The sequence below is a fragment of the Prochlorococcus marinus str. MIT 0919 genome (genome assembly GCF_027359375.1).
In the GTDB taxonomy this organism is placed as follows: Bacteria; Cyanobacteriota; Cyanobacteriia; order PCC-6307; family Cyanobiaceae; genus Prochlorococcus_D.
Genome location: NZ_CP114779.1, coordinates 803,171 through 855,594, shown reverse-complemented (window position 1 = coordinate 855,594; position 52,424 = coordinate 803,171). Strand labels below are relative to the sequence as shown.

At 37.0% G+C, this 52,424-nt stretch carries 78 protein-coding genes and 1 tRNA gene (1 of these 79 cut by a window edge); 48 read left to right on the top strand and 31 right to left on the bottom strand.

Going from position 1 to position 52,424, the window contains the following annotated elements; all coding sequences use genetic code 11:
* Nucleotides 1–53: 53 nt before the first annotated feature.
* Entirely contained in the window at nt 54–278 is a 225-nt protein-coding gene (locus tag O5635_RS04850) for a hypothetical protein (protein WP_036900396.1), read from the top strand.
* A 244-nt stretch (nt 279–522) separates the two neighbouring features.
* Here the strand turns inward: O5635_RS04850 and O5635_RS04845 are convergent, their stop codons facing one another.
* Complete coding sequence (locus O5635_RS04845; RefSeq protein ID WP_193741984.1) at nt 523–690, bottom strand: hypothetical protein; 168 nt, start codon at nt 688–690, stop codon at nt 523–525.
* Between the two features lie 428 nt (nt 691–1,118).
* On the opposite strand from O5635_RS04845, the gene O5635_RS09410 reads away from it, so the two are divergent.
* The 4 genes from O5635_RS09410 to O5635_RS04830 all read left to right on the top strand — a co-directional run bounded on the left by O5635_RS09410 (nt 1,119) and on the right by O5635_RS04830 (nt 4,051).
* Nucleotides 1,119–1,226 (top strand): chlorophyll a/b-binding protein, encoded by a 108-nt coding sequence (locus tag O5635_RS09410; RefSeq protein WP_152557248.1) that lies wholly within the window; start codon nt 1,119–1,121, stop codon nt 1,224–1,226.
* Nucleotides 1,227–1,259: 33 nt separating this feature from the next.
* Nucleotides 1,260–1,469, top strand: a complete 210-nt coding sequence (locus O5635_RS04840) for a hypothetical protein (RefSeq protein WP_036900392.1) — start codon at nt 1,260–1,262, stop codon at nt 1,467–1,469.
* Between the two features lie 475 nt (nt 1,470–1,944).
* Entirely contained in the window at nt 1,945–2,535 is a 591-nt protein-coding gene (locus O5635_RS04835; protein ID WP_241462913.1) for a response regulator transcription factor, read from the top strand.
* A gap of 1 nt (nt 2,536) precedes the next feature.
* On the top strand, nt 2,537–4,051 hold the full coding sequence (locus tag O5635_RS04830; RefSeq protein ID WP_036900390.1) for a sensor histidine kinase: 1,515 nt from the start codon (nt 2,537–2,539) through the stop codon (nt 4,049–4,051).
* A gap of 381 nt (nt 4,052–4,432) precedes the next feature.
* Here O5635_RS04830 and O5635_RS04825 read toward each other — a convergent pair whose 3' ends face one another.
* Nucleotides 4,433–4,810 (bottom strand): hypothetical protein, encoded by a 378-nt coding sequence (locus O5635_RS04825; RefSeq protein WP_036900387.1) that lies wholly within the window; start codon nt 4,808–4,810, stop codon nt 4,433–4,435.
* 57 nt (nt 4,811–4,867) lie between these two features.
* The gene (locus O5635_RS04820) at nt 4,868–5,653 is read right to left on the bottom strand and encodes a metal ABC transporter permease (protein WP_036900384.1); all 786 of its coding nucleotides are present in this window, start codon (nt 5,651–5,653) and stop codon (nt 4,868–4,870) included.
* A 54-nt stretch (nt 5,654–5,707) separates the two neighbouring features.
* On the opposite strand from O5635_RS04820, the gene O5635_RS04815 reads away from it, so the two are divergent.
* Complete coding sequence (locus O5635_RS04815; RefSeq protein WP_052042619.1) at nt 5,708–6,109, top strand: Fur family transcriptional regulator; 402 nt, start codon at nt 5,708–5,710, stop codon at nt 6,107–6,109.
* A gap of 16 nt (nt 6,110–6,125) precedes the next feature.
* Here O5635_RS04815 and O5635_RS04810 read toward each other — a convergent pair whose 3' ends face one another.
* Nucleotides 6,126–6,830 carry an ABC transporter ATP-binding protein gene (locus tag O5635_RS04810; protein WP_036900380.1) on the bottom strand — a complete coding sequence of 235 codons (705 nt, stop codon included), beginning with the start codon at nt 6,828–6,830 and terminating at the stop codon, nt 6,126–6,128.
* Between the two features lie 96 nt (nt 6,831–6,926).
* Here O5635_RS04810 and O5635_RS04805 point away from each other — a divergent pair, with 96 nt between their 5' ends.
* The 4 genes from O5635_RS04805 to O5635_RS04790 are packed head-to-tail and all read left to right on the top strand — an operon-like array spanning nt 6,927 to nt 11,326.
* The gene (locus tag O5635_RS04805) at nt 6,927–8,507 is read left to right on the top strand and encodes a metal ABC transporter solute-binding protein, Zn/Mn family (protein ID WP_036900377.1); all 1,581 of its coding nucleotides are present in this window, start codon (nt 6,927–6,929) and stop codon (nt 8,505–8,507) included.
* Between the two features lie 49 nt (nt 8,508–8,556).
* A complete protein-coding gene (locus O5635_RS04800; protein WP_036900376.1) occupies nt 8,557–8,889 on the top strand; it encodes a hypothetical protein in 333 nt (110 codons plus the stop codon).
* On the top strand, nt 8,886–10,268 hold the full coding sequence (locus O5635_RS04795) for a CobW family GTP-binding protein (protein ID WP_036900374.1): 1,383 nt from the start codon (nt 8,886–8,888) through the stop codon (nt 10,266–10,268). Before O5635_RS04800 ends, O5635_RS04795 begins: the two co-directional genes overlap by 4 nt.
* Nucleotides 10,256–11,326, top strand: coding sequence for a WD40 repeat domain-containing protein (locus tag O5635_RS04790; protein WP_036900368.1), 1,071 nt, complete (start codon nt 10,256–10,258; stop codon nt 11,324–11,326). Before O5635_RS04795 ends, O5635_RS04790 begins: the two co-directional genes overlap by 13 nt.
* Before the next feature lie 118 nt (nt 11,327–11,444).
* On the opposite strand, the gene O5635_RS04785 is transcribed toward O5635_RS04790, so the two are convergent.
* The 3 genes from O5635_RS04785 to O5635_RS04775 all read right to left on the bottom strand — a co-directional run bounded on the left by O5635_RS04785 (nt 11,445) and on the right by O5635_RS04775 (nt 13,685).
* Entirely contained in the window at nt 11,445–12,113 is a 669-nt protein-coding gene (locus O5635_RS04785) for a hypothetical protein (protein WP_036900366.1), read from the bottom strand.
* Nucleotides 12,114–12,160: 47 nt separating this feature from the next.
* Nucleotides 12,161–12,301 (bottom strand): hypothetical protein, encoded by a 141-nt coding sequence (locus O5635_RS04780; RefSeq protein ID WP_193741988.1) that lies wholly within the window; start codon nt 12,299–12,301, stop codon nt 12,161–12,163.
* A 97-nt stretch (nt 12,302–12,398) separates the two neighbouring features.
* Nucleotides 12,399–13,685 carry a cytochrome P450 gene (locus tag O5635_RS04775; protein ID WP_081934249.1) on the bottom strand — a complete coding sequence of 429 codons (1,287 nt, stop codon included), beginning with the start codon at nt 13,683–13,685 and terminating at the stop codon, nt 12,399–12,401.
* 244 nt (nt 13,686–13,929) lie between these two features.
* On the opposite strand from O5635_RS04775, the gene O5635_RS04770 reads away from it, so the two are divergent.
* The 3 genes from O5635_RS04770 to murA all read left to right on the top strand — a co-directional run bounded on the left by O5635_RS04770 (nt 13,930) and on the right by murA (nt 16,314).
* Nucleotides 13,930–14,094: a hypothetical protein gene (locus O5635_RS04770; RefSeq protein ID WP_152557246.1), complete on the top strand. Its 165-nt coding sequence runs from the start codon at nt 13,930–13,932 to the stop codon at nt 14,092–14,094.
* Between the two features lie 471 nt (nt 14,095–14,565).
* Nucleotides 14,566–14,898 carry a hypothetical protein gene (locus O5635_RS04765; protein WP_036900361.1) on the top strand — a complete coding sequence of 111 codons (333 nt, stop codon included), beginning with the start codon at nt 14,566–14,568 and terminating at the stop codon, nt 14,896–14,898.
* A 96-nt stretch (nt 14,899–14,994) separates the two neighbouring features.
* Entirely contained in the window at nt 14,995–16,314 is a 1,320-nt protein-coding gene (murA, locus tag O5635_RS04760; protein ID WP_152557245.1) for a UDP-N-acetylglucosamine 1-carboxyvinyltransferase, read from the top strand.
* Nucleotides 16,315–16,609: 295 nt separating this feature from the next.
* Here the strand turns inward: murA and O5635_RS04755 are convergent, their stop codons facing one another.
* Nucleotides 16,610–16,981: a hypothetical protein gene (locus O5635_RS04755; protein ID WP_072013239.1), complete on the bottom strand. Its 372-nt coding sequence runs from the start codon at nt 16,979–16,981 to the stop codon at nt 16,610–16,612.
* 97 nt (nt 16,982–17,078) lie between these two features.
* Between O5635_RS04755 and O5635_RS04750 the strand changes: the two genes are divergently transcribed.
* From O5635_RS04750 to O5635_RS04740, 3 genes are all read left to right on the top strand, one after another.
* Nucleotides 17,079–17,357 (top strand): DUF3764 family protein, encoded by a 279-nt coding sequence (locus O5635_RS04750; RefSeq protein WP_036900360.1) that lies wholly within the window; start codon nt 17,079–17,081, stop codon nt 17,355–17,357.
* Nucleotides 17,358–17,604: 247 nt separating this feature from the next.
* Complete coding sequence (locus O5635_RS04745) at nt 17,605–17,997, top strand: DUF3804 family protein (protein WP_036900358.1); 393 nt, start codon at nt 17,605–17,607, stop codon at nt 17,995–17,997.
* A 264-nt stretch (nt 17,998–18,261) separates the two neighbouring features.
* The gene (locus O5635_RS04740) at nt 18,262–18,441 is read left to right on the top strand and encodes a hypothetical protein (protein ID WP_152557244.1); all 180 of its coding nucleotides are present in this window, start codon (nt 18,262–18,264) and stop codon (nt 18,439–18,441) included.
* A 62-nt stretch (nt 18,442–18,503) separates the two neighbouring features.
* Here the strand turns inward: O5635_RS04740 and O5635_RS04735 are convergent, their stop codons facing one another.
* Both O5635_RS04735 and O5635_RS04730 read right to left on the bottom strand, forming a co-directional pair.
* Entirely contained in the window at nt 18,504–18,848 is a 345-nt protein-coding gene (locus O5635_RS04735) for a hypothetical protein (RefSeq protein WP_072013238.1), read from the bottom strand.
* 562 nt (nt 18,849–19,410) lie between these two features.
* The gene (locus O5635_RS04730) at nt 19,411–20,361 is read right to left on the bottom strand and encodes a class I SAM-dependent methyltransferase (RefSeq protein ID WP_036900353.1); all 951 of its coding nucleotides are present in this window, start codon (nt 20,359–20,361) and stop codon (nt 19,411–19,413) included.
* A gap of 441 nt (nt 20,362–20,802) precedes the next feature.
* On the opposite strand from O5635_RS04730, the gene O5635_RS04725 reads away from it, so the two are divergent.
* From O5635_RS04725 to psbF, 5 genes are all read left to right on the top strand, one after another.
* On the top strand, nt 20,803–20,931 hold the full coding sequence (locus tag O5635_RS04725; protein WP_269608108.1) for a hypothetical protein: 129 nt from the start codon (nt 20,803–20,805) through the stop codon (nt 20,929–20,931).
* 466 nt (nt 20,932–21,397) lie between these two features.
* On the top strand, nt 21,398–22,144 hold the full coding sequence (gene folE, locus O5635_RS04720) for a GTP cyclohydrolase I (RefSeq protein ID WP_036900351.1): 747 nt from the start codon (nt 21,398–21,400) through the stop codon (nt 22,142–22,144).
* A gap of 263 nt (nt 22,145–22,407) precedes the next feature.
* Nucleotides 22,408–23,112, top strand: coding sequence for a metal ABC transporter permease (locus tag O5635_RS04715; RefSeq protein ID WP_081934246.1), 705 nt, complete (start codon nt 22,408–22,410; stop codon nt 23,110–23,112).
* Nucleotides 23,113–23,463: 351 nt separating this feature from the next.
* Nucleotides 23,464–24,066, top strand: a complete 603-nt coding sequence (locus O5635_RS04710) for a hypothetical protein (protein WP_052042616.1) — start codon at nt 23,464–23,466, stop codon at nt 24,064–24,066.
* A gap of 114 nt (nt 24,067–24,180) precedes the next feature.
* Nucleotides 24,181–24,483, top strand: a complete 303-nt coding sequence (gene psbF / locus O5635_RS04705) for a cytochrome b559 subunit beta, long form (protein WP_072013237.1) — start codon at nt 24,181–24,183, stop codon at nt 24,481–24,483.
* Nucleotides 24,484–24,616: 133 nt separating this feature from the next.
* Here the strand turns inward: psbF and O5635_RS04700 are convergent, their stop codons facing one another.
* Complete coding sequence (locus tag O5635_RS04700) at nt 24,617–25,081, bottom strand: nucleoside 2-deoxyribosyltransferase (RefSeq protein WP_036900349.1); 465 nt, start codon at nt 25,079–25,081, stop codon at nt 24,617–24,619.
* Nucleotides 25,081–25,473 carry a phosphoribosyltransferase gene (locus O5635_RS04695; protein WP_036900346.1) on the bottom strand — a complete coding sequence of 131 codons (393 nt, stop codon included), beginning with the start codon at nt 25,471–25,473 and terminating at the stop codon, nt 25,081–25,083. Before O5635_RS04695 ends, O5635_RS04700 begins: the two co-directional genes overlap by 1 nt.
* 304 nt (nt 25,474–25,777) lie before the next feature.
* On the opposite strand from O5635_RS04695, the gene O5635_RS04690 reads away from it, so the two are divergent.
* Together O5635_RS04690 and O5635_RS04685 are read left to right on the top strand one after the other, a co-directional pair.
* Complete coding sequence (locus O5635_RS04690; RefSeq protein ID WP_036900345.1) at nt 25,778–26,140, top strand: DUF2237 family protein; 363 nt, start codon at nt 25,778–25,780, stop codon at nt 26,138–26,140.
* A 444-nt stretch (nt 26,141–26,584) separates the two neighbouring features.
* Nucleotides 26,585–26,875, top strand: a complete 291-nt coding sequence (locus O5635_RS04685) for a hypothetical protein (protein ID WP_036900437.1) — start codon at nt 26,585–26,587, stop codon at nt 26,873–26,875.
* Between the two features lie 104 nt (nt 26,876–26,979).
* On the opposite strand, the gene O5635_RS04680 is transcribed toward O5635_RS04685, so the two are convergent.
* Together O5635_RS04680 and O5635_RS04675 are read right to left on the bottom strand one after the other, a co-directional pair.
* Nucleotides 26,980–27,294 carry a hypothetical protein gene (locus O5635_RS04680; protein ID WP_052042613.1) on the bottom strand — a complete coding sequence of 105 codons (315 nt, stop codon included), beginning with the start codon at nt 27,292–27,294 and terminating at the stop codon, nt 26,980–26,982.
* A complete protein-coding gene (locus O5635_RS04675) occupies nt 27,275–27,577 on the bottom strand; it encodes a hypothetical protein (protein WP_036900342.1) in 303 nt (100 codons plus the stop codon). Before O5635_RS04675 ends, O5635_RS04680 begins: the two co-directional genes overlap by 20 nt.
* Nucleotides 27,578–27,784: 207 nt before the next feature.
* Here O5635_RS04675 and O5635_RS04670 point away from each other — a divergent pair, with 207 nt between their 5' ends.
* The 5 genes from O5635_RS04670 to O5635_RS04650 all read left to right on the top strand — a co-directional run bounded on the left by O5635_RS04670 (nt 27,785) and on the right by O5635_RS04650 (nt 30,388).
* Nucleotides 27,785–28,729, top strand: a complete 945-nt coding sequence (locus O5635_RS04670) for an oxidoreductase (protein ID WP_036900340.1) — start codon at nt 27,785–27,787, stop codon at nt 28,727–28,729.
* Between the two features lie 142 nt (nt 28,730–28,871).
* Nucleotides 28,872–29,195, top strand: a complete 324-nt coding sequence (locus O5635_RS04665) for a DUF1499 domain-containing protein (protein ID WP_036900338.1) — start codon at nt 28,872–28,874, stop codon at nt 29,193–29,195.
* Between the two features lie 175 nt (nt 29,196–29,370).
* Nucleotides 29,371–29,610: a hypothetical protein gene (locus tag O5635_RS04660; protein WP_036900335.1), complete on the top strand. Its 240-nt coding sequence runs from the start codon at nt 29,371–29,373 to the stop codon at nt 29,608–29,610.
* A 202-nt stretch (nt 29,611–29,812) separates the two neighbouring features.
* On the top strand, nt 29,813–29,992 hold the full coding sequence (locus O5635_RS04655; protein WP_152557242.1) for a hypothetical protein: 180 nt from the start codon (nt 29,813–29,815) through the stop codon (nt 29,990–29,992).
* A 201-nt stretch (nt 29,993–30,193) separates the two neighbouring features.
* The gene (locus O5635_RS04650; RefSeq protein WP_036900332.1) at nt 30,194–30,388 is read left to right on the top strand and encodes a hypothetical protein; all 195 of its coding nucleotides are present in this window, start codon (nt 30,194–30,196) and stop codon (nt 30,386–30,388) included.
* 257 nt (nt 30,389–30,645) lie between these two features.
* On the opposite strand, the gene O5635_RS04645 is transcribed toward O5635_RS04650, so the two are convergent.
* The 5 genes from O5635_RS04645 to O5635_RS04625 form a co-directional block, all read right to left on the bottom strand.
* Nucleotides 30,646–30,849 (bottom strand): high light inducible protein, encoded by a 204-nt coding sequence (locus O5635_RS04645; protein WP_036900330.1) that lies wholly within the window; start codon nt 30,847–30,849, stop codon nt 30,646–30,648.
* A 98-nt stretch (nt 30,850–30,947) separates the two neighbouring features.
* The gene (locus O5635_RS04640) at nt 30,948–31,121 is read right to left on the bottom strand and encodes a hypothetical protein (protein WP_152557241.1); all 174 of its coding nucleotides are present in this window, start codon (nt 31,119–31,121) and stop codon (nt 30,948–30,950) included.
* A 94-nt stretch (nt 31,122–31,215) separates the two neighbouring features.
* On the bottom strand, nt 31,216–31,323 hold the full coding sequence (locus O5635_RS04635; protein ID WP_011125327.1) for a high light inducible protein: 108 nt from the start codon (nt 31,321–31,323) through the stop codon (nt 31,216–31,218).
* A gap of 36 nt (nt 31,324–31,359) precedes the next feature.
* A complete protein-coding gene (locus tag O5635_RS04630) occupies nt 31,360–31,503 on the bottom strand; it encodes a high light inducible protein (protein WP_036900328.1) in 144 nt (47 codons plus the stop codon).
* On the bottom strand, nt 31,503–31,622 hold the full coding sequence (locus O5635_RS04625; RefSeq protein ID WP_072013236.1) for a high light inducible protein: 120 nt from the start codon (nt 31,620–31,622) through the stop codon (nt 31,503–31,505). Before O5635_RS04625 ends, O5635_RS04630 begins: the two co-directional genes overlap by 1 nt.
* A 532-nt stretch (nt 31,623–32,154) precedes the next feature.
* On the opposite strand from O5635_RS04625, the gene O5635_RS04620 reads away from it, so the two are divergent.
* Nucleotides 32,155–32,307, top strand: coding sequence for a hypothetical protein (locus tag O5635_RS04620; protein ID WP_193741983.1), 153 nt, complete (start codon nt 32,155–32,157; stop codon nt 32,305–32,307).
* A gap of 715 nt (nt 32,308–33,022) precedes the next feature.
* On the opposite strand, the gene O5635_RS04615 is transcribed toward O5635_RS04620, so the two are convergent.
* Nucleotides 33,023–33,910 carry an MBL fold metallo-hydrolase gene (locus O5635_RS04615; RefSeq protein ID WP_036900322.1) on the bottom strand — a complete coding sequence of 296 codons (888 nt, stop codon included), beginning with the start codon at nt 33,908–33,910 and terminating at the stop codon, nt 33,023–33,025.
* A 239-nt stretch (nt 33,911–34,149) separates the two neighbouring features.
* Here O5635_RS04615 and O5635_RS04610 point away from each other — a divergent pair, with 239 nt between their 5' ends.
* Complete coding sequence (locus O5635_RS04610) at nt 34,150–34,569, top strand: hypothetical protein (protein ID WP_036900318.1); 420 nt, start codon at nt 34,150–34,152, stop codon at nt 34,567–34,569.
* Nucleotides 34,570–34,700: 131 nt separating this feature from the next.
* Here the strand turns inward: O5635_RS04610 and O5635_RS04605 are convergent, their stop codons facing one another.
* Nucleotides 34,701–35,630 (bottom strand): hypothetical protein, encoded by a 930-nt coding sequence (locus tag O5635_RS04605; RefSeq protein ID WP_152557240.1) that lies wholly within the window; start codon nt 35,628–35,630, stop codon nt 34,701–34,703.
* Between the two features lie 489 nt (nt 35,631–36,119).
* Between O5635_RS04605 and O5635_RS04600 the strand changes: the two genes are divergently transcribed.
* The 3 genes from O5635_RS04600 (at nt 36,120) to O5635_RS04590 (ending at nt 37,469) form a co-directional block, all read left to right on the top strand.
* Nucleotides 36,120–36,551: a hypothetical protein gene (locus O5635_RS04600; RefSeq protein WP_036900314.1), complete on the top strand. Its 432-nt coding sequence runs from the start codon at nt 36,120–36,122 to the stop codon at nt 36,549–36,551.
* Nucleotides 36,552–36,962: 411 nt separating this feature from the next.
* Nucleotides 36,963–37,130 (top strand): hypothetical protein, encoded by a 168-nt coding sequence (locus O5635_RS04595; RefSeq protein ID WP_241462912.1) that lies wholly within the window; start codon nt 36,963–36,965, stop codon nt 37,128–37,130.
* A 48-nt stretch (nt 37,131–37,178) separates the two neighbouring features.
* Nucleotides 37,179–37,469, top strand: a complete 291-nt coding sequence (locus O5635_RS04590; RefSeq protein ID WP_241462911.1) for a hypothetical protein — start codon at nt 37,179–37,181, stop codon at nt 37,467–37,469.
* A 19-nt stretch (nt 37,470–37,488) separates the two neighbouring features.
* Here the strand turns inward: O5635_RS04590 and O5635_RS04585 are convergent, their stop codons facing one another.
* The 3 genes from O5635_RS04585 to O5635_RS04575 form a co-directional block, all read right to left on the bottom strand.
* On the bottom strand, nt 37,489–37,659 hold the full coding sequence (locus O5635_RS04585; RefSeq protein WP_152557239.1) for a hypothetical protein: 171 nt from the start codon (nt 37,657–37,659) through the stop codon (nt 37,489–37,491).
* 115 nt (nt 37,660–37,774) lie between these two features.
* Nucleotides 37,775–38,227, bottom strand: a complete 453-nt coding sequence (locus O5635_RS04580) for a peroxiredoxin (protein ID WP_036900311.1) — start codon at nt 38,225–38,227, stop codon at nt 37,775–37,777.
* Nucleotides 38,228–38,350: 123 nt separating this feature from the next.
* The gene (locus O5635_RS04575; RefSeq protein WP_036900308.1) at nt 38,351–38,989 is read right to left on the bottom strand and encodes an SOS response-associated peptidase; all 639 of its coding nucleotides are present in this window, start codon (nt 38,987–38,989) and stop codon (nt 38,351–38,353) included.
* Nucleotides 38,990–39,290: 301 nt separating this feature from the next.
* Between O5635_RS04575 and O5635_RS04570 the strand changes: the two genes are divergently transcribed.
* Nucleotides 39,291–39,956: an SDR family oxidoreductase gene (locus tag O5635_RS04570; RefSeq protein ID WP_036900305.1), complete on the top strand. Its 666-nt coding sequence runs from the start codon at nt 39,291–39,293 to the stop codon at nt 39,954–39,956.
* A 272-nt stretch (nt 39,957–40,228) separates the two neighbouring features.
* Here O5635_RS04570 and O5635_RS04565 read toward each other — a convergent pair whose 3' ends face one another.
* The 3 genes from O5635_RS04565 to O5635_RS04555 all read right to left on the bottom strand — a co-directional run bounded on the left by O5635_RS04565 (nt 40,229) and on the right by O5635_RS04555 (nt 41,299).
* Nucleotides 40,229–40,672 (bottom strand): GLTT repeat protein, encoded by a 444-nt coding sequence (locus O5635_RS04565; RefSeq protein ID WP_036900302.1) that lies wholly within the window; start codon nt 40,670–40,672, stop codon nt 40,229–40,231.
* A 4-nt stretch (nt 40,673–40,676) separates the two neighbouring features.
* On the bottom strand, nt 40,677–40,910 hold the full coding sequence (locus tag O5635_RS04560) for a DUF3721 domain-containing protein (RefSeq protein WP_072013242.1): 234 nt from the start codon (nt 40,908–40,910) through the stop codon (nt 40,677–40,679).
* 74 nt (nt 40,911–40,984) lie between these two features.
* On the bottom strand, nt 40,985–41,299 hold the full coding sequence (locus tag O5635_RS04555; protein WP_036900296.1) for a hypothetical protein: 315 nt from the start codon (nt 41,297–41,299) through the stop codon (nt 40,985–40,987).
* 287 nt (nt 41,300–41,586) lie between these two features.
* Between O5635_RS04555 and O5635_RS04550 the strand changes: the two genes are divergently transcribed.
* Both O5635_RS04550 and O5635_RS04545 read left to right on the top strand, forming a co-directional pair.
* On the top strand, nt 41,587–41,937 hold the full coding sequence (locus O5635_RS04550; protein WP_036900295.1) for a hypothetical protein: 351 nt from the start codon (nt 41,587–41,589) through the stop codon (nt 41,935–41,937).
* 642 nt (nt 41,938–42,579) lie between these two features.
* Nucleotides 42,580–43,272, top strand: coding sequence for a helix-turn-helix domain-containing protein (locus O5635_RS04545; RefSeq protein WP_052042610.1), 693 nt, complete (start codon nt 42,580–42,582; stop codon nt 43,270–43,272).
* 250 nt (nt 43,273–43,522) lie between these two features.
* Here the strand turns inward: O5635_RS04545 and O5635_RS04540 are convergent, their stop codons facing one another.
* On the bottom strand, nt 43,523–43,879 hold the full coding sequence (locus tag O5635_RS04540) for an AbrB family transcriptional regulator (RefSeq protein ID WP_036900294.1): 357 nt from the start codon (nt 43,877–43,879) through the stop codon (nt 43,523–43,525).
* Between the two features lie 215 nt (nt 43,880–44,094).
* Between O5635_RS04540 and O5635_RS04535 the strand changes: the two genes are divergently transcribed.
* The 5 genes from O5635_RS04535 (at nt 44,095) to O5635_RS04515 (ending at nt 46,851) form a co-directional block, all read left to right on the top strand.
* Complete coding sequence (locus tag O5635_RS04535; RefSeq protein ID WP_036900293.1) at nt 44,095–44,277, top strand: rubredoxin; 183 nt, start codon at nt 44,095–44,097, stop codon at nt 44,275–44,277.
* A gap of 114 nt (nt 44,278–44,391) precedes the next feature.
* Nucleotides 44,392–44,541 carry a hypothetical protein gene (locus O5635_RS04530; RefSeq protein ID WP_193741982.1) on the top strand — a complete coding sequence of 50 codons (150 nt, stop codon included), beginning with the start codon at nt 44,392–44,394 and terminating at the stop codon, nt 44,539–44,541.
* Nucleotides 44,542–44,720: 179 nt separating this feature from the next.
* A complete protein-coding gene (locus O5635_RS04525) occupies nt 44,721–45,806 on the top strand; it encodes a hypothetical protein (protein ID WP_269608088.1) in 1,086 nt (361 codons plus the stop codon).
* A gap of 108 nt (nt 45,807–45,914) precedes the next feature.
* Nucleotides 45,915–46,421, top strand: a complete 507-nt coding sequence (locus O5635_RS04520) for a hypothetical protein (protein ID WP_036902146.1) — start codon at nt 45,915–45,917, stop codon at nt 46,419–46,421.
* 118 nt (nt 46,422–46,539) lie between these two features.
* Nucleotides 46,540–46,851, top strand: coding sequence for a hypothetical protein (locus O5635_RS04515; RefSeq protein ID WP_052042880.1), 312 nt, complete (start codon nt 46,540–46,542; stop codon nt 46,849–46,851).
* Nucleotides 46,852–46,911: 60 nt separating this feature from the next.
* On the opposite strand, the gene O5635_RS04510 is transcribed toward O5635_RS04515, so the two are convergent.
* Complete coding sequence (locus tag O5635_RS04510; protein WP_269608087.1) at nt 46,912–47,289, bottom strand: DCC1-like thiol-disulfide oxidoreductase family protein; 378 nt, start codon at nt 47,287–47,289, stop codon at nt 46,912–46,914.
* Nucleotides 47,290–47,613: 324 nt separating this feature from the next.
* On the opposite strand from O5635_RS04510, the gene arfB reads away from it, so the two are divergent.
* On the top strand, nt 47,614–48,033 hold the full coding sequence (gene arfB / locus O5635_RS04505; protein ID WP_036902153.1) for an alternative ribosome rescue aminoacyl-tRNA hydrolase ArfB: 420 nt from the start codon (nt 47,614–47,616) through the stop codon (nt 48,031–48,033).
* Between the two features lie 98 nt (nt 48,034–48,131).
* Here the strand turns inward: arfB and O5635_RS04500 are convergent.
* Nucleotides 48,132–48,203, bottom strand: a tRNA-Gly gene (locus tag O5635_RS04500).
* A 512-nt stretch (nt 48,204–48,715) separates the two neighbouring features.
* On the opposite strand from O5635_RS04500, the gene O5635_RS04495 reads away from it, so the two are divergent.
* The 6 genes from O5635_RS04495 to O5635_RS04470 all read left to right on the top strand — a co-directional run bounded on the left by O5635_RS04495 (nt 48,716) and on the right by O5635_RS04470 (nt 52,288).
* Nucleotides 48,716–48,889, top strand: a complete 174-nt coding sequence (locus tag O5635_RS04495; protein ID WP_152557302.1) for a hypothetical protein — start codon at nt 48,716–48,718, stop codon at nt 48,887–48,889.
* Nucleotides 48,890–49,054: 165 nt separating this feature from the next.
* Nucleotides 49,055–50,152 carry a potassium channel family protein gene (locus O5635_RS04490; protein ID WP_052042882.1) on the top strand — a complete coding sequence of 366 codons (1,098 nt, stop codon included), beginning with the start codon at nt 49,055–49,057 and terminating at the stop codon, nt 50,150–50,152.
* 120 nt (nt 50,153–50,272) lie between these two features.
* A complete protein-coding gene (locus tag O5635_RS04485; protein WP_036902158.1) occupies nt 50,273–50,560 on the top strand; it encodes a DUF1330 domain-containing protein in 288 nt (95 codons plus the stop codon).
* An 82-nt stretch (nt 50,561–50,642) separates the two neighbouring features.
* Nucleotides 50,643–50,915, top strand: a complete 273-nt coding sequence (locus O5635_RS04480; RefSeq protein ID WP_036902162.1) for a DUF4090 family protein — start codon at nt 50,643–50,645, stop codon at nt 50,913–50,915.
* 45 nt (nt 50,916–50,960) lie between these two features.
* Nucleotides 50,961–51,332, top strand: a complete 372-nt coding sequence (locus O5635_RS04475) for a DoxX family protein (protein ID WP_036902164.1) — start codon at nt 50,961–50,963, stop codon at nt 51,330–51,332.
* Nucleotides 51,329–52,288, top strand: coding sequence for a tetratricopeptide repeat protein (locus O5635_RS04470; RefSeq protein ID WP_052042884.1), 960 nt, complete (start codon nt 51,329–51,331; stop codon nt 52,286–52,288). The genes O5635_RS04475 and O5635_RS04470 overlap by 4 nt, the downstream gene beginning before the upstream one ends.
* An 85-nt stretch (nt 52,289–52,373) precedes the next feature.
* On the opposite strand, the gene O5635_RS04465 is transcribed toward O5635_RS04470, so the two are convergent.
* On the bottom strand, nt 52,374–52,424 hold the end of the coding sequence (locus O5635_RS04465; protein WP_036902166.1) for a hypothetical protein. Its footprint extends 198 nt past the window's final position; the window shows 51 of its 249 coding nt (coding positions 199–249); the start codon falls outside the window, past its right edge; its stop codon occupies nt 52,374–52,376.

Sequence of the window (52,424 nt, the reverse complement as noted above, 5' to 3'; positions counted from 1 at the left end):
TGATGCAATCGTTAAACGAGTTAAAGTTGCAATGAAGTTAGGGGTTGTCTGACATGTCTTCTCTTCACCACCCTTTATTCCATAGAACAATCAAAGCTTTATTAATGGACGTCCAGGAATCAGGGTATGAACCCCCAACGCTTGAGAATAGAGAGGCGTTTAAGAATGAGCTTCTACAGGAATTAGAGGAAGGAATCTCTCCCATTATTGAACGATGTTGTTATCAGAACCCTTCTGTGAAAAGGGATGAAGAGAAATCAAACCTTCCTAAATGTTGAATGAATCCTTCTCTGACTTTTTAGGAACGAACACAATGTGTGAATATTCTGCCAATGGAGTTCTCTAATTTCTTCTAATTCATCTCAAATGCTAGAGGTACACTCTTCATTAGCCAGTAGTTAGGTTCCTTTGATGCCATGGGATCTCAGCGATATTGCGATGTGTGGATGGTGTGTGGATAGAAGCTTCTAAGGAATGCTTTGTGATTGACTGACAAGAAGAAGCTTCATTTCATGTCTATTTTTACAAGTCATCAAAGGGATGAGGTGAATTTTTCTTCTTAATGTCTATTGGGTTTTTAGTTTTCTTTGAGTGTTTCAAAAGACCTTCGTATGGGTCTAAGAATTCGGAAGCTAAGATCTCTTCGTAAAGGTCATGATTCTTTCCATGAAAGTCTTGATTATCATTCATTGTTTAAAGAGATTCCTTAAGGTTTGATTGATTGACTTTTGCATAAGGCTTATAAGAATTCCTTTGACAAGTAATTGCTGATGGTTGACATTTTTGAAACTCTTTAATAATCGCTTTTCTTATTGCGTAATGCTCTTTCAAATTCCTGGTTCCCATAGTATTAGCTTTGGTTGAAATTAAGATAAAGCTCTATTGATTTATAGATGTATCTAATTTAACAAAAAATATTTTTGACAGTATATATTCTAAAATCCTAATTTATCTAGGGTGAATAAGATCATTTTTATCTTAATTATGTATTGAGGAATACCAAATTCATATTACTCTGCTTTTCCTTGATGTTTTTAAAGAAAAGCATAAATAGATACAGAGAGTTTATTTTTTTATTGTTATGTTCTTAATCAATAAATACTTTTGATTTCCGAGGTATGACTTACTCCAATCTTAAGAAAGCCGAAATCATCAACGGTAGAGTAGCTATGGCTGGTATCATTATCCTGGTATTTGCTTCTTTCTTAGAGTTTTTAACTTCGTAAATACTTGTCTAAAATGATCAATTAAAACTAATTATGATTGAATCAGGGACTAGGGAATGCCACATTTTAATTGAATCAAAGAATCGAATTGAAAGGATTCTTTTTGACTTAAATGGTATTGAAAATATTGATCATATTAGCTCTCAATTGCTTGCTATTCATAATCAGTTAGAAGGTATGCATGAATTATATAGGAGCAAGCGTATCGCTACTGGAAGCTCTCTCGAAAACTTTCGGTTGTAAAAATAGACACACTCCTTCCCCCCTGGTTCTGATATTTTCTTTCGAAATCCAAAGCAAAAAGAAAAGAGTGGATTTGTACTTATTTTTTATTCATTTTTCATAGCAATTTTAGGAATAGTGGTTATCTTTTTCTCATTCGAAGAAGAAGATCAAGTGACTGGGAAAATGATGTCAATACCTCTAAAGAATTAACAAATTTATTTGATTAAAAGCTGAGTTCGGCTGGTATGAATTTATTGATTCCTTTTAATCCCTTTCCACCACGAGAAGCTCACACTTCATTAGCCAGTAGTTAGGTTCCTGTGATGCCATGGGATTTCAGCGATATTGTGATGTGTGGATGGTGTGTGGATGGCTTAACATTCTCACCCCTATTTCTTTATGCTATTTCAATCAAGTTTCTGTTCTCTGCGACGTTAAGGATTAGCTTGAATGCTTTTATGTTTTCAATTATTCTTTTATTTAGACAGTTGTTTTGCCATTGCTTGATGTCTTGATAGTTGAAGATGATCTGATCCTTTTGGATTTTTTAACTCAAGAGGTTTCTAATCAGATCAATGTTTCTGAGAGAGAAGTAAGGAAGGCATCTTCTCTTAAGAGAGCTCGATATTTAATTTCGCAGAAAACACCCGATTGGCTTTTGCTTGATCTTTGCCTTCCAGATGGATCAGGTGTTGAATTAGCCCAGGAGTTTGCTAGAGATAATTTAAACGCAAAAATAATAATACTTACAGCTCAAGCTGATCAATTCGCTGTGCCTGCAGACCTATTAAAAAATGTCTATGCATTACTTAATAAGGCAGATGGCTTGGCTCCTTTGCGGGAAGCAGTATGGGAGATTTGTAGAGAATTTGATAGCACTCTCCCTGACTTAAGCAACCTTACACCAAGACAATTAGAGTTCCTTCATTTGATTGGAGAAGGGCTGGATACGGCGCAAATTTCCAAAAGGTTAGATGTTAGTTTTGCTACAGCTCAGACACATAGGCGGCAAATTACACGAAAATTAGGAATTAAAGGTTCTGCCTTGGTAACTCTTGCAAGGAACCTACCTAAGGTTTCATAAAATGCTGATCAATTATAAATTGAAAAAATTTGTTGATTTAATTTCTATTAATTTAGTTGCAATATCAGCATATTTTTTACTTGCATTATTGGCTAAAGAAGCTTTTGCTTGGCAATCGACAGCTATAACCTTATGGCCAGCATCTGGATTAGCTAATGCATTATTGATATCTCATGGTTGGATAGCTCTGCCTGGTTTAGCAATTGGCAATTTTCTTGGAACAGCTTTTGATCCCAATGCAGGTTTTTCTTTTCAACCATTTATGCTCCCGGTGGCTATTGCGGCTTCAGCTCAAGCAGGGTTTGTTCGATGGATGCTAATCCGTAAGAATCTTTTAAATGACCCTTTAACGCGAATTTCTAGACTAATAACCTTTCTCTTAATTATTGGGCCTGTAGGGAATTGGCCAGCAGCAGCAACATTTTTCTTCTATCGAATTGCTAATGCAGGCAATTTGAACATTACTAATGTCGAATTACTTGATCGAAGTTACCTTAATGGCGCGTTCTTCTGGTGGCTTGGAGACTCTCTTGGCTCCTTGCTGTTATTACCTTTGCTTTTTTTGCTATTGCCATTCAAAAGACCCATATGGCTAGAGCGACGAGCTTATTTGCTTAGACCACTTTTAGCAATGATTGCATTGCTGCTTACGGGGTCATTCATAGAAAGAATCCTATTAGAGCGCATTGATATAACATCTCAAATGTTAGAGCCCATTCAAGCCTTAAGACTTTTATTTACCTTTGCTTGGATTGTTGTTGCTCTTGGTGTTTTGGGATTGATTTTACAAATCTCTGGCAAATATCTAGAGCAAGAAAAACTTTTGAGTCGCTCTCGATTAGCGGGAGATGCAGCAGGAGCAGTGATCCATGAAATTGGACAGCCATTAATTCGATTAAGATTAAGGCTTGAAAATATTGTTAAATGGCATAAAAAAAACTCAAATATTGAAAATAAAGACTTTCCCTTTAATAAAGATATAATGAATGAGGCAGAAAAAAGTCTTACAGAATTAAATGCTGTAGTAGTTAATACTAGATCAATTCAAGACCTAACCTTGGCTGGAATCCGCGATACTAATGCGGCTGATTTAGCAGATGCGATTGCAATGGCATCTGCTCAACTTCGATCAGATTTTGATCGACTTGATCAAGATCTTTCGGTCTTAATCAAAAAAGAATTACCTAAAGTTAGTTCTGGGCAAATCCAGTTACAGGCAGCTATAAGGAATTTACTTTCTAATGCTAGTAAAGCTGCAGGAGAGCATGGAGTTATTCGAATAAAGGTTGGATTGATGTTGGGTCATGTTGTTTGCGAGATAGAAGATACTGGATCGGGGTTTGACCCTTTATTCATGCCTGATGGAAGGAAAAGAATTAAATCTAAAACAGGTGGAATGGGACTTGGTTTAATGATTGTTAGGAGAGTAATAGATGATAATGGCGGCGACATTGAATTCTCTGCATCTAAAGAATTGGGTGGGGCAAAAGTAAATGTTTTCCTTAAGCCCTATTAGAAGAAATTGATAATAGAGGTCGAATTAATTTGACCTTAAGAGGAATACCTCAAAACGGAGATGTTATAAACTATCCACTACTAGAGGTACACTTTTCATTAGCCAGCAGTTAGGTTCCTGTGATGCCATGGGGTCTCAGCGATATTGCAATGTGTGGATGGTGTGTGGATGGATTAATATTCTCACCCTCATTTCTTTATTCTATTTCAATCCAGTTTTGATTACTAACTGAGACCTTTAATATTTTTTCTTGTCTAATTTCATTTGTTTGGTGACTATGACCGTTAACCTGTATGTTTCTCAATCTGAGCCATCATCATCTTCGCACTCATAGTTCAATAGAGATTCTACAGCGTTCTCCTTAGAGTCTTCTTTCTTCTCTTATCTATTAGTTGGGTCACATCTTGGAGTATCAGTTTTTTTATTAAGTCTCTCAACTTTAGATATATCCAAATCAGCCACCTCTAGTCCATACAGATCAGCGATTTTTGTCATAGCTAGACCTTCTGCTCCTGCCCAAGATTCTGCTAAAACTGCCCAAGTTTTCTGGCTAAACTCAACTCCCAAGTTTTCATTGTCGTTTCTTTTCTCGTCCATCTCTAAAACTTTCTTTAACCCCTGGGGACTGAGATGACTTTTGATTCTTAAGAAAATAACTTCCAACATTGAGTAGTAGAACTTTTCCATTGCATTGTTGTAAGCCCATTCAGCATCTTGTTGAGCTTTTTTGGCATGTTTAACAGTGATTTCTTGCTTCATTTGTTTTTTAGACAGTTAAAAGAAATTTTGTATTTAGTTGAGAATAATTGTTTAATACTATTTTTTACTTGGTAGAAATACCAATGAAGCAACACAGAGGACGCTGATAAGAGGTCCAGGTGACAAATTAAAAATAATTGCAAACAAAAAACCTAGGACTGATATTACAAGTCCAAATATTGATGATCTAGCCATGGCTATCAATAAGGATGGGGCTTTTTGTAATCCCAATAAAGTTGGAGTAGAAAGCAAAGCAATGACAAGGATTACTCCTACTGCTGACATTGAGCTAACTATGACCAGCGCAGTTGTAAAACCAAGGGCTAAATTTAAATAATTTACTTTTATGCCACTTGCAACAGCACCCTCAGGGTCTAATCCAGTATGAACAATCTGGTTGTAACTAAAAATTATTAGAAAAATAAACGTAGAAAAAGCAATGAAAGTTCTTAGAAGGTCTCCAGCATTTGCTGTTAGCAAATCTCCAAACAACACAGCTTCTAAATCAATTCTGATACCAAGTAGAGGGATAAGGAGAACACCAAGACCAATTGAACCAGCAAGAATTGTATTCATCACTGCTGCATAGTTTTCCTTTTTATTATTGGCCAAACTGTCTGCAGCTAAAGCCCCCACTAAACCACTGATAACTCCACCAATAGAAGGATCTACACCAAGAGCCATCGCCAAAGCTAATCCTGGTAATACACAATGAGAAATTAAATTAACTTGTAAAAGTCTTTTGTGGGTAATTAATACGGTACCCATTGCAGGGCACAGTAATCCTGTAAAGATTGTTATACAGAGAGGAGTGAACCACCAAATTGTATTGATTAAAGACATGAATCAAATGATTCGTTATGGTCAGTAGAGATCAATGACATCAAGATCTTGCTGATGAATAGGAGCAAGCCTGAAATTACCAAACGTCAAAAGCAATTGCTTCATGAGCTCAACAAATGTGCGGATGAATTGAGTGGTCAAGAATTGTATAGATCTTTGCATGAAGGTGATTTCTCTATGGGGCTGACAACGGTTTATAGGAATTTGCAAGTACTTGTAAAACAGGGCTTAGTTCGCTCTAGACATCTGCCAACAGGTGAAGTCCTTTATGCTCCCGTTGAACGAGACATTCATCATTTAACTTGTGTTAGTTGTGGAGAGACGACACGTCTTGAAGGTTGTCCAGTTAAAACAATGAATCTGCCCAAGAAAACATCTAACGAGTTTGAGCTCTTGTTTCATACGCTTGAATATTTTGGACTTTGCCAGATTTGCTCTAAATCGATGAATGCTTGATGAAATTTTAAGGAGATCAGCCACAGCAGTAGTTTCCTCTCATGCAATTAATTGAATCAAGTTTTTGCTGTACTTCCAGGGGTGAGCCATTAGCTAAGACGGTTTTATCAAGAGCAACAACCTTGTCATAAGCATTTAAAGATGAACCCCAATCGTGGCTGCTAACAAAAAGTGATAATCCCGTATCAGCCAGCTGACGAATGATTAATAAAAAGTCCTCTCTTGCAGGAGGATCTAATGCAGAACAGGGCTCATCAAGAAGCAATATTTTGGCTGGTGACATCAATGTTTTGGCCAGCAATGCTCTTTGTTGCTGACCGCCAGATAATGAATCAAGCCTTCTTTTGGCTAAATGAGATATTCCAACTCGTTGAAGTGCGGCCTCTAGCTCACAACAAGATAATTTTGAATGGTTTACACGGCCTAAAGATACCAATCCTTCAATAGTAATGGGGAAATTCCAGTTCAATTTTCCCCTTTGGGGCATTAGGGCAACTTGGGCTCGATTGTTAACTAACTCATTACCATCAATAGTTATTTTTCCTTTATCAGGCTTGTTATATCCTTGAAGTAAATTTAATAACGTGGACTTTCCTGCACCATTGGGACCAACAAGAGCCGTCAAAGTCCCTGGTCGCAAAGAAACTGAGACCTCTTCTAAAACAGGATTGCTTTCCCTTGAATAAGAATATGTCACATTTTTAGCAATTAAACAGGTCATCAACTAGAGGATTCCCTCATACATAAAATACTAATATACTTGCCATAAGGAATGAAAACCATTATCGTTTTCATTACCATATTAAATCCCTGGATCATGTTGTGTTTTTTGAGGAAGTCTGGTGAAGTAAAAGCATCGATTAACCCAAAATTTTTAAAGAACTCTCTTTTAGCAGGGGCTGTATTTTTCACAGGAATCAATCAGGTTGTTCAAGCTGAAACAAAGCCAATAGTTGCTGTTGAACCATTGGTTTGTGATTTAGTTTCAGCAATTGCGTTACCTTCATCCCCCGTCACTTGTTTGATTGATAGAAAACAAGATGTACATGATGTGAAAATTTCTCCGAGGCAGGCCCAAACTTTAAATAATGCAAGTCAAGTCTTTACTCTTGGGCAAGAGATGACTCCCGCAATGAAAAAATGGCTGAGTAATCCAATAACGGTTGTTGTCGGTGTAAGTGCAATAGAAATTGACGACCATGATGACCACGACGATCATGATGACCACGACGATCATGATGATCATGATGATCACTCATCGGCTAAACAGGACGACCACGACGATCATTCATCTGCTAAACATGACGACCACGACGATCACGACGATCACGATGATCACGACGATCATTCATCTGCTAAACATGATGATCATGGAGATGAAGCCTTTGAATGGGCTGGTGTCTTTGAACTTTCACGAGGAACATACAAATGGTCTTTTGCAAAAGTCGATGGAGACTATGCTGATCCTGCAATGAAAATGGTCATTCTTAAATCTGGGGATATTGAAGCATCAGAAGAACTTGCTGAAGAATTATTAGAGTCCAAAAATTCAGAAGTTAAACGCAATAATGACAAACTTGTTGCACAGGAAAAAGCCTATCTTCTTACATTTAATGAGAGAAAAGACAGCACAACATTCAATGTAGAAATTAAAAAAGCTGGTAAATATGCATTCTTTACTGAGCATATGCCTTTTGAGTTTGAAGCCGATGAACATTTCTTTAAAGATGTTTCAGGCGATGATATTGAACCGATAGCTCAAGTTCCAGATGAAGGCGGTGATCATCATCACCATGATCATGGTGGACTAGATCCCCATATTTGGCACGATCCTCATAACATCATCAAGATGGGGAATGTCATTTCTAAAAATCTCAACACGAAAATTTCATTCTTTGATAGAGAAACTAAAAAAGTTTTAAAAGAAAGAACTCAATCTGTTAATTCTCTTTTAGAAGATTTAGATCAATGGACTCAAAGACAAGTAGCGACAATCCCTTCTAATCAAAGGACGCTAGTTTCTAAGCATAAAGCTATGGAATACTACGGGGATGCTTTTGGTTTGAAAACTATTAGCTTATTAGATTTTCTTGGTCATTCATCTAGCCTTAGGCCTCAGACCATTTCTAAAGTAATCACAGAGCTAAAAGAATCAAATGTACAAGTGATCTTTGCTGAGCAAAACCCTCCTGCAAAGCTATTGAAAAACTTAAGTAGACAAATTTCTACCCCTATAGCAAAACAACAGATTTTTGTTGATGGTTTAATGCCTACAGGAAATACTATTTCTGTCGCTGTTCATAACACATGTACAATCGTTGATTCTTTGGGTGGTTCCTGCAATAAGAAAGCAGGTAATCAACTAGAAAATAGGTGGGATTCATTAACTAAACGTTAATGTAAACATCTTAACCTTCTGTTGAAGCTCACATTCAACTTTAACTAAAATGTCTAAAGCTAAAGGTTTAGAAACTTACAAAAAATACTGGGAAGGTCAAGCAAGTTTCATGGATCAATCACCATGGAACCAGCAAAAAATCTTAAAGTTAACTCTAACAAATGATTTTGAGAAAAATATTCAAGAACTTGGATTTTCTAATCACTCTCTTGCAAGAGAAGGTGGAAAATTAACTTTACGCTTAAAGGTTCCCTACAACTACTCTGAGCTTGATGATTTTAAGGAAAAGGCTATCGAACTATTGGACATCGATAAAAATTACTTAATCGATATGAGCTTGACCAATTCTAATTGTACTAAAGACTTAACCAAAGCAAAATGACCGTCGAACAAAAAGTACCTGTCACCATCCTGACGGGCTTCCTAGGCTCTGGGAAAACCACTCTCCTTAATCGGATTCTGAGTGAAGAACACGGTAAACGAATCGCTGTAATCGAAAATGAATATGGTGAAGTCGGTATTGATCAGGGTCTGGTCATTAATGCTGATGAAGAAGTCTTTGAAATGTCCAATGGGTGCATTTGTTGCACCGTTCGTGGAGATCTGATTCGCGTATTGGGCAACCTCATGAAGCGACGAGATAAATTCGACTATGTGTTGGTTGAGACAACAGGACTTGCTGATCCTGGCCCTGTTGCTCAGACATTTTTTATGGATGATGAAATCCGTAATGAATTTTCTCTTGATGGCATTGTTACTCTCGTTGATGCGGCTCATATTGATCAGCAACTCGGTCGCAGTGATGAAAGTTCTGAGCAGGTTGCATTCGCAGATGTCCTGGTCTTAAATAAAACGGACTTAGTCTCTGATGAATCTCTCGATATTATTGAATCACGACTACGAGATATGAACCGTATGGCGCGTGTTGTGCGTAGCAAGCAAGCGGAGGTGTCTATTGATACTGTTCTAAACCTGAGTGCTTTTGATCTAGATCAGGTGTTAAAGCGTCGCCCCACTTTCCTTGAGCCAGAATATCCATTCGAGTGGACAGGTGTCTTTTCTCTTGAGAAAGGTCGTCATGAACTTAGTCTCGAAGAAGGCCCTGATCCCACTATGTCACTTGTAGTCCTGGAAGATCAGGGGATTGACGAAGCAGCTCTTAATGCTGGTGCTGAATCTTGCGTAAGACTTTATTCTAACTCTGCAGAACTTCTTCATCCGGGAAGCACAGTCCCAATTGAAAAACATGTCAGTCTTCAGCTTCAGTCTAATGGGCGTAAATCTTTCTTTTTAGAACTTGATAACCCTACTCATATTGGGCTGTTCACCCAGCACACAGCAGAGGAATTTGATATCAAAGTATCCCGGATTGATACTTTAATTGCTAAAACTGAAAGTGATGGCAAAAATGATGCTTTGGTCCAACCTGAAACTGAGCGGACTTGGGTAGCAGAGCATGAACATGATGATGAAGTTGGCTCAATTGCTATTGAGCGAATAGGTGATGTCGATCCAGAAAAACTCAATAACTGGTTGAGTCGACTCCTGTCAGAAAAAGGTGTAGATATATTTAGGACAAAAGGGTTTATAAGTTATGCGGGTGAATCCAGGCGAATGGTTTTTCAAGGGGTTCATATGCTCTTCACTGCTCAGCCCGATAAAGAATGGGGGAATGAACCTCGCCATAATCAATTAGTGTTTATCGGTCGAAATCTTGATGAAGAAGAAATGTGTCGGGAGTTCGACAAGTGCCTGGTGTAGAAGGATTCCCCCCCCAGGGGATGCTTCACGAGGGCTGGAGTGCTGAAGTTGAAGACTATGTCATGGTTTGTGGGTGGATCTTAGGTGGCAAAGCACTCTTAGCAGGTGATGTTGCAGGTGGACTTTATTTATTTGAGGGTAAATCTGGAACCCTCCTTTGGCAGAAAAAAGAGGTCCATAAAGGAGGCCTACTCGCATTGTCTATACACCCAGATGGAGATGCTTTTGCAACTTCAGGACAGGATGGACGTGTTCTTATTTGGAATAGCGAGGAAGGTGAGCCAACTAACGTAATAGAGCTTGGAGACGGTTGGATCGAACACCTGAGATGGTCATCAGATGGACGTTTCTTGGCTGTAGTCTTTTCTCGCAGAGTGCATGTATATGGGATTGATGGCCACGAGCATTGGCAATCAAGAGAACACCCAAGCACTGTTAGCTCGATCGCTTGGTCAAAGTCGAATGAATTAGCAACAACATGCTATGGCCAAGTAACTTTTTTTGATGTAGTTCGTGATGAGGTTAATCAAAAGTTTGAATGGAAAGGCTCACTTGTTTCTATGGCTCTTAGCCCTGACGGTGATGTTGTAGCCTGTGGCAGTCAAGATAATTCTGTTCATTTCTGGCGTCGCTCAACGAACGAAGACTCAGAGATGACTGGTTATCCAGGCAAGCCAAGTCAATTATCTTTTGACCAAACCGGTAGACTCCTTGCTACTGGAGGAAGTGATGTCATAACAGTTTGGAGCTTTGAAGGCAAGGGCCCTGAAGGCACTGTCCCTGGACAATTATCTCTTCATGCTGAATCGATTTCTAGTCTTGCTTTTTCAAATCAGGGAATGCTTCTTGCTTCAGGAGCTAGAGATGGTTCAGTTCTTGTTTGGTTTCTCAAGAGTAATGGTGATGGTGACCCACTTGGTGGAGCATTCGCAGGAGAGCTTGTCTCCGCAATTGCCTGGCGACCTGATGACTGTGCTTTGGCAGCAGTAAATTCAAAAGGAGGCATTAACGTTTGGAATTTTAAAATGCGTACTAAATCTTCCCCTAAAGGGTTCTGAAAACATTAAGCTCACACTTCATTAGCCAATATCATTGAATTTATATCAAGAGGTTTAGGTGGAAATGGGAGAGTTAACAGAAGCTGTTTGTCAAGGCTCGCTCTTGTGCGCATCCTCACTAAGTTAGTTGATCCATTGTTGTTTTCTCTCCAATGAATGTATTCAGATTATCTGGTGGTAGCCAACTTCTATTAGCCCCATTCTTAAAGGCAAAGCGTAGGAATTCCGCTGCGTATTGTATCCGTAGTCGCCGGCTTGCTGAGCCAGGCTCCCCTCCATGACGTTCAACAAGGGTTTTTAAAACCGAGTAGCCACCTGATACAGAAATGTCGTCAGTGATGATAATCAATGTGCGGGCAATAGGAGTTCGGTAGTTTCGGTTCCACACTCGTGATCCTTTTTTCCCATTACTTGTTTTATGTGATTTGAATTTTCTAGCTAGTTGTTCCCAGTCGAGAGCACCACTTAATCCAGATTTGTTCTTTTGTTTCACTAGTTCATATGCTTCAGCCAAACCTTTCCCTTGAGATTTCATTATTGCCGAAATGTCTGTGGAGATTTTCAATATCCATCCTGCACTTGTTCCTACCCATGGAACAAAATCTGGATCGCTCTTAGCCTTTGGGCCAAGAACAATGCTGGTTCGATTGCCACTCTCCAAACGAACTGTCAGCTGAACCTTTTGAACAAGACCTTTCCCTATGCCGCGCACCATCCACCCTTCGCCACATTTCTGTCGAATTTCTTCGCGCAGGGAGGTAATCCATTTTGAAGGCTTATTAGGCATTATTTTTTATTGAATAGTAAGACAGGAGAAGTGGTACAGGTCTGTCATTACCCATCCAACCTTTCTGCATAGTCTCTTAAAACCTCTGCCATTTTGTGTGGTGGAATTTCCTGCTGATAGTTCTTACATAAATCAAAAAACTTGTCTAGAAAGTCCTTCATAGGATTTGGTCTCTTTTCTTTAGTCATTTAGAACCTCAAAAGTGTGAACAGAACTTGTTGATGTTTTCTAATCCATTTTTACTTTTCCCAATCCTTTTTACCATTTATTGGGCATGCTTATTGATCACACTTTTACCTTTACTAATAACCCATCACGAGGAGATGGGCTGGGAATCTGCCTCAAGCTGAGGTCTTGATCCTGGACAACCTCAAGTTGTAATTTGCGAAACAACCCAACCACCATCAGTCGAATCTCAAGTTCAGCTAATGATTTTCCAAGGCATACACGTTCGCCTCCGCCGAAAGGCATCAAGTGTAAAGAACATTCATTCTCTAGGTGACGTTGTGGTCGAAAGACGTCTAGGTCATCAATCCCATGACGGTTAGAAGCAATTAAAGCTACTTGCACTACACGATTACTAGGCACAATAATGTTATCTAAGACTAAGGATTGCTTGGTGCGGCGGAAAAAACCACCTACTGGTGGAGTGAAGCGCATCACTTCTTTTACGAGGGCATCGAGTCTTGGAGCATTTGCAGGACCGTAGACTATAGCTGCCTGCTCAGGAGTAGGAGGCCAGACCAGAGTATCTATCTCTTCACGAAGCCATGTTTCTATTTGGGGGTTAAGAAGTAATTCACGCATTAGGCAACTTAGTGCAGAAGCTGTGGTTTCATATCCAGCAAATAACAGTAGTAGTAGTTGTTCCCCCAAATCTTCATCCGCGAAAGGAATGCCTGTTTCATCAAGACCTCCTGCTAGTAAATCCAAGCCACCTTTGCCTTTGATAGGCTTCCTAAGTATTTCTTGAAGTTGTTCCAGTAAACGTTTTCTTGCCTTGAGAGCTTTAGCAAAGGGACTGCCTGGAAGATCTATGGGGATTGAGAAGAGAGCCTTGGTCCATATCTCGAAATCAGAAAATAACTTGTCACGATCATTACCCTCCAGACCAAGAACAGTTGTAGCGATAACGGAAAAAGCGAAACGTCGCATTTTCTTGGCTAAAGGGAGAGGGACTGTTGCAGTGTTTAGTTCTTCGCCGAGCTCATCAATTAAGTTGATAATACCTGGGCTATAGCGTTCAAGTGCTGAAGATGAGAATAATTGGGCTACCATCCTTCTTCTTGCTTTATGAGCTGCTCCGTTCCGGTTTGCGAGTGAATGTCTACCTAAAAGTTGCTGAACACTCTTCGGCCACCAAACTTCAATTGCCTCTGGCTGAGATAACAAATCAGCAATGGCTTTGTCCCCCTGAATGAACACCATGGGCTGTAGAAGCATTGATGTCGCAAAGACATTCCCAAGCTGATCAAATCGTCTTCGAGCGAAGTTAGGGTCGCGAAAAAATTCCAGAGCCTCAAGAATCCCAGTTAGGGCACCCGTAGTTGGTAGAGGGCGCAATTTAGGCATAGTCATCAATCATTGGACATTGGATCTGATGGACCCACGGTCCATAAAGTTCAAGTGCTTTCAAGGGAAATCCCTTAGGTCCCTACCATAAAAAAGGATCTGAATTTAGGCTTGGGTTTTATTAACCAGTAGTTAGGGATCTTTTGATGCCATACTTTTTTAGCGAAATGACTTTTTCCCTTGAATGTACAATTAATGAGCCTAGCGATCTAATTTACTACTGATTGCTTCTATTATTTTTTATATGGAAACATCTAAATGGAAGCCTTCAGAAAAAGAGAGAGAAGTGATGGAGGTGGTGTGGATGCAAGTTAAAGGAGCATGTGAGAAGTTAAAAGAAGAGACCAACGCTGGAGACGAGCACGTCCGCAAGATGCTTGAAGAAATGGCTAGTCGTTATTACTTATGAATGAATTGCAACGGGCCAAGAGATCTTTCTTTTTATGACGAGTGGGAAACATCAATTCATTTTACGGGAGATTGGTTTAACTTGACTCATTATTTGTAAGTATCAAAAAGAGGGTTTATTCCTAGTTATGAATAAAGTTTTTGTTATTCATAACCAACAGCTCTCTTCTGATAGGAATATCTTTATTCAGAATAAGAAACTCTAGACTTAAGATGGCTTTAGCCACATCTTTATTTTTGCTCACCCAAGCTCTTGGCTTGAGAAATCCAAGAGGATAAGATCATCTTCGACAATTAATACGTCCAACAAAATAATAATTCCATGCACTTCATAAGACGTTTTTCCCAAAAAACCTTAAGAGAAAACTAAAACTTCGCAATAAGTTTATATTTAAGTGGTAGAGTTTGGGTATGGGGACTACCCAGGAATGGGTATTTAAAAATACGTTATCTACTAGCTCTTGTAGGCAGAATGGCTTATTTCCAGTATTTCAGTGAGGTGGCGAGCGATTGCTTGATGGGCAGTTTGCAAAATGTTCTTGAAGAAGTTGGCTTACGTATTTCTACAGAATTCAGTACGCATGCGCAGATATTCGCTCAAGAAAGTGTTGGCAGTTTAGGTTATAAATCAAAAGTAAACGTTTTGATTTCCTGGAGTGATAAGAGAAAAAGAGAATGTTCTGTTGAGGTTAGAAGTGATGAGCCTTACTTAAAAAGAGGTACCCGTTGTGAAAATATTACTGGTCAATTGCGCAAGCTTTTGCCACCTAAAGACACGTCAAATCAATTAATCACTACATCATAGGTGTGATATATAAAAATTATCTATTGAACCTGAATATCTGGGCAAGGAACTGTTCAACCTTACAGCTTGCCCCTCATTTTTAATATCGCTAATACAGTGACTTTTAACGATAATCATTTACCTAGATATTGGCAAATTCTAGGCAGACAAAAATTATCTGGTCATATTAGAGTTAGTGGAGCTAAGAACTCTGCCTTGGTTCTCATGGCTGCAGCTTTGCTAACAGATAGATGTGTATGCCTGTCTAATGTACCTCGTCTAGCTGATGTTGATGCTATGTCTCAGCTGTTCGTTTCGATTGGCATAATGATGAGACGTAACCAAAGTAAATTAGAGATAAGAACCAGTGGCATGAATCTTATCTCAAAGAGCTTACCTCGCGATATTTTTCATTCCCTTAGAGCTAGTTTTTTTTGCATAGGGCCTCTTCTTACGAGGCTTGGGGAAGTCCAAATCCCATTACCTGGTGGTTGTCAAATAGGGGCAAGACCTATTGATGAGCATATTCAAGGTTTGAGGTCTTTAGGAGCACGAGTTGAAATTGAGAATGATTATGTTGTTGCAAAGGTGATGACACCTCAAAAGAGATTAATAGGTGCACGCATTAAATTCCGATGTAAGAGTGTTGGAGCTACCGAAACCCTATTGATGGCAGCTACTCTTGCTTCGGGAATGACAATTCTTGAGAACGCAGCACACGAACCTGAAATTCAAGATTTAGCACGGATGCTGAACGCGATGGGTGCCATCATTAAAGGTGCAGGAACTTCGCGGATAACTATTGAAGGTGTTGAGCGACTCAGTGGATGCAGTCATTCAGTAATGCCAGACCGTATAGAGGCTGGAACATTTCTCATGGCAGCAGCAATTACACGTTCTCCCTTGACGATCTCTCCTGTTATTCCGCAACACTTAGAGACAGTGATTTTAAAGTTGCAAGAATGTGGCTGTTTAATCGAATTCTCGGGTAAAACTCTTAGCATCATCCCAAGGAAAAATCTTAAAGCAGTTGATATAACAACAAGTCCTTATCCAGGATTTCCGACGGATCTCCAAGCCCCTTTTATGGCAGTGATGACTACGGCGAAGGGGACTTCAAAAATTGAAGAAACTGTCTTTGAAAACAGAATGCAGCATGTAGGCGAATTGCAGAGAATGGGAGCAAAGATTTTGTTGGACGGAAATACTGCCTTTGTTATAGGGGATAACAATTTAACAGCAACTTCAATTACAGGAGGTGATTTAAGATCTTGCGCTGCAATGGTGTTAGCAAGCCTTGCTGCAAATGGAACAAGTATTGTGCAGGGCTTGGCACACCTTGATAGAGGCTATGAAGACTTGGCAGAAAAACTCAATGCAGTTGGAGCAAATATTTCAGCAACTTATCCAATCCCTACGGCTAGTCATGATGTGTGAGTTCGGTAAAAAGTTCGAAAGACTGAACTAGATTTAGCCATTTTGAGTTAGGGATGTTTTTTATTTGGCATGCTGTGAACTGGACATAGCCTTTCCTTTGAACACAAAAGATTGACCTCTTGTAAACCATTGTTTGGATAGAGAGAATTCACCTCAAATAAAAGATGAGATTTGTCGGAAACAAAAAGAAGATCTTTATGAATTCAAGGAAGTTAGTGGAGATATATAGCTTATATATTCAGTCAATAAATGTTTTCACAAACAGTTTGAAGACTAGATCGTGAGTTTTCGCTATTTAATCATCAAACATTCCACCTACTGAGAGTTCTTTTCTTACTTCTGGTGATGGATATTGCTTGTAATACAAGACCATCCCACCAGTTACAGCTATTGCAACCAGTATCCAAGTAATTACTAATTTTCTTCTATTCGGAGCCTTTGGCTTCGTTGTTGTCGGCTTGGTTAGCATCTCAGGTAAGAAACTAGTCACTTGGATTAGTTCCCAGATCTCATCTTGGTCATAAGAAGTCAAATCTTTCCCTGGTATCCCACTTCCTTCTTGTAATTTCTCGGCTTTCATTTTTTCCCTAATCAAAGCTTTTCTCTCATCGCTAGACATTGCCTTGAAGCGTGCTCTCCTTTCTTCATTGCTCTCTTTAATTGCCATATCTATTGTTTGCTTTTGTCAGTGGAGCCTGAAGAAATGCCGCTGATGAAGAAATTTGATTTGAAAAGTGCAATCCTAATGTAATTGCTATTTTTTGATGACACTGGAAACGACTGTTGTTACTTTCAAACTTAATGGAACTTTTAGGGAGTGGTCAGCCATTTTTGATAGTGATGAAGCTAATCGAAGACATGCTGAGTACGGGATTAAGCCTCTATATAGAGGAGTGAACAAGGAAGACCCTCAGAAGGTAATTGTCATTCATCAGCATCATGAAGGGGGGTTAGATAAGTTTCTTGCAGCTAATGGTGAATGGATCTCTACTCATGATGTTGAGATGACCAGCCTTGAGCAGTCAACTTGGATTGTTGATTAGTTGCTTATCACTATTGGAGGCAATTTCAAAAGAGGTGTTTTTACTCTTGGCGTGTTGTGGTTGTTTTCGCTATTACTGAAAAAGGAGTCCAAGCTTGCTGAGTGAAAATAAGAGCTGGACTCAAAGGGGGACATCGAAATACGTCCCCCTTCTTCATGCCTAAAATGTCATTACGTGATCCTCTTTGTCAAAATATACAGACTGATTTCTCGCGGTATGAGATTCTTTAAAGACAACGCTTAAAACATTGCCTTCAGGTTCTCAGCACATAGAAGCTCTTATAAAAGGTTTTGCAAATCGAGCCGAAAATAAGTCTTTTTTGATCTCTAATGTTACAGATGACTTCTTGGCTATTAGGCCAAGTGGGAACCCTATTACTGCAGAAGCTCTTGTTGGAATGTATAGCAACGCAGATTTGCTTGTTGAGCTTTCTGAATTAGTAAAGATTCACCGATTAGAAGTGAATTCAGACTGGGGCTTTGCAGCTTTTACTTTGAAAGAAGCATTTAGTTTTAAAGGTCAGCAAAATAATGATTTATCAAGTTATTCAATGATTTTCAAGAAAATAGATCAAACATGGAAAATTGCTTGGATGCAAAGGTCATCCGGCACTACTGATCTTTCTACTTGGAATTTATAATCTGTGGCCAGGTCCATTGAGAAAGTATTGCTATCTCAGCAAGCTTTTATCTAATCAGCAGCGAGTCTTGATAGGTGGTTCTTAAAGCTGCTTACCGGGATCAAAACAACAAATGAATACTTAAGGCATTTTGAATTAAGCATTTCCCCCTAAGGCTTATTTTTGGTATCTGTTGCTACACTTTTAGAACGTTCGTCCCTCCCCCCTCTGTTGGGATGCATGTATTGGCAACAGGGAACGGGGTTGCCATTTTGGAGCAATGTAATGAACTCTCTTCCCTTAATCCGCTCTCACCTGAAAAGAGCTCAACGTTTGCATAGAGCACAGTTGATTTCGACTGCTAATGGAAGTAAGTACCACGATCAGTCGATATTAAATGCCAACAGTGCTGCAAGGAAAAGGAAAGCTAGGCGTTTGCATAATGCTCAGTTAATGTCGTTTTAAGGCTTTGAATGGATTTCTTCTCTCAAGACTCTCTATAGAAATTCCAATAAAAAGCATCTTGCTTACCCCCTCGTAGTTCGTTGATGACCCTTATCGCTTGGCCATTGGAAAAGGCTAAGCATTAGGCAAGCCTTTTTCAGATTTTTCACAAGCAAGTTGGTTTTTTCTGCTGCTGGTGCGGGCCCCTTTAGCTTTTCTTGAAGCTCATGCTCACGTTCATCGATGACTTTGATACGTGACTGATAGCTCTCCTTAAGTCTGTTGCGGGAAATGTCAAGATTGGCGAACTCGTCTTGATGCTGTTTACGCTTGAGCTCCTCTATTTGACTATCAAAGACAACATAAATAGTTATCATTGGACAAAAGAATGAGTCGGGAAAGACATCTTTAAAAAAGGTTTTATGCATGATATTTCTTGCAGTAGAAAGATTACTTTGTTCTTGGTTTTAGAAATAACTAATGATGTAAACCAAAGGAATGTATTTGGTACATATCACCCATTTCGGTTAGTAAAACTTTGGTTAGTAAGAATCACTAAGTTTAAATACTTTAGTAATAACTGTAATTTTAATATGAAAAGATATGCTAAAATTCAAGTAATCGAATAGGGGTAATTATGAAGCTAAGGACTCCATTCACTATCGTTAAAGATCCACTTAGAGATATCGATTATATTAACAATCCCTCTCGTAACTTGACTGAAGTAAAGCAAGATTTTTCCTGGGAAAAGGAATGCGAACTTCATCCTAGTAAATCTACTTGTAAGGTCTATGAAGTGTAAGTAGAATTCTTTGCGGCTCAGTTTGCGATATACAGCTGACTTGCGAAAAGCGTAAGCAGCTTAGCCTGTTTTTTTGATTTGTAATAATGTGAAAATTATAAGGTTAAAAGCAGGTACTAGCTATACCTGAAAATCTAAAAATGATTTAAAACAAACTAGCTAGTTCAGATAAATCTAGATCTAACCTTTTAGATTTTGAATTCTATAGAAAGTAATTTTTTAAGAGCAATTAGGTATTTTTTGATTGGTTGAATCATAGCTTTGAAAATTAGTTGGTTCCTTTCTTGCTTTAAAATAAAATCTGGTTTAATCCATTCTTTAATACTATTTTCTAGTAAATTATTTTTTTCAACTACAAAGTACATATGAATCGAATCATCTCCAAAATCTATTATTTTATATTGTGCTGTAGTAATTAATTTAGCAAAGTTCAATGGAGAAAAATACCAATAGTGAGCATTTTGTATTTGGCCAATATCATACCTTTGTATGTTTGGAACCCCAAGGTAAAGTATTCCTTTCTCTTCTAGGAGTCTAGAAATCTTATTTAAAACTTCTAATGGGTTTAGAATATGCTCAATCACATGATTAAGAATAATTATATCATATTTTTTCCCTTCCTTTAGTGCTTCCTCTAGAAAACCATAACGGATGTCTAGACCTAGTTTTTTTGCACCCATTTCCCTGTAATATTTCCCTGGCTCAAACCCAACTATGTCAGTATAACCATTATTCTTGAATTGTAAAAGATTCCATCCTCCAGCACAGCCTATTTCTAATATAGACTTCTTATCTTTAAATTTAACTAATGGGTTCAATGCATCAAAAATGATAGATGGTTTAGAAAGGGCTAACTCGACTTTTCTATCAAAATAGTTCTCTAGATCTTCATCATCATATATTTGTCGATATAAATCACTGCTATAAAAATTATCCATTTCAGCAGATGGCGGTATAGGGTTTGCCCTTATAATTCCACATTCCAAGCAAAGACAAACTGGATTTTTAATACCATACCTATCTTTTTTAAAAAGGTTAATTCCTGTTGAATTGCCACATAGGCAATTATTATTTAACCAGGTAATTCCACTTAAGTATTTATTGTATCTTTTGACCAATTTTTTTTTATTAGGATCCATTTTTTAGGTAACGTATCTTTATTAGTATAAACTACATTATAGATTTAGCAGCGTTTGGCTTCCTTTGAAGCGATAGAGTTACCGAAACTTTCTTGATGTAACTAAGCCCGATTGAGAATCTGCAATTCCTTTAAAAAAAACTTGCTTTAAAGGAGGATACTTTTTGATTTAGTGGACAAGCGCATTTGACCTTACTGATTCTAATGGATATTCATATTTATTGTTGTTCATGAATAGCCCTTCATTTGGAATTACTCTATGCAATTTATTATTTCCATCGATAGCAAAGTTTAAATGGAAAGCTGTCGAAGAATAAGTGGGATGACTTGAGCTGTTTTGAGGACAGGCAAATCTGAATGCAAGTAACTAAAATGAGTAAAGAAAAACACAAGATGAACATACTCTTAAGATGCCAAAAGAAACAACTAATACTCACTTCTGATGAACCATCTTCTAAAGAGGATTAAGAGCCTTATTTTGACTCTTGTTGCGAGAGGGAAAGAAGCAGAGCATAGAAAAGCTGGTAAAAAATGGGACTCCATCGTTGAAGAGTTAAGGAATCGAAAATGAAACGCTAAGAAATTTGAACTTGCGAGAACCTCACAGAATTGGAATGCAGTGGAGGGATAAACGGCCTACTCCCTCTAATCTATCCGCATAGCGACATTTCACTTTTGATTAAAAAGTTCCTAGGCTCTTCCGATAGCAAGGGTTTAATAAAATCGCTTCTCTTAAAGCGATTATTTAAGAATCTCATGCTCCAATGAAATGATAGGTCTCTCTGCGCTCTTTCATCAAACCAACCATAAGGCAGTTCCCTGAACAAGATCAAATCATGAAAGATGCTGCAAAAGCTTTTGAATGACCACATTGCTCTTGAGACCTAGATAAGTTAAATTTTTTACCTTGATCATTCAAATCTTTGTTAGACCTATCAAGTGAGTGTTTTCCCTATATGGAATGCTAATCCAGTATGATAGGGTCAAAGCTCTTAAATTAAAGGTTATCTGGTTTTTGTTTATTTAACACAGAATTTATGACTTCTACAGCACCTAATGAGAATATTAAAGATGATCTACAAGAAAAGATCTCATGCAAGTTAGTATCAGAAATAATTCGCGAACGTATAAAGGCTAATGGAGCCAGATTTCATGCAAATGATAATATTTCTGATTATATTTTACCCGGTGAGTTAGAAACTCTTGAGAAAGAGGTCGCTACTCGAGTGAGAGATTTACTGAAAACTTTATTGATTGATATTGATAATGACCATAATACGCAAGAAACAGCAGAAAGAGTATCAAGAATGTATATCAATGAAGTTTTTAAAGGCAGATTTTATCAACAGCCAAAAGTTACTAGTTTCCCAAATGATAAGAACTTAGATGAAATATATACTGTTGGACCAATTACTGTTCGATCTGCGTGCTCTCATCATTTAGTGCCAATTTTAGGTGATTGTTGGATTGGAATTAAACCAGGTGAGAAAGTGATAGGTCTTTCAAAGTTTGCAAGAGTAGCTGATTGGGTTTTTTCTCGACCTCATATTCAAGAAGAAGCTGTGATGATACTCGCAGATGAAATTGAACGTTTATGTGAACCTAAAGGCTTGGGCATTATTGTAAAGGCTCAGCATTACTGTATGAAATGGCGAGGTGTTAAAGAGCCAGATACAAGCATGATTAATTCAGTTGTTAGAGGTGATTTTCGTCATGATTCAAGTTTGAAGCAAGAGTTCTTTGAGCTTGTTAGGCAGCAATCAAATGTTGCTAAGACTTATTAGGCTTACACTTCAAGAATTTGTGATCAGTTTTCTTTGAAGCATAAGGTTCACACTCATACCCCAAGCTATCTATAAAGCTTGGTTTTTTTTTTACTTCTGTTTTGAAAAGTGTTAACTCAGCAGAGCACTTAAAAGGGCTTCGCTTTTTTCTGGATTACTGTTCTTAGTGATTTTTAGAATTAATCCTGAAAAAAACTTCTTTTATTCTGTCATCGGGTCGCATCTTGGTGCGTTTGATTTATTTTTAAGGTGCTCAATTCTGGATGTATCCAACTCTGATATTTCCAGCTCATAAAGATCAAGAATTTCTCTCATTGCCAGACTTGGCTTTGGCAGTAGCACTTGGAGTTGACCCGTCTATTGGGGGAATTCTCAGTGGGTTGTCAGGAGCGCTTATAGCAGAAAGTTTGACAAATAAAAAAAATGAAAGTTATGAAGCAGTAATGAACACAATACTTGCTGGATCGCTAGGACTAGGGGTTCTTCTGATCCCCATACTTGGAATAAGAATTGACCTTGAATCGATTCTTTTCGGGGATTTATTAACAGCTAATGTCGGAGATTTAGTAAGAAACATTATCGCCTTCGCATCATTTATTTGTTTGATGTTGTACGGTTACTCCAAACTTGTTCATATTGGATTAGATCCAGAAGGTGCTGCCGCAAGTGGTATAAGAGTTCCTTTTTTAAACATAGCTCTTGGGATCACAACTGCTCTTGTCATAGTCAGTTCAATGGCTGCAATGGGTGTAATCCTTGTAATTGCTTTGCTTTCCATGCCAACTTTATGGGGGTTGCACCAAGCTCCCTCTTTGCGGGTAGCCATGGCGAGATCTTCAATGTTTGGACTTGTTATATCAATCTTAGGTTTTGTATTTAGTATTGGCTTTAATTTATCTCCAGGACCTCTTATCTCTGTGATCTGCATGGCTTCACTGGTATTCTTACCCAGAAAAACCAGTAATTGAATCTTTAGATTATTGTTAGAGGTATGGAAATTTAAATTTAAAGAGTAATCTCCCTCCTGTCTTTTTTAGATCTAAGTACAAATAATAATGGTAATATTACGACCATTAAAGTGGCGAAAATAAGAATAAAATTGATTGTGGAATTATTTACTCCTAGCTCAGATCTCATTAGCCCAAGAACATTTAATAGCATCTTCCCACTTAGAATTAATATTTATATTAAGACAATTGTTATGAAGCTTCTGTTAAAAAGTTACCTAGCTTTGATCAGATTGATACACTTAAAGGGATTATTTTATATATCCCTTCAGCTTAAATATCATAGGGTTCAATGTAAAACTAATTAAGGATATGGCAAACAAGGAAGACCTCGAAATTAATGAAAGTATTATCCAAAACAATGATTCTGGGAAAGAAAATATATCAACCGCAGAAGTAGCATTTAATACAAGCTCTTTGCCTGGTGATGAAGATTTACAAGTCTATAAAAAAAATCCTCTTAAGGATCAACAGTTAATCGTCGAAGAGTATCAAGCTACTACAAATAAAAAGAGTTTAAGCAAGCCCTCTATTTATTTCGAAGATGTTGCTAACTCAATAGAATCTGCTTTTCCTATTAATAGGCCTCTAGAGCAAACAGCTTTTCCTCACCCTCGTAATTGGTTGGGACCTCGTTTTATGGCAGTCTGGACTCTACCAATTATTGCAATCAATAAAACAAGATTTTTCCTAACATCTTCAAATCCCGTTAAGCCATACCAAGACACGCATAATAAGCTTACTAAAGCTGAAACAATCTTTACAGCAACACAGAAAGTTTTCAAAGGATCTAATTCAATTAGGTTCTTCGGCCCACTTTTCTTATCTATATGGGTATTACCGCTTGCGCTGACAGGTACTGCAATGGAAATACTCTTTGTTGGCCCCTTAAAAGGCACTAGTCCTTTTGGCTAAATAGATTTAATTTACTAACATTAAAAAGTAGAAAATCGAACACTAGAAAGATCATTTAGTTTCTGAAGAAAATAAATTAGTGATAAATATATATTACCTATCAATATAACCAAAATGATTTTGAAAATTTTGTTAGTAGTTTCACCGATACTAATATCAATCATTTCAACAATACTATGGCTCTCTGTGTGGGGTGTTTTGAAATGGGACAATAACACTATCCCAGGCTTTCCAACAATTGAAAATATTCAAGACTGGGAAGATAGTGGTGTAGTGCCTGATAATAGACCTAATGGTGGTTATCCAGTTTTCACAGTAAGAACATTAGCTGTTAATGCATTAGGCATACCTACAGTTTTCTTTTTAGGAGCAATATTTGCTATGCAGTTTATTAGAAGGGGTCTTTTTCAAGCCTAGTAAAATTTATGAACCAAATGAAAGCTCTTGACCAAGTGGTATTTTTTGTACTCTCAATAACAGCATTTACTTGGCTATCTTTTGTCACAACTGGTTACCTTTGTAACATCTATTTTTAAAAATAAGAACTGATTTAGTTCAGTAACCATTCAAATAAGGCTTTCTCTGGAGAATTAACTTCTTCAACTGAAGTGTAGAAATAATCTTGCCAGTTATCGGCTGGCAAGCCAGCAAAAAGCATCAGGTTAAGAGGGTAGTCTTCTGAATCAGTACATCTTCTAAAGTCATCACGAAATAAAAAAGTTGGTTTACCTAACGCTATCGCTGCCCCTAGCTCAACCATTACTCCTTCATCAGGAGGAGTGCCGTTCACAATTGCAAAGATACCATCTGAGTCCTTTAAGTCTTGAAGATCAGCCACCGCTACTTTGTATGCCCAACCTGGATGTGAAAAATCTTGTTGGGCGTTACGTTCGAAAGGTTCCCAAACTTCAGCACCCATTGCCTCTAAGACAGAAACGAATTCTGGTAGAAGCTTTTTACTCCATTGCGTAGAGAAACCGTAAGGAGAAGCAAGATAAATAGTTTTTTTTGCCATTAATTTTTAATCCTCGACAATTGATAATCTTTCATATCTTTTGCTGCATTATCCTTATTCTCCCATGGAAAAATAAGCCATTCATCAGGTTTTGCAAGTTCAACAGCATGCCACCATTTAGGTTTCACTTTGCTAAACCAAACAAAAGCAGTGACTTCAGGAGTATTAAGTACTTGACTCAGGCTTCTTCCAGTTTCATAGACATCATCAACAACAAGACAACCTTTTTTTATTTGTGTTAGCAGGGGGATACCTAAAGAATGACTTAAGGCAACTGATAAACAGAGCCCTCCTCTAGGAATACCATAAACACCAGAAAAATTTTCCCCTTTAGATGAAGAGGTAATACTCTTTACACAGGAATTGAATTCATCCCAGCTGATTATCTTCATTGCTTTACTTGGTCAATAAATCTTTTCCAACTTAGGTTAGGTTCCATTCGTTTTACGGGGAATGTTGGCTAGAATTCTGTTCCCATAAATTCATTTAGAATGAATGCCTTAATTGATCACTGGACACGAAGGCGCTCATAATTAATAGAAGTGAGAGTTATCTGCATACATTATGACAACCACATCAATTAGCAGTTGTTCGTTTGCAAAAGGGAGAGAGCAAAAGTTTTGCTCTTATCAACCAAGGCTCTCAGATCCCAAAATCTTTCAGATCAAACTAATCAGTAAGGAGTAACATCAAAACATGGAAACAAAAAATGTTCTCGGTACTGCACTTGAAGCTTGTAGTTGTAGTCCCATGACTGGTTGGTATCGAGATGGTTCATGTAGAACTGATGCAACTGATATGGGTATGCATACTCTTTGTGCAGTAATGACAGAACAATTTCTTTCTTATAGCAAGGCCCAAGGGAATGATCTTTCAACTCCTCAGATTGGCTTCCCTGGTCTAAAGGCCGGAGATCATTGGTGCCTTTGCGCTCCAAGATGGAAAGAGGCATATCAAGATGGTATGGCTCCTTTAGTTAATCTTCGAGCAACAGAAGAAAGTACCCTCTCTATTATTGATTTAGATATTCTAAAGCAATTTGACTTTAGGAATAGCTAGTTCTTATCCATCAAGGTTCCTCTTGGCTCGCAGCACTGAGATTTATCCATTAAGTTTCCCAGTCATTGCCATCATCATCTTCTTCGCATTCATAGCTCAGTAGAGAATCCCTAGGTTTCTCATTGCTCTCTTCTTTATTTTGAGAAGACTGGTCTTTTTCGCTTGACATAAGAAAGTTTGAGTAAATTTTTTGGATTCACTTAAGCATCAGCTTATTGCTCAAAGTTCACAAGTGGTTAGAAACTACTGTATTTGATTTGTGCCAAATGAACTCCTTGCAATATCGAGCTGCAATGATTTGTGGATGTGCTTCATGTTTGCAATTTTTTTAAATCTCATCATTATTTGCAGCATGCTGAGATACAACAATCTTGAAACTGTACTTCGATGGTCAGTAGTTCAAAGCCTTATGAGCTATAACTATTGGCCTCTGAGAATTTCATAATGCAATCACAAAGCGGTTTGTCTGAGGTTGGAGCTCAGGAACGTATTAAACAGTTTGCTTTTAATAACTGGGAAAGACTTACTGATCGTCAGAAGACGTATGCCAAAAAGGCATGGGGAATCATTACTTATAAATGGCGATGGCAGCTAGCAATGAATGTCCCCTATCTTGCTATTTTTGTTCTTGATAGAACCATCCCAGCAGTTCATCAATTTGATATGGCTTTATTGGCAACGGTTACTTCAAAGATTCCAATTCCAGCTTTTATATCTTCATTGATTGGCCTTTAAATAATTCTTTTCACTGTTTGTGATTTTGTAAAGAATAGGTCTATTTATTTATAACAATGATGCCTTTCTAATTAGTTCATTTTAAATATATCTGAATTAAACTCTCATTTAAATAGCTTTCCTTTCTCGAAGAATCTATATAGGAACAAAATGGTTAACCCGGTAATGATTAGAGGTGTATAAGCTCTAATCATCGATAGAATCGGAAAAGCTATTAATGGAATTATTAGAACTCTCTTGGTTACTAATTTCTCTTGATCTGTTAAATCTTTCCATCCTAAATATCGTCTCCATTGAAATACTCTTTTCATTTCTCTTTCTTTATAATACCTTGTATTATCAAATATCTTAAGAAGCCATTTCCGCCACTCATAATTTGAATTGAAGTTTTGAGCCATTTTAAGAGATTTTATAACCATTACTTACCAGTTCATCAAAAACTTTTGCACCTCTTGCTTTACCCCCTATAGGTACTGGACTTACTTGATCAAGCACAGCTGCAAAACAAGTGATCCATAAACTTCCTTTGCAAACAGAGGCGGCTTGGCAAATATGGTCTGGAGCAGTTTTAACACAACCCTGACTTCTTGAAATCTTTATGCTTGCGATTTGAGAGTCAAGTTCTAGCTCTAGCAGCTTGGCCTCCTGCTTTGTTATTGTTGTTCCATGAGCATGGCATTCCAGTAACATTTGGTAATTCATTTGGAGTTTAATTTTTTTGAAGTATTAATTTGTGCATTGTTATGGCATTAAACTAATCAAAAGATTTTTCTATTTTAATATTTAATACTTTTTAAGAAGCTGTTAGGCTCACTAATGGTATTGCCTGGATTATTCATGTTTATGATCATGGCCTTAATATTTAATATAACTGATAATTTTAACATTGATATTTTCAATGCAAACTAAATGACTTGGTCTTTTAATTCAATCCCTTGCCAGGAAGGTCGTATAGCTTTTATCACAGGCGCAAATAGTGGTCTAGGGCTAGATACTGCATACGCTTTATTGAGCAAGGGTGCAACTGTGATTCTTGGCTGTAGAAATATAGAAAAGGCTGAACAAGCAAGAGAGAAACTTGTTGATGGAACAGGTTCTCAAACGGTAGAAGTTCTGCAGATAGATCTTTCTGATTTAGAAAACGTAAATAGAGCTTTAGAAAAAATTGCTTTAAAATATACGAAATTAGATCTGTTAATTAATAATGCCGGAGTCATGGCACCTCCGCAAACATTCAGCAAACAACGCTTGGAACTTCAATTTGCAGTAAATCATATAAGTCATATGGCATTAACTTTAAATTTATTGCCATTGCTTGCAAAAAAACCAGGTGGACGAGTTGTAACTGTTTCTTCTGGAGCCCAATATATGGGCAAAATTAATTGGGAAGACCTTCAAGGCGAGAAAAAGTATGATCGATGGAAGGCATACTCTCAAAGCAAACTTGCAAATGTTATGTTTGCTCTGGAATTAAGTGAAAGGATAAAGGCTGCATGCTTAGACCTTGCATCGTTAGCTGCTCATCCTGGTTTGGCTCGGACTAATTTACAGTCAACATCGATTAAATCTAATGGATCTTGGCAAGAGGCTATAGCCTACAAATTAATCAATCCGATTTTTCAAAGCTCACGTATGGGATCTCTCCCTCAGTTGCTTGCCGCAACTAACCATAATGCAAAAAATGGTGAGCAATATGGACCTAGATTTAACTTTAGAGGTCACCCTAAAATTTGTCGGATAGCTCCTCTTGCTTTAAATAGTGATGCAAGAGCTCAACTTTGGTCGGTAAGTGAAAAATTGATTGAAAGTTTTGTTGATATCACACAAGGGAAGAAGCTTTTGAGTAGAAAATAATAACTACTCCTTATGCCACGATTTAAGAATCTAGGGGGTTTCTTGAAAAGGATAGTTCCGCTGGTTCAATTCCTTTTAGCTAATTTAGACAGAAGTTGGCATGATGTGTTTGTGGCACATCTACTACTTTGAGACTTTTGGAATGACATCATCTCGATCTGGCCTTACTGCTTGTGTTAGTCAAGGAAATTGCATCTTTGTTCAGAAAGAATTTAAAGATGCTGACAAAACTTTCAATCAGCTAAAAGAAATTGCAAAAAATATTCCTAGAACAACAGTTGTCACCGATACTAAGAATTATTTGAAAACTATTTGTAGAAGTTTAATCTTTAGATTCCCAGATGACCTTGAGATATTGAAACTAAGTCAAGGAATTATTCAAATAAAATCTGCTTCCAGATTTGGTGCTAGTGATTTAGGGGTTAATCAGAGAAGGGTTAGTTACTTATTGAAGAAATTGTCTTAGGCACGGTTTATCCTTTTAATTGGTCAAATGGATATTGGAGAATAATTGAAAAATATTAAGTGCCAAGTTATCGCTTTGAAGAGATTTCAATTTTAATTAGCCATGCAGCTTTCTTTGTTGGCTCGCAATGTTGCAAAAAAATTTCATATAATATTCATGTTAACTGTTTATTTCAATGACTGAACAAGACTCAAGCCAAAAGAAAAATTGCGGAAATAAGAAAGGTGCAATGCTTGCCTACGGTGTCATCCAATTAGGCACTAGCATTATCTCTGCATTATCTCTGGCTGCAATTGCAATTGGTTTCTGTGCTGTCAAGCAAGAGTCCAAGGTGTTTACTACATGCGTAGAAGAAGTTAGAGAAAATGGTAAGAGTTCTTCCCAAGCAGTTCATTTTTGCAATGGAGGCAGATAGGAGACTAGCATTCCCTTGTTGGATAGAATGATAAAAACTGTTAGATTCCTTTAGGCTAAAAGTGCTTGACTATTTCTATTAGCATCTTCTCTTTTGTATATAGCTATAAATTATTACTAGGTAAGACAATTACACGGCATAGATATTGATTAATAAGATTTTGAGTGTGAACTTTAGAAGTGAAAATACCTTTTAATAAAACATGAATCAATTCTGGAGACTTTTTACCTCTGACTATGTTCAGGATTTTGTTGACTCCGTCACAATACCTACTAGCTATGATTTAGTTGAATCTTATAGAAAACAGTTTGACAATGAGGTCAAGGTGCATCAGGAGAATATAGCCAGCTTGACTGGGAAGTTTCGTGGTTCATCTCAATAAAGCTAAGCCCAACAAGATGACTTCTTTCATCTATAAATACTAATATTAGAAAACTATTGTTTGCATAATGGTGCTAAAGCAGCATCGTGCTCATCAAGGTTGAAACCATTAGATTAACAAACTGTCCTATTAGTATTAGGCAGGTATTTACTTTGCTTAGAAACAAAAGCAAGTTATTTTGACTCTAAATGCTTACTTGTCATGGCAATTGACCCTGAAGTTATTCCTCCTGCAAGTTCAGCAGGTTCTAATGCAGTCCGCTTTACCCCACTTTGGATGATCTACTCCTTGTTGGGGTTGGGAGTATTGATTTTTGTAGGAGTATTAAAAACTATGTTCCCTTTGATTTTAATGTCATTACTACTTTTAATTATTTGGAAGCAAGCGACCAAATAATTAAAAGTAGACAAATGCTGGCTTTATTGCGGATTTCATGAGGAGCTCCAATAAAACCTTTCAAGGATTGTTATCCCTAAACTAATTACTACCCCGCCTGTAAAGAAGGTTGTGAGAAGTAGCTGTATATTTTTCATTACTATTTTTCTATTTTTTTTAGAGACATTCGATGATCTCGAATTAGGAGAAAACTGGAATGAGCTAGTTCAAAATGGTTAATTATTTTTTTTGAGTAAATGATAAGTAGTGTCTGCGAATTAAAAAATACCTGGGATTACTTGACCTGTTGAGATGTATGAACCCAATAGTGCTATGAATCCAATCATTGCCCATCGGCCATTAGCCTTTTCAGCTTCCTCTATATAACCTGAATAGTTTGCTACCAGTTCTGGTTGAGCTTCAACAGGAAATGCATTTTGACGATTGCCTGATTCAGTCGTGATGTAAGAAGAAGATGTCATTTTTAAATTGAGGTTTTAAAGTTTTAAAGTACGGTTCGCCTTTTAGTGATCAAACTGTCTAATAAGAAATGGTGCTGATTAGCATTTGTTCAAGCGATTCAAATTCTGCATCCAAGGTGAATCTGACCCCTATCGAGTAGGCGGCCAAGCTTTAAAGCCATAGATTCTTCGCACCTGGAAAAAGTTAATTGGTTTCTAGCTACCCATCCCAATTCATCTTGAGTAATAATTCCAGATGAAATAGATGTTAGAAATAATTGACCTAACCCCATTTAAAATCTCTCCAAAAATAAATATGAAGAGATTTTTCTATAGGCAGTACTTACAAGTTGTTGTAAAGGCTTGAAAGGATTGCATTCCATGTATTTAAAAGATTCCAGGAATGATTTGCCCAGTAGTTGCATAAGCGCCAAAAGCGGCAACGAAGCCAAGCATTGCTGCCCAGCCATTAAATTTTTCGGCTTCAGGAGTCATGATAAAAAAAATAGTTGTAATTGAATAAGAACTTACTTAAAGAAAACCAGGAATGATTTGCCCTGTAGACGTATAGGCTCCTAAAAGAGCAATTACGCCAATTAGTGCAGCTCTTCCATTAATCTTTTCGGCTATGACTTTGCTATTTTCGAGTCTGCCCGAAGGATTGGATTTGTTCATTAGAAGGCTCCAGGAATGATTTGACCAGTTAAAAGGTATGTGCTTAAAAGAAGCATGAACCCAATCATTGCTGGCCTGCCTAAAGCAATGTCTAGGACTGAGGTGTTGGATTGATCCACGTGAAAGAAAGAATGGATGTAACGAAATATAACCAAAATTGTTAAGGAGTGTGAAGCGTGGATGTTCGGTTAGCCCCCTATCGAAATGTTTTTTTTGTGCGGTTTTAGACGTGGGCTCTCCAACGCTGTTGTTTTATAAATTAGTTATCATCATGGAACAATTGGTCATTGACAATGAATGCTCCCTTGACTCATATCAATTTCTTTAATGCGATCATTGCCTTATATGTGATTGGTTATCAACTTACTATCTGCATTAATTGGAGTTGGATACCTATGAACAAAGAGGATTACGATGTACCTTATAAAACTAGATGGCTAAACGCTTTTCAAAACAGGTGATTTTAAAATGAAATCGCGCTTTCTGCCCTAGTAGCATTATGGTACACAGCATCTTCGTTTTCTGATCGTTGCTTTCTTCTTTGCCCCGTTTCTTCTTTTAGAAAGTACGTTTCATCTATGCTGTATGTACTAAAGCTTTTGATCACCCAGTAAAATATTGTCTAATATATCCTTACTAGCTAAACCCATAGTGAACAAAATTCTCCTAATATTTTTTGCACTTGCTCTAAGTGCTGGACCAGCTCTTTCTTGGGGGTGGGGTGGCGAAGGTGGTGAATGCCCTTATTCAAAAGATCAGTCTAACCAAGAGAAAACTGAGCAAGTTAAAGAGTCGGATGATTAAAGCTAATGAGCGATAAAAAGATTCATGGATGAGTCTTCAAAGTCTTGATAACTATAAAGCAAACTAAATGAAGAGCTTTTGATGGCAACTTTTGCTTGGTTAAATGCGTTTATGAGAAGATTGAGGAATAAGCTATTCCTTATTTACGCTAAATGAAATCTACAAATGAAACAAGAAATTTTCAATCATGATAAGTCATGAAAAGTCTATGGCTCAAACTATTAGTTGATTACTATCTAGCAATGAAAGGGGGTAATTTCTATAAAGAACCTATAGGAGAAGATTATAATTACCCTGATTGGTGAAAATTGATAATCTTACTTTTGCACTTTCTATCCTTTTAGAATCAATTAGTTTTTATTTGCAATAGTTCTAAACTAAGAATTATAGCCATCACCACTTAACTATTCTCATATGAATAACTCCAATTCAAAAGTTATCAATAATCTTAAATGGGATTGATTAGTAAAGATATACTCCATTATGAATGGCTAAGATCTAAGTTCTAAGTAACCAATAATTTTTAGATCTATGGGAGAAGCTAAGAGGAGAAAAGAACAGGGTTTGCCTCCAAGGATTCCAAAGAAAGAATCAAAACCTAAATCAAGCAACCTGTTGGTTAAATACCCTCGCTTACCTTTATGGATCGGGCTTGTATTTGGAATTTTCTTGGTTTGGGATTTAATGAGAACCTATTCATAAAAACTGATTTTTGTTAAGGCAGTTTGACGGCATAATTTAATGTTTGCCTTATAGCATTTCTCCATTCCCCCGAGGTGAATTGATGAGCATGTCCATGGCCGGGTAGCAACCAACTTATATCAAGATCTTGGAGTAATTTGATTGATTTCAATTGTTCTTCCCAACTCCACCAGCAAAAATCTTTTGATGCAACAACAGCTTGTTTTTCTAGATTCCACCAAAGGTGATCTCCACTAAAAAGTATTTGTTGTTGCTCGCCAAGTATTGCAACCATTGACCCTTGAGTATGACCTGGTGTGGGAACCAGCCTCAGATTGATCCCTAAAGAAAGGCTTGCGAGCCCTTTTACTGTTTTCTCAGCTTTAGGTGCTGCATCTGCATCATTTTGATGAATCCATCTTTCACATTGAAAATATTTATTCCAATGCGCATGGTCTGCTACATCATCTCGATGAGTTAGAACTATTTGTTTAATACCACCCATCTTTTTTATTCGTCTAGCCAGTGGAGCACTCCAACGAGGTGAATCGATAAGTACATTGCCATCTGATTTCATAATTAGCCAACTGCTAGCACCAAAGCTACGCTTGGAACTCCAGCCACAGTAATAAACATCCCCTGCCGAATGTTTTGTAACTAGGATCGGGAAAAGATCAGGAGATAAATTGGAAGTTATAGATTTTGGTGCTCCAATTGCGGCCACAGGACAATCGATAAGAGCTAAAAGAGCCTTTTTAATTTCTTGTTGTCCAGTTGGCTGAGCATGAACATAGGAACTGCTTCCGTTTGAGGCAAAATGCTCAGGGTCTATATACCAGCAACTACCACAATCAATGCAGCTAGAGTCTACAAAAAATAGACCGTCCGAATTGCTGCTTACGCGATTTTTAATCCTAGCCATAATCTTAAATAGTATCTAACTCGTGTACTTTTCTTTTGTTGAATTATTAGGACTGAATTAATAGGAAACCTTTTTAAGGATTATTTACTTGGATTGTGCAAAAAACTATCAAGACCCAAACTGCATGACTATTGCATATAGGCAGAGGTGACTAATGATTAATCTTCTTAGTCATTGTTTGGTTTTAAGCAAAGTCTGAAATAATTAAATGGTTTAAGAGCGGTTTCCTCCTTCAATACATGAAAAAATTTTTATTCGCGATAGCTTTTACAGTTTTTGCTCTTCCTGCTAGTGCAGAAATTTATAAAATTCGCCTATCTGGAGGTGGTAATGCTTATTGGACAGGGGCCGCTAATAGTTATGTGAGGATTGAAACAAGGCAAGGAAATATAGTCCAATTATTTCAGTCGACATTAGTTTCGAATATGCTGACTGGATTAGGCAAATGGTGGGACCACCCTGTTATTGCCTCAAGAGCTTGTCCTTTTACTAAAGATGAGTGGAGTGAAGCTAAGAACTGCATTATTGGAACATTGAATACAATCGCACTCCCTGAAGGTGCTAATCCTAAAGACTTTGTGTATGAATTTAAATGGGAAGAAAATGGGTCAACCCAGCAAGCTAAAGCTGATCTGAAAAATGCAAAACCTGAAAGCTAAACTCTATAGAGATAGAGATAAAAATGTGATTTGTAAAAATATCTCAAATATGTAGATGATAAAAAGCTATCGATGCCAATAGCGTTTAGACCGTATAGTTTTCAACTATTACTTCAAGCTGATTCTTTGGACTAGGATTGTTTTTTTTTGACGTTGCTTTCCTCAGATTGACTAATAGAAGTTTTCAATTCGCCTAGGGGAGAACCGATGGCGTTATTTGAAGTAGGTATTCTTGATAACTTTTTAAAGATGTTACTTCCAGAAGCTTTTAAGATTTTAATAGATGATCCAGTTGCATTACTTGATTTTGGCATGTTAGGGATTTTGCTGAAAATCTTACTGCCTGAAGCTCTTAATGCTTCTAAGGTTGTTCCCATGGGATTACTTGATTTAGCCATGGTTGGAATTTTTTCAAAGATTTGACTCCCCGAAGCTTTCAACGTTTCTATAGATGCACCCATTGCATTGCCCGACTTGGACAACAATTGCATTTTGTAGATTTTCCCAAAGATGTTTTCTCCAGATGTCTTCAAAATCCCTAAGGATGAACTTGTAGCATTTTTCTCACTAGGTTCGGTGTAATCAAGGGTAGGCTCATCTGCATTAGGTTCGGTGTAATCAAGAGTAGGCTTATCTGCATTAGATTCGGTGTAATCAAGGGTAGGCTTATCTGCATTAGGTTCGGTGTAATCAAGGGTAGGCTTATCTGCATTAGGTTCGGTGTAATCAAGGGTAGGCTTATCTGCATTAGGTTCGGTGTAATCAAGGGTAGGCTTATCTGCATTAGGTTCTCTTTGATCGATAACCTCCTTGGAGGGCTCCTTCCTTACTTTTTCCTCCCACTTTTGTTTAGCTGCTTGAGTTTTTAATTTGCGTGTAAGTACTTTTTGGTCCCAATCATTTGTTCCTAGATCAACAGAGTCAACTATTGACTCTGTTGATTGCTCTGGGACTTTGGAATTATCGTATGGTCTATTCAACTTTAAAAAGGCTCTCAATTTTTTTGCTAGTAAAGTTGCTTGAACAAGAGCGCTGGGTTTTTGATAACTACTTTCTTTCATTACCATAATTATTTTAAAGTAAGGTTAATTGATTGGTTCAATATTGCCAGCATTAAGGATGTAATGTAATAAGAGATAGGTGACCTGTTTTCTTGAAGGCTCTGAACTGTCAGAGATTACTCTAGGATTTCTGCAAGGGAATATTGACTCAGATTAAAGAGTAGTAAGCTGTGTTTTGATATTAAACATGCACAAGCTTGAATAAGTATGAAAAGATTGCTTGAACATCTTAAATGTTAATAGAAATTGTTAATTCCTTGGTCGCTTTCTTGCAACTTACTCTAACTTTTAAAATTAGCTAAGCTGATAAGGTGAGCAGGGGCAATCTTGCGAAGTAAACTGGGTCTCTCTCTAGTAAAAAGGCAACCGGCTTCTATTTGCTATTCTTTATAGGCTTGTTTTAGTTACTGCTTAAGAAAGATTTCTATTCACTTTGGTCTACTACCTCAAATCTAGCCTAGATTAGTTATTATTTTCAGCCATCTCCATATGACAAAACCACTTGAATTCAGTAGCTTTTTTGTACTCCTTAATGCAATAAAGGAAGGGGATTTAAGCAAGAAAGAAGAGTTAAGTTCAATCTTAATCCAATACAAAGAAGGTAATGATGCAAGCAGTTTTTTAGATGAACTGGGACAACTATATTTATATATAGCAATACAAGAGTTATTTAATTATACAAGCTCTATGGATTTAAAGCTGATTGGGAAATACACTAAAGAAGACTGGGATGAGCTTGCTAATAAAAATAATTGTGACCTTCCAGTTTTTCTAGCTAATGCCATGATAAATCATGTTAAAGATAATCAAGTTATAGAACAACTGGCATCAAAGTGGCAAACTCCAGAGCGAGAAGTTAGAAAACATATAAGACAATTGTCAGCTTATATAACAGAAGGTATTATTGATGTTCTGGAATAAGGCTGTTACTCTAATACTCCAAATTATTAAAATAATTAATATAAAAAATGGACTATTTGCTTTAGCTTTTAAAGGCTTTTGTTGAGAAATAATAATTAGTCTTCTTTTTTTGTTTCAGTGATTCGAATGCTCAATCCAACATATATAATTATCCATCCTATTAAGGGTGACCAAAGTTGCCAATGATTTAAATTATCTGATCCCAAGAAATCCATGTGATAACTTTAGCTCTAGAAGAACTTTTTTGTTTTTGTTTAAACAACTATTTACCTAGAGAACTTTTTATTTTATTTGGAGGTGTTATAAATGTAGCTAATCTGGCTACCAAGTTGAAGCTTAACTTCATAATAGATTGAGTTAATTAACGCATATAATATGCATTCTGTTCATCAATTTATCTATAATACAAGAATGCAAACAAGTTCAACTCCTCGCATATCAATGTTGGCTAGATATGCTGCCATCGCTGTCTCACTTGTAACCTACTTCTTGGCACCAAACGCTGTAAATGCATGCGTAGAAGGCTTGGCGTGGGGCATGGATCGCTCAAGTGTTGAGAGACTCTTGGCGTTCCTTTGACACCTGTAAAAAAATCAACCAAGCCTAGATATTTTTGAAGTAAGAGATTTGAAAATAAGTGGATTACCTGTTGATACCCTCCGAGTTCATATTGAAGATGGATATGGATTACAGGAACTTGCTTACGAGTTGAATTCTGAAAACATGACCGAAGTATTGGCGGGCTTAAGGCATCGTTTTGGCACACCTGTTGGTGCCACCATTGAAGTCAATAGGTCGTATCCTCAGCAGCAATGGGTATGGCATGCCGGAGAAGACGTTATTACTGCAGTCAAGAGTGAAGTAAGGCCTTTTCTGCTTTATTATCGTCCATCACTTCTAGATCCTTCAATCCTTTAAAAAGATTTTCTATACACCCTTAATCAGCATAGCCATCATCATCTTGTGAATGCACACGTTGTGGTGAGTTTCCAGTCTGCTCATACCATGGATGAACGTATGCCTCTTTATCTGAGTAGACTTCACTTTTTAGTTCATTTAATAAGGTTTCCAAGTCTTGGATAATTCTTTTTAAATTTCTTTTTTCCATTAATTAAGAGCAATTTATAAGAGTCTAAGACTTTAATACGACTAATTTTTAAATCAAGAAACTTTTACTAAGGGAGAAACTAGTTAAAAATCAAAAACTATTTAAATAGCCAAACTTATCGAATATTTTCTAAAACCCTTAAGGCTTCCGTAACATGTTGAGGTCCATTTAGAAGGTCATTGAAAACATAGCGAATAATCCCTTCTGAATCCATTATAAAAGTAACTCTACCGTCAATCAATCCTAAGACTTTAGGAACGCCAAATTGTTTTCTTAAGGAATTATCTTCGTCACATAGCAGCGGGAATGGAAGTTTATTTTTATCAGCAAACTTCCGGTGACTATCTTGACTGTCATTGCTCACACCCCAAACAACGGCTCCAAAGATTTGAAACAGATCATATTTATCACGAAAGCCACAGGCTTCCGCGGTGCAGCCTGGAGTATCATCTTTTGGATAAAAAAATAGAACCAATGGCTTACCTTTGATATCTTTATTGGATCTTTGCTTGCCTTCTTGGTCAGCTAAAGAAAAATACGGAATTTTTTCGCCAATATCTAGAGACATGTTGATAAATTAAATGAGTTTATGAGATGTTCAGCTTGAAGTGCTACTTATAGTGTAGGCAATATGGTCACTTTTGTTTTGAATAACCAAAGAATGCCCTTAAGAATTTCTATGCTTGTTCCTTTAAAACAAACTCATTTGGTTAGTTGTAGATACTTTTGTTGATTCTGCCACCCAATTTTCAGCACTCCATTCGTTTAATAGAGGTTGAAGGGTTTTGAGCTCTTGCTCGGTTTTTTGTGGAGCGATCCAAGTTTCTTCTAGACCATGAGGAATAATGGCTGGCATTCGATTATGGAGGGGCTTCATTAGTTGATTGGACTGAGTTGTAATCACACAGCAGGTTTCTAGCTCACTTCCCTCAGGTCCCATCCATCTATTCCATATACCTGCGAGCCAAAAAGGTTTACAATCTTTCCTTCTTATTCGATAGCCTCTTTCAAAGAATCCACTTGCCGGTAGTAAGCATCTTTTATGTCTCCAACTATTTTTGAAAAATTGTTTTTCTCTAATAGTTTCAGCCCTTGCATTGAAAGGCCTTGCTCTTGAAGGATCGAAGGGGTCCTGTACCCATTCAGCAACAAACCCCCATAACATAAAAACAGTGGATATTTTCCCTTCGTTCTTAAGCACAATGACTGGATCACTAGGCTTGATTAAACCCTGTGAGATGTATTTGTCTTTCAACCCTTGTGGGGCATCTTTTTTTAGAATGGAGGGTAGTTGATCGAACGTAGTTTTTAGTTCATATCTCCCACACATAATTAAACAACGATGCTTTAGTAAGTTTTACATTAACCAGAGGTACAATTTATGTAGATTATTTCTTGAAAACAGCTTTAACTCTTCATAAGAGGATCTCCACCCATTATTCTTCCATCAATAATATAACTAATCTTAAAATTGATGATATGAAGTATTCACTGTTTTACGAGACTGGTTATTCAGCCAAATCAATTGTGGTAATAGATTTTTCATAAATTTGATAAAAATAGTGTATTTCAGCAGGTAGAAGCTCTATATAAAATTACTGAACTACAATTAATTAAGTTGCATAGTTGTTTTGGCTATTTACTTGATAACAGGATCCAACAGGGGCATAGGTCTTGAATATTGTCGACAGTTAAAAGATAGAGGAGATGATGTCATCGCAACATGCAGATCGTCTTCTCAAGAGCTGGATGATTTGGGCGTAAGAGTTGAATCAGGGGTCGACGTGACTTCTGGGACATCAGTTTTAAGCCTTAGAAACAAGCTAAAAGGATTGAATATAGATGTATTGATTCACAATGCGGGCATAGCTGAATTTAATTCTTTATCAAATCTTGACCCGGAAAGTGTTACTCGACAGTTTGAAGTAAATGCTTTGAGTCCTTTGTGCTTTACCCAAGCATTTCTTGAAAATATGGGGTTAGGATCCAAAGTCGCCCTCATGACTAGCCGCATGGGTTCTATTGATGACAATACTTCTGGAGGATCCTATGGCTACAGAATGTCTAAAGTGGCTCTTTGTATGGCAGGGAAGTCTTTATCGATTGACTTAAAATCACGAGGGATTGCTGTGGCAATATTGCACCCTGGCTTGGTTAGCACTCGCATGACTGGGTTTACACGTAATGGAATCACTACAAAAAAATCTGTGAATGGTCTTATTGCAAGACTTGACTCTTTAACACTTCAAAATTCTGGTACTTTTTGGCACTCTAATGGAGAAGTTCTACCTTGGTAAAAGACTTGGAGATTATCTTTAGTGATGTAGAATTAACTATAAATTTATTAAACTAATAATAAATTTATAGTTAATTACAATCTAATTAATTCTCACTTTGCTGATGCAATTATAATAATAGAAATACCCTTTAAAAAGCCTTTAGAAATAAACCTATCAGCCACTATAGGAATTTTAATAATTTTGAATTTACTAAGCTTTAAAGTAATAAATAGTCCAAGCACTAGAAGGCATAGGCTCTTAGTGTTTTTAGGCGATGGATCTTTGATTAATTATTCATTAACTCCATGAGTCGCACAAGGCATCCACAATTGACCCATCTTATGTACGCCTAAGCAACCGAGCTTTTTAGCTTCTTCTTCTGCTTGAGACCTTGTTGGATAGGAGTAGATGTTTCTGAAGGATGAATTTCCACTATTGCTTATTTGCCTTTGGAGAGTTGCGTTCTCTGGACTCCACACCTTGAGCCCCATGGTTGTTATACCTGCAGAAAATATTCCCATACCAACTATTGAGGCGTTAACCACTCCCATTGCTACTACCCCGAGGGAAACGACTCCCATTGGCACAATCCCAATGCTTACTATCCCCATTGGGACTACTCCAATTGATATAAAACCAAGTGGAGCTATCCCAATCGCAATTTTTTTTGGTTTACTTCCACAATGGCCCGAAACTTCAAAGTTCTCTTGGCTAGGATCATTCACTTTTTTCATTTATTTAGTGATGATGATGTTCATGACTGTGATGATCTTTGCACGGCATCCACACATCTCCCATTTTGTGAGCACCAATACAATTGAAATCCTTCGCAGCTTTTACAGCTTCTTCTTCTGTATTAAAAATCGAAGGGATCCCTTTTTCAGTTGCGTCAGAAAAGGAGCCGCTCACTAATGCAACAGACAAGGGACCTAGAACAGATAGAATTGTTCGAGAAAACTTTGAAAAAGTCAATTTCAATATTTAGACCTATTTATATTAAGTTGAGTACTAAAAATTTCTATCAAATCGTTGTGATTAACTGAAAATTATTCGGCATTCTCAAATTGCCTGGCAAGTTTGAATGCTTTTTTCAGAATAAGTATTACCCCATAAACCCCGGCAAGAGCTGGAATAATGATTAAAGGGTTAGGAGAATAATCAGAATAATTTTTCACGCCATCTACATATTCATGACCTGAGCAACTAAGAAAACCAAAAGAAGTAAGGACTAATGACCATCCAACAATAGAGAGAATACCTCCTTTTTTATCGCCTTCATAAAAGCGGTCTAGGCCTAAACCCCAGCCAAAGACAAGGAATGCGAGTCTAAGAACTGCGTTTTTTTCTTGTTTGCGAAGCATGTGCTTAATTAATTGAATATATAGTAATTAGGTTTTCATTTTTTTGCGTGAGGTTTTGCAATAACTTTAAGTTAGTAATTTTGCTTGCCACTTCAGAAGGTCACTAGCGGAACCTAAGGCGATAAAAAGATTTGTAATTAAGAAATCTGAAACACAGAGATTCTATAAGTCTTTTGGAATTAAGGAGCAAGACACTTTAAAAGAGTCAGAATATAAGCATTCCTAGGCAAAAAGATGAGGTGAACACTCACTTTTTCTTTTACCTAAGTTTTTAGAGTACTTTCGTTATGGCTTTATCTCCTTTTGATTTTCTTAAAACAATTAATCTTTTCAAAAAAAAGGTAAAAAATATCTATTCAAATATCGCTGCTAGCACGAAGTCAGACAAAGCAATGACTTCTTGGGAAACGCACAAAAAGAAAGTTTTGGAAAGGCAGTTGAAAACCGAGGAGGCTAAGAAAGCTTGGGAGCAAGAGAAATTTAAATTAGAATCTAAAGCTTCTGAGGAGCCTAATGAAAAAAGAGAAAATATAATTATAGACCAATTTCAATTAGAAGATGGTCCCCCAAAAGAAAAGTCAAATATAAATAGAGAGGGATTCTCAATTGAAGAACAATCTCTTTTTGATGAAAATTAATACCGATATAAAGAATAGTTGTTTGCTTAAGAGAGTTTATCCAGGCGCCAAAATGCTTTCCCTGATTAGCTTTAGGATTAATATTACTCCTTAAACATAACTTCGCTTTTTTTTCAGCTATTCGCCTTGACCTTCTTCTGAAGCTAATTTGAAAATGTAATATAAATAATAGCAAACCCCACCTAGAAGTATTGCTACCATAATATTTACACTATGGACTATCTCAGTTTCAGCAGGCATTTCTCAGCTTAAAAGATTTCATATGGCTTCGTGATTAGAAGAACCAAAACCATACTAAATAAACCAAACAAGTCTTAAGCCTTTTAAAAGAAGCCTTGTTATCGAAATAAGATATTCCTGGCTGAGTATATCCAAGCCTAAAAAGGCTGATTTTCTTGATTCATAAGATGATTAAGAGAAAAAAAAGAGATTATTTAATTTGCAAAGATTTCAATTGTTTATAACAAATGTAATGCTAATAAAAAAAACCTATATAGGAAACATGACATCTGGTTCGCTTTAAGGCTAAGATAATAAAGGATTTTATTGTTTTTATCTTTCTTAAGCTAAGCTGTATTCATTTTAATGCATTAAATAATTTTTCCTTTCTTTATGAATCAAAATATACCCAATCTTAAGTCTATGAAGGAAGTTGGACTTTTAATGAGTCAAGCAAGAAAAAATAAATCCATCTCCATTTCATCTTTATCAAAGAGTTTACGTATTGCGAAAGAGTACATTATAGCACTTGAAAATGCTCGATTCGACCTCTTGACTGAGGATGTTTTTATCAAAGGAATGATAAGAAGAATCTCTGAAAAACTTTCTATAGACTCCACAGTCATTATTAATAAAATAAATATTGAGGCAATTGCTTCTAACAATAAGGATATAGCTAAACCTAATAAAACTTGGCTAAGTAAGTATTTTGGAATTTTTAGCAAGAGTAAATCACAATCTCAAGAGCCGAATCAAGGAGTCCTTTTAACTGAAAAAACTCGAAAAGTTGAATTGGATTTTCAAAAAGAGGTAAAACGTATAGCAGATGAACAAAGATTGTTTGAGGAAAAATGTATAGCAGAGGAAAAACCTGTATTAGAAGAAAAACCTATAGCAGAGGAAAAACCTGTATTAGAAGAAAAACCTATAGCAGAGGAAAAACCTGTATTAGAAGAAAAACCTATAGCAGAGGAAAAACGTTTGGCGGAGGAAGAACGTTTGCTGAAAAAGGTTAAGAGTTCATCTCAAGAAACAGTTTTGATAGTGAAGAATGGTCGCATCACAGAAAAGATATTTATACAACCAAATGGAAAAAGATTTCGTGTTAATGGGTGATGCAAGATATGTCAATAAATTTGCATAGATGGAGTAAGTAAGCTTCTTAAGCAATTTCGATTAACAAATTTTCACTTGATACTCTGAAATAGCAGCAGACTAATTGGTGAGTAAAAAGATCTATCAGCTATCTCATTATGGGAAAGAGTCCTTAAAGTTTGCTAGAAGCGAGTTTTTAGCCATAAAAAATGCTGGCAAGTTGAAAAGCTTGCCAGCAAAAATTGATTAGACGTTGATAATGTCTGAAAGTTTAACTTTCGCCTTCTGGTACTAAACGGAATCCTTTCCTGCCCATCTTAATTTCAAAGTTGTCTCCAGGCTTGAGGTCTAAAAGAGCTGTGTAAGCCTTGCCAATCAGTAGATTTCCGTTTCCTTGAACAGTGGCGACATAGCTAAGTTTCCTGCCTCCTTTGCCGATACCACCAGCGCTTTCAGAAGCAAGATTTACCCCTTTAGCTTCAAGCAGAGCTTCATAGAAGGCTGTGAAGTTAAGGCGTTCTCCGCCTCCTTTTTTAGTGGATACATATCCACATGCCTTAACAAGATCAGACTTTGAGACATCACCCAAGTCTTTTACTTTGGCTAATAAATCCTTACCAGTGAGCATGATAAATAATTAGAGATACTTTCAGCCTAACTTATATTTAAGGCTGAGACAATTATATATTAGCCTAAGGCACAAAGATTCGCATCTTCTGAATTTTTCGAGGAGTTTTTCACAGTGCTTAATCATATGGCTCTTAACTCAGATGTTCATGCTGAATGTTTATTTGTCAAATTCAAATTTTTTTGCCAGTTTTGAACTAGAAGACTTGAAAGTTTATGGCATCATCACTGATTAAAAAAAAATATCAATGCAAAGATTGCATATATGCTTATAACCCTGAACTAGGCGACCCTTCTCAAGGTATTCCTCCTGGGACTGCTTTCGAAGACTTGCCTGAATCATGGGTGTGTCCAATTTGCAAGGCAGGTAAAAGAAGGTTTAAGCCTTTTCTTAGTTAAGGATTAGAAAAGCATCCAAGATATATGGAATCCTTTTGAATCTTCTTGCCTATTCCGCTTGTCTATGCGTTAAGGATTAATGCAAATGATCAAGGTTTTTTCTATAAATAATTAATGAATCAAATCCTTCATTCAATTAGCCACCCTTTAGAAGGTTGTGCCTATCTGGTTTATATAGGTTTGTTTATCCGTTGGAAGTTCCCTGAGACTTGGAATAAATTTGTTGAGAGGCTTTTAGTTAAAAAACTGCCTAGAAAACAGTAATTTTCAATCGGTATATTCGGGTTTGATTAAATGGTTCTTCTTTTCGCGCAACTAGGATGTGTTCATTTTTCTTCATTGAATGAGTTTTTTATCAATTCATTTGATGGATCTTTAAAGGTATAAGCGTCTGAAAAGTTAGAAGAGTGCTTGAATAAATTGATATTTTTGGACATAATCACGTGGCAGAGAAAAAGGCAGCAGCCGAGAAGAAGGCCTTAGCAGAGAAGAAGGCAGCAGCAGAGAAAAAGGCAGCAGCAGAGAAAAAGGCAGCAGCCGAGAAGAAGGCCTTAGCAGAGAAGAAGGCAGCAGCAGAGAAAAAGGCAGCAGCCGAGAAGAAGGCCTTAGCAGAGAAAAAGGCAGCAGCAGAGAAAAAGGCAGCAGCAGAGAAAAAGGCAGCAGCCGAGAAGAAGGCCTTAGCAGAGAAGAAGGCAGCAGCAGAGAAAAAGGCAGCAGCAGAGAAAAAGGCAGCAGCCGAGAAGAAGGCCTTAGCAGAGAAGAAGGCAGCAGCAGAGAAAAAGGCAGCAGCAGAGAAAAAGGCAGCAGCAGAGAAAAAGGCAGCAGCAGAGAAAAAGGCAGCAGCAGAGAAAAAGGCAGCAGCAGAGAAAAAGGCAGCAGCCGAGAATAAGGCCTTAGCAGAGAAAAAGGCCTTAGCAGAGAAAAAGGCAGCAGCAGAGAAAAAGGCAGCAGCAGAGAAAAAGGCAGCAGCAGAGAAAAAGGCAGCAGCCGAGAAGAAGGCCTTAGCAGAGAAAAAGGCAGCAGCAGAGAAAAAGGCAGCAGCAGAGAAAAAGGCAGCAGCAGAGAAAAAGGCAGCAGCAGAGAAAAAGGCAGCAGCCGAGAATAAGGCAGCAGCCGAGAAGAAGGCCTTAGCAGAGAAGAAGGCAGCAGCAGAGAAAAAGGCAGCAGCAGAGAAAAAGGCAGCAGCCGAGAAGAAGGCCTTAGCAGAGAAGAAGGCAGCAGCAGAGAAAAAGGCAGCAGCCGAGAAGAAGGCCTTAGCAGAGAAGAAGGCAGCAGCCGAGAAGAAGGCCTTAGCAGAGAAAAAGGCAGCAGCCGAGAAGAAGGCCTTAGCAGAGAAGAAGGCAGCAGCAGGTGCTAGTAGAATTCAACAAAAAAATCTGAAAACTGCCTCTGAAAAGAAAAGAGAACAGCGCAATGAATTCTTAAAAGTGTCTGTTTATATTGATACAGGCAAGATTCTTGGACTTGTTTCTCTTGGTGTTGCAGCCTCTGCAATTCTCATGGGCATATTGGCTTTTATTGTGAAGTGACCCTGAAAAAAATTTCATATATCTTCTTTTTTTAGGCTAGTAGTTTCAACTTTAAAAAATAAGTTCTTTTCAATGCTTGAATAGGATCCTAATTTAAAGGGTAAATCAGTGTTAGGAGACAGAATCCAAGAAATTGCAGATTTCGCAAGGGGAGAATCTCCTTACCGTTCTGCCAATAAAGGATGGTTAACAGATGATGTCTATCTGCAATGGGGAGCAACGAAAGATAAATCCTCAGAGAAATTTGATCAATTAGTAAAGGTATCTTTTTTTTGGCAACCGATAATTAAGGCGGCTTTAACACTTATAAGTGTAATCTTTTTCGCCAGTCTTTTTGCTTTTATGCCTTTAACACTCTCTCAAGGTAAATTTAAGCCAATGAATGAATTGTTAAGCGTAAGTTTCAACTTTGTTTCAGCAGATAATCAATTGCAAGTAGACAACTCAAATATGAACAAAACGAAACCAAGCCCAGAAGAACCTTTAGTGGAGACAGCTATAGAAATGGAATCTAAAGTTGGCATCTCTTCAAAACAAGAGGTAAGACCAGAAAGTGATCAGCGGAGAGTAAACACTATTACTGCAGTTGATTTGTTTCAAGCAAACAAGCATTAATTAGAGTCGCAAATTTTCAAATCATTTGTTTTGGAGCATATATTTTTATACTGACCTGAACGTTCTCAAATTAGTCATGTATTTAATAGGAATATTACTCTCCTTATTCATATCAATAATGGCTCCAACAACATTTGATTGTGATGGTGGTTTGCTTCAAGCTACTATTAGAAATAATTTGAATGGTGATTTTGCTATTCAAACCGATCTCGAAAAAATTGATGAAGGAGCATTTGTTGTACTTAAATGGAAAAAAATCAACCTTATGCTCCCGGTTTCATTTCAGGTTGGCGAGATAAGCTTTACAGATAGGAAATGGCTTTGGAGTTATAAGGATAACAAGACTGGCTTACATGAAAAAACTCCAACTTTTCAACAGCGCTTACCTAATGGAACGATTGTTGAGCATAATTGTAGAAGTCAAGATTAACAATCTCTTCCCTTAGTTGCAGACATTAAATATAAAAGTATATTCTATTTGGGCATTAATTTAATTTTTGATAATTAGGCTAGTGCTAACTCCTTTAAATATAAGAGATACCCTTCTTGACCAAATAAGTAATGGGAATAAGAAATTTGACCTTTGGTCCGAAAGAAATATAACTCTAAGGATTTCCAGTAATGAATCTGATGGATTTTTCATTTGAGAGCATATCCATGTAATTGCCATAGGACCTTGTAAAACTTCATTATTTTTAATTAATATTGCCCCTTTATCCAGATCATGATCTTTGCCTAACAAAGAAGATACTTGAGCTGTATTACCTCTACCATTAATCATTTCCAGGTTGCTCAGACCACTTTTTAGTTCTAATAATTCAGCAAAGTGATTGCAGAATGGACATTCCCCATCATAAATAAAAATCATTTTGTAGTTCATCGTACTAAAAAATGGAATGTCAGCTTAAACCTTCTAATTATATTGTATGTTTTCTCTGAGTGAAGATTTTATTCTATAAAATGATTTTTATACTTTTATCTATTCCTATATGCCAATATCTTTAGCAATTCATTTAAGATCCTTTTGGACTACCAAGACAAGTTGATGATAGGGGCCTTGCTTTTCTTGACCCTTTCAGGCCTCTATTATATTTGGTTATGGTTCAGTGGTTTTATTCGTGAAAGTAGAACAGGCGATAATATTAAACAACCATGGGAATAAACATTAATTACAGAAAACGTTTTGGAATAAATGGTTAGCTCAAAATTGATTATCCCTTCCAATGAACTTTGTTGGAGATTTTCTCGCTCTTCTGGGCCAGGAGGCCAAAATATTAATAAAGTTGAGACTAAAGTAGAAGTTTTGTTTGACATTGAATCTTCTTCTTGTTTTGACTTGTCTCAGAAGAACTTGATAAAGAGTAAATTAAAAGGATTTTTGACTGGTAATAGCCTTCGTATTGTTGCGCAGGAGAAGCGTACACAATATCAAAACAGGAAATTAGCGTTAATGAGACTAACTAGATTGCTTGAAGAAGCATTAAACTCTTTTAACAATCGAAGGCGTGAAACCAAGAGAACTTTTGCTTCGAAAGTACGTCGTCTAAATTTAAAGAAACATAGAGGATCTATCAAAAAGAATCGGAGAGAAGTTATTTTTTTAGACGATTGATATTTATAAAATGCCTGTTAGAAGAATGAAACTATTTTTTTAAAGGGGATAATTTGTTTTAATTTTAAATTCGAAATGGTAAGAGTTTTTGATTGAAAAGCGGATGACCAGATTTGAACTGGCGACATTCAGCTTGGGAAGCTGACGTTCTACCACTGAACTACACCCGCAATGGTTTCAATCAGTCTAAGGTTCTATTAAGGAATTTGTTTTGTAAAACTTTTATTTTCTTTTAAATTATTGCAAGAGCCAGCTCATTCCTAAAGATTATTCCTATTGAGCTTTCAAGATGAGTAGTTAAGACAATGGTTCGAATTATTTTGTGAAACTTTAATTTACGAATAGATTTAAGGGTGTTTGCTGAGAAAGAAATACTTTCCCTTAGGATCGCTTAGCTTCTTTGAATGGTGTAAATGATGTATTTTTCTTAGGAGAGCTACACTTCTCGAATGCTGGTAAATGTCTTATTTCCTAAGCCTGAGAGTTTTCTATGAAAGTGCTACTAATAGACTCCATAGGTAGCGGATTTTCTTTTGCGCTGTACATATAGCACTATAAATAGTGTGTAGGCTAAGCTGACAAATCTAGGCACAATGATTACCCTTCATTCAAGGCCGGGTGATGGGGATTATTCGGTCATTAATTATGGGTTGTACCCATTATCATTTACTTGACTGGAATCATGAATCTAGGATTGCTTTTTCTTGAGTCTGTGTCTACAGGTGTAATCACGCAAGAAGAGTTGATTTGGGTGGCTAGTCACCAGGAAGATTTTACAAGAGTAGAAGAGGCAACAGCTATTAAACTTGGGCGTTTATTGGATAGAGGTTTAATTCAGCTAGGCTGTAGGATATAAGAATACTTTATTGTAATTTTTTCCACATAAGAATAAATCTCGACTATTTATTCATTGATTTGAATCCTTGAAGTATTTCATGATTAAAACCCCTGGAAATTTTTTGAATATATATTAGTAATATGATGAAATTAGTGATCTTTAATTGATTTAATATTCATACTTATGAGGCGGTCAAGCTTTCAATGGACTTTGCTTAAAGATCTTGTCAAACCATGGCTAGGCTCAGCTATTTCCTTGGGAGCATTATTTGTTTTTGGAGCACTAGGTTATCGGTATACGGAAGGTTGGGATTGGGGCGACTCTCTGTGGATGGTGCTTATAACCGTTAGCACTATTGGGTTTGGAGAAGTTGAACCTCTTAGTGCTGCTGGAAGGGTGGTGACAATATTAATAATTGGAGGAGGCTTAGTAGTAGTGCAGTTAACTCTGCAAAGGTTTATTCGCTTATTTGAAGCGGGATATTTTCGTAGAATGAGCCAACTAAGGTTTCGAAGATTACTACGTAGCATGCAAGATCACGTAATTATTTGTGGGTTTGGCCGGATCGGTAAAGAAATTGCTCAACAACTTCAATTTGAAGGAGTACAAGTTCTGATTGTAGAAGTTGACTCAGTTCGAAAAATTGCCGCTGAAGAGAAAGGCTTGAATGTCCTCTTGGCAGATGCGACTTTGGATGAAACTCTTCTATTGGCGGGTATAAAACAATGTCGAAGTCTTGTTGTTACTTTGCCCAGTGATGCTGCAAATCTTTATGTTGTTTTAAGTGCAAGAGGGTTAAGTCCTAAATGTAGATTAATAGCCAGAGCTGAAAGCGAAGAAGCTGCAAATAAGCTTAAATTAGCTGGAGCGAGTGTAGTTGTAAGCCCCTATGTTGCAGCTGGCAGAACCATGGCCTCTACGGCATTAAGACCTATTGCGGTAGATTTTTTGGATTTATTAGCTGGGTCGCAATGTGAAATCGAAGAATTCTTGTTGAGTCATGACTCAGCTAAATTTAAGAATATAGATAATCGAACATTATCTGGATTGGAATTAGGCAGGCAGAGTGGGGCAATGGTTTTAGCTATACGTGACGGAAATAGATTGATTACAAACCCTAGTGGTGATATTCAAATAGGCCCTGGTCAACTTTTAATTGCAATGGGAAGTAAAGAAGAGCTTTTAAGATTGCGTCACTTGCTTGGCAATACTCTTCTTAATGTCGAGACAATGAACTTTACAAGAAATTTGGACGAAGACTCACCTAAGCAGAGTGCTTAATCCCTGCAGCCCTTTTCGTAAACCTAACTGGAAAATATCGCTTTTTTAAGAAAATATCGCGGGTTCTGCCGCGAGAAGCAGACCATATGCGATACTCCTTCATATTTTCTTAATTATTCCGTGTCAAAGGGTTATTGGATTAAGCAAGCAAGCATTGCAAGCAGCGATCTGTTTATTGAATATATTCAAACGGTTATACCATGGCTGCTTTCAGTTGGCGGAGTGATAATTGCAAAGGATATAAGTCAAAAATCAGATCTGAATGAGTGGGATGGTGGTCAGTTAGGAGTAATTGTGGAGTTTGAATCAAAGGCAGCAGCCCAAAAAGCATTTTACTCAGCTGTTTTCCAGGAATATATAGAAATAAATGGGTTAGCTTCCAACCTGACTCTCTCAATTGTGGGTTAGATACTAAATTATTTAGTTATTAATACTAAAATGAATTTGTTAGCTTAAATAAGCCAACCTTTTATATAGACCTCAATTATCAATGGATTTTTCAGGCCCAGAAGCAGTCGATAAAGCTATACAGTTAGGGATTGATCTTGATGGCAGTCCAATACCTCTCGCAATGCTTGAGTTGTATAAGGAAGTTATGGAAAAAGAAGAAAACAGGCAAAGAAGTGGAGTTAAAAAGTCGATGCGAAATAGAATTGTTCGTTCTGGTGCAAAGCATATAGACCAAAAGAGTCTGAACAAAAGGCTTATAGATGCAGGCTGGAATGGCTTAACAGAAAAAGAAGTCAACTACTTTTTTAAATGAATTAACTAACTTTTTAGCTTTTTAATTAAGAAATCCATTAAGAAAATGAACAAACTAATTTCACGTAAAAACTTTGATTTTCTTGGAAGAGTCTTATTGTCAGCAGTATTTGTTAATGCAGTTCCAATAAAAATAACAAGATTTGCTTATGTGTCTGAGCTCATCGTTGACAGAGGTGTACCAGAGCTTCTTGCTCCTGTTTTATTAGTCGCTTCTATTTTTTGTTTAGCCATAGGGTCACTTGCACTTGTGTTTTATAAAAACCATACAGTTGGTGCTGCTTTACTTTTGACCTTTCTTGTTCCCACAACACTTTTGTTTCATTTGGATCCTTTACAGCTAAAGCAGGTGCTTATGAATCTTGGCTTGATAGGGGGGCTTTTGATAATAATTACTAGGTCAATATCTCCAGAATGAGCCCATTAGGCATATACAAAAAAATAAAGAAATTTGATAGATTAAATGTTTTTTATGTAACCTTAGGTTTTTTATTACTTGCAGCAATTTCTATTCACGCTAGGAAAACTTTAATTGATGATAATTCTTCTAATAACTTTAATTTAATATCTTTATATACGAAAAGGATTGAATTAAAGCCTTTAGAATTAACTAATTATTATAATCGGGCTGTTATCAAATATAAATACGGAGACTATCAAGGAGCTATAAATGACTTTACAAAAGCTATTGAGCTTGATAATAATCATGACCCTAGCTTGAATAACAGAGCTACTGCTAAGCTTCAGCTAGGTGAATATGAAGATGCAATCTTAGATTATACTAAGGCAATCACTATTAATTCAAAAGATTCTGACTATTTATTTAATTTAGCTAAAGCCAAAGATCAATTTGGTGATTATAAAGGTGCTATGATTGAATATACTAAGGCATTGAAATTAAACCCCTTAGATGAATACAGTTTTTACAATAGAGCAAATACAAAGTATCAGTTAGGAGATTATATAGGTGCCAGGGATGATTATTCGGAGGCAATAAAGATTAACCCAAATGATGAATTGGCTTATTTTAATCGAGCTGGATGTAAATATCATTTAGGAGATTATCAAGGAGCAATAAATGACTACACAAAGGCAATTAATATTAATTCAAATAATTATTTAAATTTTAGCAATCGAGGAAGTGCTAAATTTAATTCTGGTGACTACCAGGGAGCTTTGATTGACTACAGTAATTCAATTAATATTAACCCTAAAAATCCTATTAATTACTTCAATAGATCAGGTACACTGAATCGCTTAGGACTCGACAATCAGGCCTGCCAAGATTTGCAAAAAGCAATTTCTTATGGCTATGAAGTTTTGACTAGTGATATAAACAAAATTTGTGCCATAAAAAAAAGCAATAGCAATTAGATTTTCTAATTGCTATTGCTTTTTGCTTTTCTCTAAAAGGTTATTTCTTTCTGAAAAGAAATTAAGAGTTTAGAAGTTAGTTTCTTCAGTCTTGATCTTGAGCCTCTTCCATTTCCATAAGAAGTTTTAGCTTTGC

Coding starts and splice junctions, on each gene's coding strand:
- O5635_RS04850 (WP_036900396.1), top strand. CDS start 54: ATGTCTTCTCTTCACCACCCTTTATTCCATAGAACAATCAAAGCTTTA.
- O5635_RS04845 (WP_193741984.1), bottom strand. CDS start 690: ATGAATGATAATCAAGACTTTCATGGAAAGAATCATGACCTTTACGAA.
- O5635_RS09410 (WP_152557248.1), top strand. CDS start 1,119: ATGACTTACTCCAATCTTAAGAAAGCCGAAATCATCAACGGTAGAGTA.
- O5635_RS04840 (WP_036900392.1), top strand. CDS start 1,260: ATGATTGAATCAGGGACTAGGGAATGCCACATTTTAATTGAATCAAAG.
- O5635_RS04830 (WP_036900390.1), top strand. CDS start 2,537: ATGCTGATCAATTATAAATTGAAAAAATTTGTTGATTTAATTTCTATT.
- O5635_RS04825 (WP_036900387.1), bottom strand. CDS start 4,810: ATGAAGCAAGAAATCACTGTTAAACATGCCAAAAAAGCTCAACAAGAT.
- O5635_RS04820 (WP_036900384.1), bottom strand. CDS start 5,653: ATGTCTTTAATCAATACAATTTGGTGGTTCACTCCTCTCTGTATAACA.
- O5635_RS04815 (WP_052042619.1), top strand. CDS start 5,708: ATGAATAGGAGCAAGCCTGAAATTACCAAACGTCAAAAGCAATTGCTT.
- O5635_RS04810 (WP_036900380.1), bottom strand. CDS start 6,830: ATGACCTGTTTAATTGCTAAAAATGTGACATATTCTTATTCAAGGGAA.
- O5635_RS04805 (WP_036900377.1), top strand. CDS start 6,927: ATGTTGTGTTTTTTGAGGAAGTCTGGTGAAGTAAAAGCATCGATTAAC.
- O5635_RS04800 (WP_036900376.1), top strand. CDS start 8,557: ATGTCTAAAGCTAAAGGTTTAGAAACTTACAAAAAATACTGGGAAGGT.
- O5635_RS04795 (WP_036900374.1), top strand. CDS start 8,886: ATGACCGTCGAACAAAAAGTACCTGTCACCATCCTGACGGGCTTCCTA.
- O5635_RS04785 (WP_036900366.1), bottom strand. CDS start 12,113: ATGCCTAATAAGCCTTCAAAATGGATTACCTCCCTGCGCGAAGAAATT.
- O5635_RS04780 (WP_193741988.1), bottom strand. CDS start 12,301: ATGACTAAAGAAAAGAGACCAAATCCTATGAAGGACTTTCTAGACAAG.
- O5635_RS04775 (WP_081934249.1), bottom strand. CDS start 13,685: ATGCCTAAATTGCGCCCTCTACCAACTACGGGTGCCCTAACTGGGATT.
- O5635_RS04770 (WP_152557246.1), top strand. CDS start 13,930: ATGGAAACATCTAAATGGAAGCCTTCAGAAAAAGAGAGAGAAGTGATG.
- O5635_RS04765 (WP_036900361.1), top strand. CDS start 14,566: ATGGCTTATTTCCAGTATTTCAGTGAGGTGGCGAGCGATTGCTTGATG.
- O5635_RS04755 (WP_072013239.1), bottom strand. CDS start 16,981: ATGGCAATTAAAGAGAGCAATGAAGAAAGGAGAGCACGCTTCAAGGCA.
- O5635_RS04750 (WP_036900360.1), top strand. CDS start 17,079: ATGACACTGGAAACGACTGTTGTTACTTTCAAACTTAATGGAACTTTT.
- O5635_RS04740 (WP_152557244.1), top strand. CDS start 18,262: ATGAACTCTCTTCCCTTAATCCGCTCTCACCTGAAAAGAGCTCAACGT.
- O5635_RS04735 (WP_072013238.1), bottom strand. CDS start 18,848: ATGCATAAAACCTTTTTTAAAGATGTCTTTCCCGACTCATTCTTTTGT.
- O5635_RS04730 (WP_036900353.1), bottom strand. CDS start 20,361: ATGGATCCTAATAAAAAAAAATTGGTCAAAAGATACAATAAATACTTA.
- O5635_RS04725 (WP_269608108.1), top strand. CDS start 20,803: ATGAACCATCTTCTAAAGAGGATTAAGAGCCTTATTTTGACTCTTGTT.
- folE (WP_036900351.1), top strand. CDS start 21,398: ATGACTTCTACAGCACCTAATGAGAATATTAAAGATGATCTACAAGAA.
- O5635_RS04715 (WP_081934246.1), top strand. CDS start 22,408: ATGTATCCAACTCTGATATTTCCAGCTCATAAAGATCAAGAATTTCTC.
- O5635_RS04710 (WP_052042616.1), top strand. CDS start 23,464: ATGGCAAACAAGGAAGACCTCGAAATTAATGAAAGTATTATCCAAAAC.
- psbF (WP_072013237.1), top strand. CDS start 24,181: ATGATTTTGAAAATTTTGTTAGTAGTTTCACCGATACTAATATCAATC.
- O5635_RS04700 (WP_036900349.1), bottom strand. CDS start 25,081: ATGGCAAAAAAAACTATTTATCTTGCTTCTCCTTACGGTTTCTCTACG.
- O5635_RS04695 (WP_036900346.1), bottom strand. CDS start 25,473: ATGAAGATAATCAGCTGGGATGAATTCAATTCCTGTGTAAAGAGTATT.
- O5635_RS04690 (WP_036900345.1), top strand. CDS start 25,778: ATGGAAACAAAAAATGTTCTCGGTACTGCACTTGAAGCTTGTAGTTGT.
- O5635_RS04685 (WP_036900437.1), top strand. CDS start 26,585: ATGCAATCACAAAGCGGTTTGTCTGAGGTTGGAGCTCAGGAACGTATT.
- O5635_RS04680 (WP_052042613.1), bottom strand. CDS start 27,294: ATGGTTATAAAATCTCTTAAAATGGCTCAAAACTTCAATTCAAATTAT.
- O5635_RS04675 (WP_036900342.1), bottom strand. CDS start 27,577: ATGAATTACCAAATGTTACTGGAATGCCATGCTCATGGAACAACAATA.
- O5635_RS04670 (WP_036900340.1), top strand. CDS start 27,785: ATGACTTGGTCTTTTAATTCAATCCCTTGCCAGGAAGGTCGTATAGCT.
- O5635_RS04665 (WP_036900338.1), top strand. CDS start 28,872: ATGACATCATCTCGATCTGGCCTTACTGCTTGTGTTAGTCAAGGAAAT.
- O5635_RS04660 (WP_036900335.1), top strand. CDS start 29,371: ATGACTGAACAAGACTCAAGCCAAAAGAAAAATTGCGGAAATAAGAAA.
- O5635_RS04655 (WP_152557242.1), top strand. CDS start 29,813: ATGAATCAATTCTGGAGACTTTTTACCTCTGACTATGTTCAGGATTTT.
- O5635_RS04650 (WP_036900332.1), top strand. CDS start 30,194: ATGGCAATTGACCCTGAAGTTATTCCTCCTGCAAGTTCAGCAGGTTCT.
- O5635_RS04645 (WP_036900330.1), bottom strand. CDS start 30,849: ATGACATCTTCTTCTTACATCACGACTGAATCAGGCAATCGTCAAAAT.
- O5635_RS04640 (WP_152557241.1), bottom strand. CDS start 31,121: ATGGGGTTAGGTCAATTATTTCTAACATCTATTTCATCTGGAATTATT.
- O5635_RS04635 (WP_011125327.1), bottom strand. CDS start 31,323: ATGACTCCTGAAGCCGAAAAATTTAATGGCTGGGCAGCAATGCTTGGC.
- O5635_RS04630 (WP_036900328.1), bottom strand. CDS start 31,503: ATGAACAAATCCAATCCTTCGGGCAGACTCGAAAATAGCAAAGTCATA.
- O5635_RS04615 (WP_036900322.1), bottom strand. CDS start 33,910: ATGGCTAGGATTAAAAATCGCGTAAGCAGCAATTCGGACGGTCTATTT.
- O5635_RS04610 (WP_036900318.1), top strand. CDS start 34,150: ATGAAAAAATTTTTATTCGCGATAGCTTTTACAGTTTTTGCTCTTCCT.
- O5635_RS04605 (WP_152557240.1), bottom strand. CDS start 35,630: ATGAAAGAAAGTAGTTATCAAAAACCCAGCGCTCTTGTTCAAGCAACT.
- O5635_RS04600 (WP_036900314.1), top strand. CDS start 36,120: ATGACAAAACCACTTGAATTCAGTAGCTTTTTTGTACTCCTTAATGCA.
- O5635_RS04595 (WP_241462912.1), top strand. CDS start 36,963: ATGCAAACAAGTTCAACTCCTCGCATATCAATGTTGGCTAGATATGCT.
- O5635_RS04585 (WP_152557239.1), bottom strand. CDS start 37,659: ATGGAAAAAAGAAATTTAAAAAGAATTATCCAAGACTTGGAAACCTTA.
- O5635_RS04580 (WP_036900311.1), bottom strand. CDS start 38,227: ATGTCTCTAGATATTGGCGAAAAAATTCCGTATTTTTCTTTAGCTGAC.
- O5635_RS04575 (WP_036900308.1), bottom strand. CDS start 38,989: ATGTGTGGGAGATATGAACTAAAAACTACGTTCGATCAACTACCCTCC.
- O5635_RS04565 (WP_036900302.1), bottom strand. CDS start 40,672: ATGAAAAAAGTGAATGATCCTAGCCAAGAGAACTTTGAAGTTTCGGGC.
- O5635_RS04555 (WP_036900296.1), bottom strand. CDS start 41,299: ATGCTTCGCAAACAAGAAAAAAACGCAGTTCTTAGACTCGCATTCCTT.
- O5635_RS04550 (WP_036900295.1), top strand. CDS start 41,587: ATGGCTTTATCTCCTTTTGATTTTCTTAAAACAATTAATCTTTTCAAA.
- O5635_RS04545 (WP_052042610.1), top strand. CDS start 42,580: ATGAAGGAAGTTGGACTTTTAATGAGTCAAGCAAGAAAAAATAAATCC.
- O5635_RS04540 (WP_036900294.1), bottom strand. CDS start 43,879: ATGCTCACTGGTAAGGATTTATTAGCCAAAGTAAAAGACTTGGGTGAT.
- O5635_RS04535 (WP_036900293.1), top strand. CDS start 44,095: ATGGCATCATCACTGATTAAAAAAAAATATCAATGCAAAGATTGCATA.
- O5635_RS04530 (WP_193741982.1), top strand. CDS start 44,392: ATGAATCAAATCCTTCATTCAATTAGCCACCCTTTAGAAGGTTGTGCC.
- O5635_RS04515 (WP_052042880.1), top strand. CDS start 46,540: ATGGCTCCAACAACATTTGATTGTGATGGTGGTTTGCTTCAAGCTACT.
- O5635_RS04510 (WP_269608087.1), bottom strand. CDS start 47,289: ATGATTTTTATTTATGATGGGGAATGTCCATTCTGCAATCACTTTGCT.
- arfB (WP_036902153.1), top strand. CDS start 47,614: ATGGTTAGCTCAAAATTGATTATCCCTTCCAATGAACTTTGTTGGAGA.
- O5635_RS04495 (WP_152557302.1), top strand. CDS start 48,716: ATGAATCTAGGATTGCTTTTTCTTGAGTCTGTGTCTACAGGTGTAATC.
- O5635_RS04490 (WP_052042882.1), top strand. CDS start 49,055: ATGAGGCGGTCAAGCTTTCAATGGACTTTGCTTAAAGATCTTGTCAAA.
- O5635_RS04480 (WP_036902162.1), top strand. CDS start 50,643: ATGGATTTTTCAGGCCCAGAAGCAGTCGATAAAGCTATACAGTTAGGG.
- O5635_RS04475 (WP_036902164.1), top strand. CDS start 50,961: ATGAACAAACTAATTTCACGTAAAAACTTTGATTTTCTTGGAAGAGTC.
- O5635_RS04470 (WP_052042884.1), top strand. CDS start 51,329: ATGAGCCCATTAGGCATATACAAAAAAATAAAGAAATTTGATAGATTA.